This window comes from Acidobacteriota bacterium (assembly GCA_039028635.1).
Lineage (GTDB): Bacteria > Acidobacteriota > Thermoanaerobaculia > Multivoradales > JBCCEF01 > JBCCEF01.
The window spans coordinates 1-54,476 of the sequence record JBCCHV010000007.1 but is presented as its reverse complement, the minus strand read 5'-3'; the positions used below and the strand labels follow the sequence as shown (position 1 = coordinate 54,476).

The window sequence follows — 54,476 nt, the reverse complement described above, 5'->3', positions numbered from 1 at the left end:
TACTCGGGGCGCGCTCCCAGCGATGCCTGGATCTCAAGACGCCTGGCCTGGAGCGTTTCGAAGGCCTCCCGTCGGTCGCGAGTGCGGGTCAAATCTCTGACGGCCGTCCTGGCGACCTCCTGCAGCTCCTCGACGGAGCTCTTGGCCTTGTCCACTGAGGAGGTGTCATAGGTCTCCAGGCGTTCACGGGCGGCCGCCGCGGCGCCGTCCGCTTGGTCACGGCGGGTCTCGTGGTCCTTGGCGACAGCATTGGCCGTGCGCCGGATCAGCTCCGCAGCCGCCAGGAGATCCAGCGAGGCGCCCCGGAACTCGGCGCCGCCCGCTACCTCCTCGTCACCGGCCGCAAGCTCGAGGAATAGATCGTCGGTAACCTCGACGGGCACCAGGTTCAGAAGGGCTTCCAGGCGGCGCTTCGCGGCCGCCTCCTTGCCCTTGCGCTTGGGGTCGATGAGGGCGGCAAGCTCGCCGTAGTCGCCGAGGGAGACGACGGGATCGCCGGTGGAAGTGACTTTCTTCCCGATCGAGAGGACCACGCCAGGCCCTCGCACGGATCCGGCCTTCGCGCCGCGCTTCGGCTCCAGCGAGCCGCCGCCGCCGCTGGCACGGGTGATCGCCTTGATGGCCGTGGTCTTCCCGGCGCCGTTGGGGCCGCGGAGGACAGTCACGCCGGGCCGCAGCTTGATGTCGAGGGAGCCAACGGCCCCCACGTTGGTGATCGCGAACTCCTTGACGTTCTCGGGCATGGCTCAGTCGTCCATCCCGGGGATGTCTTCGGAGTCGGGCCCTGCCGGCGGCGGTGCCTGCTGCTGGGGCGGCTCGGCGAGGGACCAGTCGGCGGGCGTCGTGAGGTCGAAGATCTGCCGTAGATCCACGAAGTACTTGAACGACGTCTCGGGGAGACTGCACCCCAGAACCTTGATGCACCAGTCATGGACCTGGCGCTTGGTCCAACCCTTGGACTCCGCGACCTGCCATACCTGGCCGACCTTCTTTTCATTGATCCGGAATTTCTGGCCCTGGGGCCCCGAGAAGGCGGGGCGCCAGGCGAGGGCGCTCTTGCGATCGACGATCGAAAGATTCGGTGCCGGCGTCGGTCGGTCGCCGTGGTCGTCGGCCTCGTTGTCCTCTCCGCCGCGCAGGTGGAGGGCCGAAAGGAGCCACATCTTGAGCGCGTAAGAGAGGGCCTTGCCGAAGGCCTTGTCTCCGGAGTCGATGCCGTGGCCGACGGTGCTGAAGACGACAGAATCGACTGGGTCGTCGACGTTGGTGACCTCGACCTCGACCTGGAGGTTGGCCACCCACTGCACCTTCCGGTCGCCGCGTCCGTTGACGAACTCCTGGGCCTCAAGGGTGTGCGAGGTGACCCGAGGCATCATCGCCAGGCCGTTCTCGACGAGGGCGGGCCGCAGCGCGCCCTCGATGTCGTCGATCCGGTGAAAGCGGTATCCGCCGACGGACCCGTCGGCGGTGCCAGACTTGCCGAGCCCGCCGACGGCGTCCATCACGGCCAGCAGGCGCTGGTACACGTTGAGGGTTGCCTTGCTATCGTCGGCGGTAGATTGCGGGGAGTTGATGCTTGCGATGGTCATGATTCCTCCGTGATCGTTGGGGCTCGGCGAGTGGCAGCTCACCGGGCCCCGTTTAGTTGATGGCTACAGGGCCGCCGCACCGGCCGAGGCCTTGGCCTTCGAAAGTCAGGTCATGCGGCTCGTGCGGAGCCGCGAAGTGGAAAAAGAGGCCCCTGCGCTGCGCATGGCAGGGGCCAAGAGAGGAGACCGCATCGCCGCGGAATCCCCTGTGCCTCGCCGGCAAGGCGAAACACAGGGCATCCAGCGATGAGGCGGTCGAAGTGGATCCCGGCCGCTGCGCCAGCCGGGAAAGGGGTAACGATTCAAGTGTCGTTGTCAGCCCCCCCGCGCAGAGGGGGTCACTACCTAGACGGAGCTCACGCGGCTCCGCCGAACATCCAAGACAGGTGGAACTGCCCCGAGCGGGGCGATCAGTGACGCCCGGAGGCTCCGGGCTGAGGACTACTGAGGGGGTGCTGCAGTGGTCCTGGAGGCTCGGCGCAGACGCGCAGAGCGAAAAAAGAGGGCGCCCGGCCGACTCGAGAACAGGTACCGGGCGCCCGTGGGACATCGAGGGGGAGCCCACCGCCTGACGGACTCCTCCCTGCACCGGCACGGAGCCGAGGCACGGAGCAGCCAGCAAGGCAGGGGCGGCGAAGGACATCAGGAGGCCCTCCGAAGCTCGTAGGCGAGGACCTCGCCGACCAAGCCGCGAGCCTCGTCGAGGCGATCGAGGTTGAGACGGTAGTACTCGGTCCCGGCCATCGGGACGCGCACCAGAAGGCCGTGCTCGACCAGGTAGTCCCGGCCCTCAACCGAGGGCACGGCGGGATACGCGACTTCGGCCTTGGCGAGCTCGGCCCGTAGATCCCATTGCGAGCAGACCCGGGCTCGACTGCCCTGCAGCAGGCAGGCCAGCAGGAGGCCGGCGTGGCGCTTGACGCGGGGCATGTCGAGGCGGACGCGGAAGACCGTCATCAGTGGATCGCCCCCTCGGCCGCCTCAGGCTCCGAGGCATCGGAAGCCTGCTCGATCACCTGGCCGAGCTGGCGCAGAGACGCCTCCGCCAAGGCCGGCGAATGCAGACAGGCAACCGTCAGGGCGCACAAGGACGCGGCCGCTCGAACCGAAACGTCGCCCGTGTCGGTGTAGAGGCTTGTGAACCTGTCCTCAAGGTTGCGCAGGGCGGCACGAAGTTCGCGGAAGGTGTCGACCGTCGGGAAGTGCTCGCTCATCGCCGCCCCCGATCCCGCCGGCGAGCCCGGGCCTGCTGGCCGCGACCAAGGAAGGCGACCGCGCCGGCCGATCCGAAGATCAGCAGTACCGGAGTGACCACGGGGGCGTCGACCAGAACCCCGACCGGGATGCCAAGCGCGCAAGTGGCGGCCAGGAGGAACCAGCCGAGAGGGCTCATGCCGACGCCTCGTCGAGCGGGAGCTCGCGCAGCTCGAAGGCCTTGATGCCGATAAAGGAGTTGCCGTCCTTCCAGGCCTTGCTCACGCCGGACAGATACCGACGCACGGCGGCCTGCGAGGCGTCCCGGCGATAGCTCACGCCCTCCAAGAAGGCATAGCGACCTTCCGTCTTGCTGCGAAAAACCGGGACGTGGACGACGTCCTTGATCATCGCCGACCCCCGATCTCCTCGGGATCCGAGACGGGAGCGAGGAGGCTGCAACCAGCAGCCATCCCGCCCAAAGCGATGACGAGAAACCCGGCCGCGGTGAGCAGGGTCGTCATGCGACCTCCTGCTCGGCGCACCGATCCGCCAGGAGGTCAGCCAAGAACAGGGAGTACTGACCCGTCTCGGCGTAGTGAGCGATCGCCTCGCGGGCCTGGTCGTCGTCGAGGACGCCGAGGTCGCCGACGAACTGCATCGCCTCCGGGCTGGCGAGCCGAGCCGGAAGGTGCCCAAGGGTCTCACCATGCCGAGAAATCGTCAGCTCGCCGCGTCGGAGGTATATCCGGACCGGCGCATCGAACCAGGGCAGTTCGAGCTTCGCCGGCTCGGGCGCCTGCATCCAGGCGAGCACCGTGGTGTCGCCGTCGCAGAGGTCGTGCCCCAGAGGGTCAACCCAGCGCTGCCAGTCCTTGGGCCACCAGCCGGTATCGGTCCACATCCGACCGTCGCGGTCCACGACGGTGACCAGGACGTGGGCCCCGCGATCAGGCAAGCGCTCGTCGGCAGGGATCCACCCCTCAAGGGTGATGAGGTTGCGGCCGCCGAAGCTCATGCGGCACCTCCCTGCTCGTCCGCCTCAGCAGCGAAGCGCACCATCGGCTGGACAAACTCAACCCATGAGGTAAAGCCAGCGCCGAACCCGACAGGGACCTGGACGGAGCCGTGGGGAATCCACCCCTCAGCCATCAAGGCGGTTACTCGCTCCGAAAGAGTGTCACCGCTTGAGGCCTCGACTAGGCGATATTCCGGCGAGCTGCTCATGCCACCTCCCCTCCGGCGCTGGGCGCCGGGGCTGGTGCCGTCCACCGCTGGAACTGCAGAGGGGCGGCTGGTTTTGCGTGTTGCGGGCAGTAGTAGGAGCCGTCGGGCTCTGTTGCCCAGCCATGGCGCGCGAGGACGGCGCTCTGCGGCTCTGCGGACGGAAAGCCGCCGATGACCGTGCCGCAGTCCTGGGCGGAGCATTGGACGCTGAACTTCCGCCGACGCGGCGGAGGCTCGACGCCGTTGGCCTCGGCGAGGGCGGCAGTGAGGTCGGTGATGCGCTCGGAGCGCTGGGGGCGGCGCGGGCGAGGACGGTCGGCTGCGATCTCGGGCCAGCAGTCCTCACACGCGCTCACGGTCGAGCTCTTGAGGTCGACCTCGTAGACGCCGACGTTGGTTGCGCAGGCCTGGCAGATGGCGCCTGGCGTCAGGGAGTGGGCGCGGAGCCAGTCGAGGGAGGCGCAGGCCGGGAGGCTCATGCGGCCTCCCTAGGGTCGGGCGCAGGAAGGCTGAACCACAGCCTCTCGGCGGGACCTCCCTGGTCGGCTATGCGGGTCGCCAACTCCAGACCTGGCGTGTGGCGGCCGCTCACCAGGTGAGCGATCATCGCCTTGGAGCAGCCAAACTCTTGGCCGGCCCGCTCAAACTTCCATCCCTTCATAAGGATGAACTCTGCCAACTGAATGGCGGCCCGAGAGCGCGTCTTGATACTCGATCCAGTGTTTTTGCTGACCATGATGGTCAGTATAGATACTCAAAAAAGGCGTGTCAAGGTACTAACCAGGCAACTTAGATAGCCAACTGGCTGAAATCTGGTGGTTCTGCTATCTTGTATAGTAGGATTAATCCCAAATGGACGAGATCACCCTCAAGGCGTTCCGCGACTACCTGCGAAAGCTTCGCGACGACAGACGCCTGAGCCAAGCGGAGTTAGCCGAAAGGCTAGGAGTATCCCAATCGTCCGTAAAGCAGTACGAAAAAGGGCCATCGGTCCCTCCCCTTCCGCGCTTGGTTGCGCTGTTAGAAGCGCTAGACGCGGACTTGCTTGACCTTGCGGTCGCGATGGGCCACACTGGGCGCCAACCGGAAACCACTGAAGTGCTGAAGGAGCTTCGCAGCACGCCGGCTGATTCGTCCGGGAAGGCTCCGTGGGCGTTTGATCTTCAGAATCCGATGGACGAGCTGGCGGCGGCTGTTGTCCGCCACATTGCCGGAATGTCGATTCTCAGTCCAGAGAGCACGGAATCAGGAGCGGAAGGATCCGAGTCTAGGGTCAAGCGCCAGCAGCCAGGCTACGCGAAGGCGGAAGAGGATTGAGAGTTGATCGACAAGACCATCGAGCTCCAGAACTCTTATGAGCTCGCAGCCAACGTCGCAGCGGCTGAGTTGGCCGGCCTTCCTCCCCGCGAGAGAGTCCAGAGGGCCCGAGAGCTTGAGGCCTGTCGCAGTCGTGCCTTCATCCAGCTAGCCATAGGATTCTGCCGAAGGCTTGCAATTGAAGGCGATACTGAGGCTGTGAGTTGGGGGCGGGTGGCAGTTGCCGCTGCCGAAAAGAGTCCGAGCCCCTTTGGGCCGGAGCTGCTGCCGCTAGCTTGGGCGGTCGTTGGAAACGCCTATCGAGCCCTTGGCAACCTGCGGAAAGCGGCGTGGATGTTTGAGATGGTCCGTGACCTCATCGATGACGTCACAGACGAGAATGACGCCGCCGCCATCTCATCGCTCGAGGCTTCGCTTTGGATGGACCTGGGCGATCTGGATCGAGCTGAGGTGATTCTCAGGAGCGCCATCCAGGCGGCGACAGGACTCGTCTCGCCGGAAACCCTGAACCCCATTCAGATCAAACTCGGGCAGGTCCTAGCAGATTCGGGCGACCAGTCTGGTGCGTCTGAGATCTTGGCAGGGGCTATTCAGGAGATGGACGAGTCTGAGCCTCGAATGCTGCTGAATGCCATCCATAACCTCGCCTTCAGTCTTGTGGAATCGGGCCGCTTCGAGTCGGCCATGATGCTCTTTCACAAGATCAAGTACCTATACCGGGATCACGCCAGCGAGAAGCTCTCAATTAACCGCGACTGGCTCAAGGCTCGTATCGCGGTTGGTATGGGCAGCCTTGAGGAGGGAGAGCTTCGCCTTCGGCTAGCTCGGGAGCAAGCCGAACGCGTTGAGCACCCCCACTTGGCGGGACTGATAGAACTTGACCGAGCTGAGGTTCTCTTGAGAATGGGCAATCTCGCTGAGGTCCAGTATGCCGCCACACTGGCTGCTGGAGCTCTCGAAGCTGCTGGGTCAGACCGCGAGGCCCTCGCAGCAGTTTTGTTGGTCAGCAGCGGGGCTGCTCGGCGCCAGGCCGAAGTTCAACTCCTAGAACTCCTGGAGAAGGCGAGGCACCGAGCATCAGCTAGGCCGAGCTAGCCGTCAGGATCGGCTCCGGGATTGCCTTCCTGCTCTCCATTGCTCTCTGCGGTCGATCCATCTCCCAAGCCGAGAATCTCGAGAATCAGTTCCCACATAGCACTTCTCCTTTTGCCGAGGTCCCTACGGGGCCGGCATTGGCCCGTAGGGCCACAGTCCCCCAGAGCATGACAGCATCGGATTCGCAACGTAGCGAATTCGAATGTAATTGCTCCCATGTCGGGCGCCGCAAAGGGAGGCCATCGGCGGTAGCCCTCCCCAAAGCTACCGACACGGAAACTCGTCGATCGTTCAGCGCAACCCTGAAGATCGACGCATCGCCATTAGATCATTCGCCCTGAAGGCTTGGCTTGAGCGCTGCGGCTCGGTAATATCGAGACGCTGCGATAGCGCAACATCGAAATGAGTTCAAGGGGAGGGCCGCCGTTGAAAACGTGCCCTTACTGCGCGGAAGAGATCCACCTGTTGTCAGGGGTGATCTCCCGTTGACCTCCGAGCCGAAGCCACTGCCGAGCGACGGGAAGATTCTGGCCGGCTGTGCCGTCATCGCCGCCATCTTCTGGTTCAGCTTCTTCACCTGGAGGTCGACTCGGCGCCCCGCTCCCCCCCAAGAACAGGCCGCTCCGGCACCCGCCCGGCCGGAAGGAGCGATTGATGCGCTCATGGCTTGCCGCCGCGCCGTGGAGAGCCAGCTCAAGAATCCGCGGAGCGCCAAATTCAAGGGGGCCCTCAGCGGCCCACTGGATGACGTCCACCAGCTTTCGGAAGGCGAGTTCCTCGTGCAGTCGTGGGTAGAAGCTGAAACCGCTCTAGGCGGTACGGTGCGCCGAGAATTTCTGTGTCAAGCGGATCTGGGTGCAAAGACAGCCGAAGTCTCGTTCCTTTAGGCAGGCCCCTCGACCCACCCACGGAGCACTTATGAGCCGCCTCGTTCCTCGCCCGGGACGCTGGAAGAAATCACAACGGAGACGCCTTTGGCGCTGGTGGAGGCAGGCGAAGCGGCGCATCCGAGGCGCCAGAAATCCGACCTGCCTGGACTGCGGTTACCTCGCCAAGGGAGACAGCGAAGCTTCGACAGTCGATAGGTGGCGGCTGGCGGCGATCGCTACGGCATTCAAGCGGGGCTCCTCCCCTGGAATCGAACCGCACTTGATCATCGTGGCGAACTGCTGGCGTAGCGCCTGGACAGCCGGAGTCTTCGCTAGGGCCGACGAAGCTGCCATTGCCGACGAGCTGTCCGAAGACCGTCGGAAATGCCCTCACTTCGTTTCATACACGCCGAACCGCGGCCCCGCACAGCATCTCGCCAGGCAAGAAAAGGACCTGAAATTTGAGCAGGAGGCGGCCCTTCGCAAGCGCCTTGCTCGCCTGAGCTTTTGGGGTGCACTCCTCGGCAGCTCCCTGGTGCCACTCATTAAGGCGCTGGTCGACCGCCTCTAGCCACCCTCTCCAAGCTGCTGCTTCGCCGCCTGCAGCAGCGTCATCCGCACCCATCCCGTCCGATTGAGTCCGGTGGCTTCGGCCGCCCGGTCCACCAGCTCGAGCTGCTCCTCGGTGAGCCTCACGAGCACGGATGAGCTGTGTCTCCTGGTCTCTCTTTCATCTTTCGCCATTGCCGGAATGTATATCCATCGGAAATCCACGTCAAGGCTTAACAGTTGGATATCCATTGGATATCATTTGGTCATACCGACGAGGGAGAAAAAGAGATGCTCGCAGCCATTCAGATCACCACCGCCACCGTCCAAGCCATCGAGTGCGACCGCTGCCTCGGCCGCGGCTGCCGGCAGTGCGCGGACGGCGTCGAGAGCTGGGATCTGTTTGTCGACGGCATTCTGGTCGGCTCCCTCGATCATCCCGACTACGACAACGGCGACGCTGCCGAGCTGGCGGCCCGCATCGAGGGGCTCCCCGTTGACCTCGCCGAAGACGTCGTTGCCGAGTACATGGAGGAGCAGTGATGACCACGAAGCTACAGCAGGAAACCACCGAAGAGCTCGGATACCCATGCAGCCACTGCAATGAGCCCTCCGTCTACTTCTGCCACTCCTGCGATGCCACTCTATGCGGGCAGTGCGCCGACCTCGACGGCGACCATGACGGAGACGGCTGGGTCGCCTTGATCACCTGCGGTGGAGACTCCAACCGACAGTGTCCCGCTCAGGAGGGCGTCTGATGCTCGCAAACGAGAAGGTCATCTACGCCTACACCCGCGACCAGGCCGTCAACGACGGTGTCCTGATGGATGCCTACCAAGGCGACTTCGAGGAGATCACTCAACAGCTCTTCCGAGAGACCCCGGTCTACATCGCCGCCGGACTGCTCTCCCTGATTGAGCGCGCGGTCGCCAACCCCCGCTGGTGCAACGACCTCAAGGGGGTCTGGTGGGATGTGGCCTATATGTCGACTTTCGGGCTCCGCCGGGGCCTCCCGGCGGGCGAGACCCACGCGTACCAGGTCATCATCACCGGCACCGGCCGGCGACGGAACCACACCATCTGCGTCAGCTTTGACGGCCAAGCGCTGACTTTCTGCTTTCCGGAGGAGGCCTAGTGGCAATCCTCACCGCCGACCGCGAGAAGGCCGTCGAGCGGGCTGCCTAGCCGTTCGGGTCGACCTCCGGTCCGCCCGCCACCGGAGCTCCGTCCGGGTCGTACTGCCCCCCATTGAGGCAGACGCCTCCATTGGGGTCCATGTGGCCGCCGTTGAGGGAGACGCCGCCGTTCGGGTCCTGCCCAGGGCCGCCGGGGAGCTGCCGGCCGTTGGGGTCCACCTGGCCGCCATTCAGGGAGATCGAGCCGTTGGGGTCGATGTGCCCGCCCGTCAACTGCATTGAGGAGTTCATGGGCGGAGTATACCGCCGGCCGGCGATTACGAGATTGCGCTGCCGCTGTTGTAGGATTGCAGTATGCGACGCACTGCTCTCTTCGCCGCCATCTTGATCTGCTTCGCAGCTTCCCCCGCCCTGGCCCTCTCCGTCGGGCCGCACATCGATCCTCTCGGGATCGCGCTCGAGGTTGGTCCCTTCATCGACCCCCATGGGCTGGAGGTCGGCCCTCACATCGACCCCACCGGCGCCGAGGCTGGCCCGTTCATCGATCTCAATGGCTTCGACTCCGGGCCGTTCATCGATCCCAACGGCTAGCCCCCTACCTCAGCACCACCGTCAGCACCACACCCACCAGCGCCACTACCAGCCCAGCCCAGGGCACCCAGCCCGGCACCTCGCTGGAGGGGCCGTAGAGCGAGCGCTTTGCCGCTCTCAAGGCGCCCACGAGGCTGGAGCTGCCGCCGAAGAATCTTTGGAGTGAACGGAGGAGAATTTCCGCTAACCAGGAAAATAGACGCATGTCGCCTCCCTTCTGAGAGTTGCGACACGGGCGCCACAAAGGTAGGATTCCCTCAGACGCTCTCAGCGACGCTCCGTGTCGCGTGAGCAGGAAGCCCCGGTTGCCGCCGGGGCTTTCGCCTTTCCGGGATTACTATAGGGGAATATCAGGGAAAGCGCAAGGAATGCGTCCAGCAAATACTTTACTACAAATGTATGTAGGTGTCAACACTAAATTTAAATTAAATATATTTGATATTTGCTTATATCCCCCCCCCCAGGAAATAGGGCTGTTGCCTCAGGAAGGGCCTACGGAGTTCTGCTGGTGCTTCCATCCGGCCTGAGTTGGATGCTGCCGATCTGTGGGTCGACGATGGATTCGACCTCGCCGAACGACAACGGCAAATAGGCCAGAAATGCCCTGATCTCTGCCGTCGGCCAACTTCGCCGGAGCAAGCTTGCGGTGCCCAGTATGCTCGCTCCCGTTGTGATGATGTCATCGACAAGAATCAAGGTCCGAGGCACTTCTTGATCCTGATCGACTGCGATGGTTTCAAAGTGATCCTGAGCGCTTGAGCGCTCACCCGGCGCGGCGAAGGCTGCCTTCGGGACGGCTCTCGTACGCTTCAGGATCGGGAGGACTTGGCCTCCCAAGCCTTGATCGACCAGAGCGGTCGCAAGCTCGAAGGGAGGCCAGAGAGAATCTGGTCCGATCAGGGAGCTTCTTGGTACTGGAACGAGTGCCGCCGTCGGGCTGAGGACGGTCTCCAGCAACCTGAGCTTTCGACGAAGCTCCGGGTTCTCGAACTCCTCGTCCTCCTTCTGAAACTCCTCGGTAAGCCTGAGCGCAATGTACTGCGCATTCGTGATCCCGAGACTGGCGATGACCTTGTTGTTCTTGAGGTCAAGTCGCGCATCGCGAGACTTTCGTGACAGCTCCGAGTCGCCTCGGACCGAGTATCGAAGGAATGAGGCGAACGACTGCCTAGAAAGCAAGCTCACCAGTGGCCTGTGAGAAAGGCAGCGAGCCGAGGAGGTCCTCGGTTCGACGAAGAACGCCAGCGCCGTAGTCGACCATCTTTTTGGGCCAGCTCAGAGAGGGATTCTCGACCACCGACCTGACCAAGAAAAGTGGACGCCCCATTCTAAGCGCCTCCCACCCCTGTGACTTGGTGCCGCTCGACTCGCCAGCCTCGATGATGACGGAAGCATCCGAAATCAGGGCCATGGTTCGATTGCGCATCGGGAAGTGAAATCGAGCCGTCTCGACGCCCGGGGCAAACTGGGAAACCAGCAGGTGCTCCGCTGCAATCTTGTCCTGGAGCGCTGCGTTCTTCCTCGGGTAGTACCTGTCCAGAGGCGTTCCAATGACCGCAATCGTCCGGCCGCCCGCTTCGATCGCCGCCGTATGGGCTGCGGTGTCGATGCCCTCAGCCAAGCCGCTGACGATCGTGACGCCATGCTCCACCAGTCCTCGAGCCAACTTGCGGGCTCGCTTCAGGCCATCCGGCGACGCCTTCCGAGAGCCCACGATCGCCACCTTGGGCCCGGATCTCAGAAGGTCAAGGTCTCCGCGGAGGTAGAGCGCTTCGGGCGCATGCTTGGCCTCAAACGAGTTCAACGGCCCAAGGACATCCTCAGGACTCCAAGGGGCGAAGCCCTTGCGGTCGTGCTCAGCAGGCGGGGTGGACGGCATACAAATGTCATTATAACTGACACGAGGCGTAACTGGGGCGTAATTCAATTCACCATGATCTGTTCCACCTGTCCCGCTCCCGCAGAATTTCAGCACTCCCTCAGTCAAGAGGACAATCCGAATCACCGCCTGAGGGGAATCCGTGCGTCTACGCCTCGCCATCACCGTCATCACCCTGCTGCTCCTACCCGCCACCGCCTCGGCCCAGACTCACGACATCGAACTGCGGGTGCACCTGGACAGCACCACGGCCACCCTCTCCGGCCAGTGGGGTGCCCCTCTCATCATCGCCGAGGCCGACCTCGGCCTCTGGATCGTCCCCAAGGTCGACGTCACCGGCGTGACGCTCGAGGTCTTCGAGGTCGACGGCCTCGGCGAGCTCCGCCCGCTCACCAAGACACCGCTACCACCCTGGGGGCACACCTCGCTCCCGTTGCTCGACGGCACAGTCGAGCTGATCTCCTACTCGGTGGCCGAGCTGTCGCTCGACGCCGACTTTCGCCCTCGCTCTTGCTGCATCTTCTGCGGCCAACAACTCCATTGCGGCGGCTGCGCCAGCAACGACTGCGGCTCATGCTGCGTCGAGTAACCGGAGACACCTGATGCTACGACTCACCGTTCTGGCCGCCGCCATCCTGATCTTTTCGTCCTGGACGCCCTCTCAGGCCTCACCGCCGGACTATGGCGCCTGGATCGAGACCGTCGTCCACGGCAAGGCAACCGGCCGCGTCTACATCACCGCGGAGTCTGACGGGTCGACCAAGCATACCGGGATGGGTGCCGTCGGACTCCACCTGGTCGCTGTCGACGGTCAGACCGTGACTGTCGAGGTGAGGCGGCTGGCCGATGGGCGCGAAGTAGTGACCCGGCTACGCCCCGGGAGGCTGCTCCAGGAGCTCGAGCTCCGCCAGGGGGCTCCGGCGGTGGCGACGATGCACGAGCCGGCGCTGGCGCTGCGCCTGGTGAGGGTGGTGCCCCTGGGGGGATAGAGGCCTCCTGCTACACTCGCCCGATGAAGCCTTCGCGCGATACCTTCCGCGCCCCAAATAAGCCGTCCTGGATTGCCGCCTCCGACGCGGCACATTGGGCCTCGACCGAGTTCAACCGCCCCAACTGGGAGGGCCTTTTCCCGGTGGAGAGCGCTGACGGTCGACGCTCCGGTCTCCTGGTGCGCAACCTCGATACTCAGCAGTTCGCCCTCTACGTCGCCGGCTCCTTCCAGTCCTTCCCGCAACGGGAGGGGCGACGCCTCGTCGAGAAGCGCGGATAACCTCTTGAGGGGCCGCCGCTGGACCGGCGAACACGAAGAGACTCTCGCAACCCTGGTCGAGGCAGGGATGAGCGACGCCGAAATCGCCCGCTCCCTAAACCGCACACTCAGAGCCGTGGAGATCCGCCGGAGCAAGCTCGGACTCCTCGGCGAGGCGTCCATCGAAGGCCGCCTCGACCTCATCGCTGGCCCGTACGTGGCTCCGCTTGCCCGTCGACGCAGCCGGCTCTACTGCCACTATCGTCACTGCGAGCAGGTCGTCGGCGGGTACACGGATGCCCCCATCTCTTGGCCGCGGGTCCTCAAGACTGGCAGGCACTCGCCGATCGTGACGGACGATCTGGCCCGGGCGGTGCGGACAGAGTCGGAGATCGCCGTGGCCCACCACTGGGGCGTCAGCGAGACCCTTGTGTATCACTGGCGCAAAGCCCTCGGCGTGGGGCCCATCACTGAGGGCACCAACCGCCTTTATCAGGAGTACAAGCCCAGCAAGCTCCCTGACGACGTGGCGGCCCAGGGGCGGACCACGGCCCGACGTCCCGAGGTGAGGGCCAAGATGGCGAAGACCAAGCGCGGCCAGGGGTCGCCAGAGATCGCCGCGCGCAACAAAAAGATCGCCCGCCGCTGGCTTGCCGGCGAATCGAGCCACGAGCTCGCCAAGGCCTACAGCGTCACGCCGGGCCTGATCGGCCACGTCGTGCGCGCGCTGTGCTCTCTGCAGGAGCGGGAGGCTCGCCCTCAACCTCGGCCCCGCTGGACGGACGAGGAGGATGCCCGATTGCTCGAGCTGGTCGAACAAGGAGTAACGAGCCGGCGGATCGCTGAGGACCTCGGCCGCTCTTACGACGCGGTGACAACCCGTCGGAGCAAGCTGGCGCGATCAAAAGACTAGCGCCTCCCCCTTCCCGCTCGGCACCGTGTCGGTAGAGACATGGACGAGCACGACATCACCAACCTCGACGACACCGACGCCTACGTCGCGGCCTACGAGTCTCCTCGCTCGGGTTGCGGATCAGACCAGTGGACGTGCCAATGCGTTGCAGCCTGGAGCTGTGACACCTGCGGCGGCTCGCTCGAGCTCGGGCCTGATGGCAGCGATCACCGCTGCCCGGAGGGCGCGGAGAGCGAGGAAATCGAAAATCTTCTCGATCGCCTTCAACAATCTCTGGAGCTCGCGCATCCTCTCTAACATGGGACTACTCGATCACCTCCCGCTCCCCAAAGACTTACGCGTCGCGCTACACCGAGACCTGGCCATCAGAGCGCTGCTCGAGCGATTCAGAGACGGCCGTCCCTGGCATCGACCCACCGATGAGGAGATCGCCCGCTTTCGGGCGGGCGAGGTATCAGAGGCCGAGCGCCTCGACCTCATCCAGAGGGCGCAGATGATTGAGGACTACGACGAGTGCCTAGCGATGCTCAGGCGTCTCGAGGGCGGATGGTCGGAGTGCTAGCCGGAGCTCTCGGCAGCCAGGGCTGCGTCGATCGCCGCCACCACCTCGGGCGAGGTCAAGGAGCCGTCTTCGTTTTCAGCCTCTCGGCAGCCAATGGCATCACCTCGCGGCGAGTAGGAGTAGCTCTCTGCCGTCAAGCTGGTCCAACGAGGCTGGCCAAGGCTGTTCGGCAGCTCCACGGCAAAGATCTGTTTACCGTTGGCGTGCGTGCCGAGGAGCGCCGGCACACGCACCAGAGGCTCATAGGTTTCGGCGGTGGCCCTGACGTAAGCGTTGTTGGCGCGCAGGGGATCTGGCAAATCGAGCTCGATGGACCCTCTCCAGACGACGGTCAGGCGCGAGGGCTTGCCTGCCTGCCCGGTGCGGACCTCGACAGTCTCCATCATTTCAACTCCTCGGCCGCCGGAGCGGCCTTGAGGTCAATCCCGGTGATCGCCTTAATGCGCTCGGCGACGGGAGCCCAGAGCTCAGGACTGTCCCGGCGGAGCGCCTTCGAGACCTGCGACTGGGATCGCCCTATCGCTGCGGCGAAGTCGCCCTGCTTCAGGAGGCCATGGCGGGCGCGCCAGATGTCGAGGAGTGTCCGGGCATCCTCCTCAAGCAGTTCGGGCAAGACGATCTCGCCGATGGCCTGGTATTCGCGCTCCTCCATGACCTCAAGATAGCACCGGACGAGACGATTCGTCAAAAAATATTCGGAATATCCTTGACATCAAAAAATATTCGGAATATTATTTGACCATCGAAGGCGGACAAGGAAACGGAGAACAGCCATGACGATCATCATCAACGAGCACGACACCATCGACCCGCAGCGCCTTGAGGCGCTGCACGAAGTCCACGACGAGTGCAAGGTCGAGGCGCTGGCCGAGTCGATGCGCGCTGAGGGCTGGATTGGCCGCTCGATCCTGGTGCTCGACGAGACGATGGCTCTTTCCGGCACGCACCGACTTGCGGCAGCGATCGAGGCCGGCATCGAGGTCCCGATCTACCGCATCAGCGCTGGTGCTTGGGACCCGGATACCGCCGAGGAGCAGCAGTGGGCCGCCGACCTCGCCGACGCGCGGGACGACGAGGAGCGTCTAGCGATTTTGGAACAAATCGGCGACGCAGAGGCCATCGAGATCATGACGGCCGAGATCGAGGCCAGCAACGCCTAGGCGGCTGACGCCAGCTCCAACGCCTCGCCACCGCGGGACGCTGGGACAGGCGCCAGCCCAACGATTGCCCCGCCGCAGCAGAGGGGATTGAGGCCGGGGTCGGACGAGCCGACCCGCCAGGCCAAGACAACCCAAAGGTGCCGCCCCGACGGGCGGCAGAAGGAGAAGCTATGTCCATCACCCTTACCCCTGAGACCCTGACCGGCGCAGCCGGCATCATTACCGGCATCGTCGCTTTTGTTCAGTCCCTGCGGGCTCGATCAGCGGCCGCCAAGGCCGCAGCCCGAAACGTCCAGGCTGAGATCGAGAACCGGCTCCATGCGATTTCCGGCGGCCGTATCGCCAGCCTGGAGCACCTCGTCGTAGAGGCCGGCCGCGAATCACGGCTCCTGACCTCTCCGGTGGCCGTCGTCTCCGAGCGTGACGAGATCTGGCGAGAGCTCCGTGCCTCGGGTTTTCGCGGAGCCCAGCCCGCCAGTGCAGACGGCGAGGCGACGATCGCCGTCGTCGACGGCGAGTTGGATGAGGAGGCCATCGGGGCCGTGCGCTCCCCGTACGTCCTCCTCTACAAGACCGGAGCGCCGTACCGAGGCAAGATGCCGCCCGCACAGGTCACCTTTGCCAACTCGCTGGTAACCCTGGACGCGCGCTTGCGCGAGCTCCTTCGCTACGCCGAGGGGCGGGCGTAGTGGCGGCTCGGATTCGCCGCCGACTTCGCCGGCTTCATCGAAGCGCGCTGGTCCTCTGGGCCAACATGCGGGGCCGCAGCCGTTACTGCTACGACTGGGACGGCCTCGGGGTCGAGATTGAGTTTCGAGTCGTCGGGCGTCTCGCAGCCGAGGACAGGTCCGAGTTCCGGCGCTTCGCGGAGGGCATTGGCGCCCACTTGGGCGCCCGGATTGCCGAACAGGGCAACAGGTCCCGCTAGCTGCAACTTTTGATCAGCCCGCCAGCCACTTCTCGAGGGCCGCCCTCCCGCAGTCCTCGAGCCCCTTCACCCGCTGCTCGTCGACGTCGAAGTCGAGCCCCTTCGATCCGCTGACGCCAATGGGCACCACCCGGCCCCACAGCTCCTCCGGCACATGAGCCCGGTTCGCGAGCCGCCGCATCAGCGGCACCAAGCTCCGCACCATCCCTAGCAGCCCCGGCCGGTACGGCTGCAGCTCTCCCTCGTCCTCGCCCTCATCGAGCCTCAGCCCAAGGATCTGCTCGGGCGGCAAACCCTCGAAGACGTGAAGCGGGTGATTCGCGACCACGCCCCCGTCGCAGCACCAGTGATCACCGATGCGCACCGGCGGCCATACCACCGGCACCGCCATCGACGCCAGCACCGCCGTTGCAATCGGCACGTCGTCGGCCGCCAGGTGGTCCAGCACGTCCGCCTGAGCCCTCGCGCGTCCTCCGAGTCGCCCGTAGAGCGTGACGGCCACAGAGAGGCGTACACCGCGTTCGTCGACGAGCTGCGCGAAGGTGAGGTCAGGGTCGCGAAAGCCGGCCTCGAGCACCCGCTCCCGGAGCCAGCGGTGCGGATAGTCGAGCGACAGCGCCCCGCCACGGGTGATCAAGCGCCAGAGGGCCGCCAGCCAGCTCGAGGCGGTGAACCGATCCCAGGGCGTCTCGAGCATCACCCGGCGAAGCGCCTGGGCGTCGTAGCCGAGAGCCCAGAGCATGGCGGTGATCGCGCCGGCCGAGGTGCCGGCGAGGTGGTCGGGGCGGATGCCCCAGTCTTCGAGGGCCTCGATGATGGGCAGGTACGCTAGGCCGTTGATGCCGCCGCCCTCGAAGGCGACGGCGCGGACCTGGGCGAGCTTCGCTGGTGGCGAGGGCTCGGTGAGGATCAGAGCTCGTAACCCCTGAACCTGCGGTACGCGGGCGGACAATCAGGCCAGCGGCGAGCTCGGCGCCTCTCTCGCCGGTTGAGCGATCGCTTGAGGTGCCGATGGTAGCCGCCGCGCTCGCGGACGCATGCCTGCTCGAAGAGCTTGAAACGCTCGCGGCGCAGCGTCATAACACGTACCGCCGATAGTTGGCGATGGCCTCCTCGACCGTCCCCGCACAGCCCTTACACCAGGCGGCATGCCAGTACCGGGCGAGCCCTTCGATGTCGGCGGGCGCCGGTAGAGGCTTCGGATGGCGCCAGAGCTGCAGGCGGGCGACCGTCGTCGCGTACCGGAGGTTGACCGGGAGGGCTCGCTCGCCGATGGCGATCAAGTCCTCGAGCGTCCCGCCGTTGCGACCGAGAGCCATCGCCAGGATGGCGTGGTAGTCCGGCTTCCACCGGACGTAGTTGAGCCACAGATCCCGGTGGGTGGCGGCCTCCATCTGGAAGATGCCCAAGGCGGGACCCCGAGGCTTTCCGTCGGCGTCCACCTGCCAGAGGTACCGACCAGCTCGACTCTCGTGAGCCGCAATCAACAAGAGGAGCTGGAGAGCGGCGTCCGTGGCGAACTTGCTGCCCATCTGGCGAAGCGCGTCCCAGATGGCGCGGCGGAGGTGTAGGGGATGGATCATGCGGCACCCCTCGCCTCTTCGAGCTGCCTACGGAGACACTCCGCCTCATCCAGCGCTCGCCGGTGACTTGCCTTGCAGGCTTCCACCTCCTGCTTGAGCTGCTCGATCTCTTGCTCAGCCTCCTCGAGCCGCCGCTCGGTGCGCGCGAGCCTCTCCAGCAGAGCCTCCACCTCGCGCTGGTAGGTCTCGGCCAACCCCTTCGCCGCCGTGCCTGCGAGGGCCACCAGGTCCTGCGAGGTCTGGCTCTGGAGCTGGTTCCGCTGGCCGATCACCCTTGTCAGGAGGCCGGAAAGGACGACCAGCGCCACCGCAAGCGCGATCAGGCCTGCAACCTTGGGGTCGACGTGCTCGAGGAGGGCCCCGAGCTGGGAGAGAGCGATCATGGCGTCACTCGACCTCCACCTCGACCCGCTCGAACCGCCAGCCCAGCGGGCGGACGTAGGCGTTGACGATGTCGCGCTGTTGCCCCAGGACGAGCTCGAGACCCTGAAGACCGCCCGCCCCCAGCCGCAGAGCCGGCGACGTCTGGCCGCCGCCGGTGTAGGTCACCGTCCTCGCCACCAGATCGACGCGCAGCTCGATCGCCACACGAGCGCCAGGTCGCAGAGCCCGAGCCCGCCCCGCCCACGCCCGATGGCTGCCGTCGTGTGGGTCCAGCAGCACCCGGTCGGTGCGCCGATACCGGGTGTTTGCGAGGAGCTCCAAGATCACGCCGGAGCCGCTCCGCAGCCGGATCAGGCCCGGGAAGATGCCGGCCGGCGGATCGGAGGCGGTGATCACCGCCCGTACGGTTAGCGAGCGGGCCCCGTCGGGGAGATCAAAGACGCGCTCCGAATCGCCAGAGGTGGCGACCCACGACCCGGGGATCAGCGACAGAGTGACGGGCTGGGGCTCTTCCGGCTCGGGATCCGGCGCCGGGTCGGGTGCTGGATCCGGTTCGGGCTCCGGTACGGCCGGCACCTGCTCGAGGTCCTCGACACGGCCGCCCAGCGAATCAACCCGAGCCTCCAGGCCGTCGAGCCGCTGGCGGATCTCGTCGAGCTCGGCCGGGTCCGCCGGCGTCTGCGGCTGGTCGGGCTCCGGTTCCGGGTCGGCCGGGGTCTCGGGCTCCTCCGGCTCCGGTGGGTCGGACTCGGGCTCCGGTGCCACCTTCGGGAGGCATTGGGGAGCCTCGTTGCAGCGCCACCGCACGAAGTAACGCCGGCAGCCGTCGAAGTTGGGATCGCTGAACACCCGGCCGCTTGCCCGGCACCGATCGAGGATCTCGTCGACCTCGAGACAGCCCGGCTGACCATCGCAGGGCCTTAGATCGGGATCGCACTCCCACCCCTGAGGACAGCCGGTCGACCGCGGCGGCCGCCAGTCCAGGCCAGCACCGCAGGTTGCGAGCATGTCCTCGGTCTCCCGCGCGTTTGGCGGCCGGCCATGGCGCTGCTCGTAGGCCCGTTTGATGAGCTGGGAGCGCTCGTCGGCACACCGGAAGCGCCAGCCCGTGTTGGCGGCGGGCCGGCCGTAGCGCTGGCGGTAGGCGTCGGCCACCACCGGATTGCTCCGGTCGAGCGGCCACTCGGGCGAGGTTCCGGACTCCCGCCAGGGATCGCGCTGGCAGCGCATCCGGTAACTGAGGACGGCCCGACGGCCATCCGGCGCTCTGTCGCTGCTCTGAAGGCGGCCGTACCGGAGCAAGGCATTGCCCGTGGCGTCCCGACAGGCGTCGTAGGCGACCACCTGGGCGTCGGCAGGCGGCGCCGGCAGGAGGACGAACACCGGCCACAACGAAAACAGGATGGCGGCGGCCAGACCGGCCAATCGGATCTTTCGCATCATGGAACCTCCTCGGCCAGACACTCCCCGCGCTCCCAGGCGCGGAGGCCGGCCTCCTCTTGGTCGTTGATCGAGAGCCCGTAGCGCTCAGCCTGGGCTCGGTAGGGGGCCGCCGCTCGGCGGCGAGCGGAGGGACTGCTGGGGCACCATTCGTGAGGGCCTCGGTCACCCTTCGAGCGGTTGGTCGAGGCACTCGAGATCGCCAGATTGCGGCGGTCCTCGTACATCCGGCGCCAGAGCCGGCGGCTGGGCGGCTTGCCGTGGGTCTCGCAGTAGCGATCCCACATCGCGCGTGCTGAGTACCGATGGTCAATGTCGACATCGGCAAACGTCACCGCCAGCACGACGGACCGCGAATAGTCGTCGGGGAACGTGCCGCCGAGCACCGTGCAGCCGTCGGCGCTCATGACGGCGTGGCCGCGCTCCCTCAGGAGGCGATCACGGGTAGACAGACAGCGGCGGGTCGACCAGGCGGGCCGGTAGTAGGCGTCGAGGCAGGCCTCGACGTCAGGACGGGCCGGAGGATCCGCGAGTGCGGGCGGCGCCAGCGCAAGCAGCGCGCCGACAAGAAGGGCTAGGCGTAGGGGTCGGGCTCTTCGATTCCGAGCAGCCGGCAGAGAGCGATCCGAATGACCATGCTCTTGCTCATCTCGTTGTCGAAGGCGAACTTCCGGAGAGCTTGCCGCTCCTCGTCCGTGAGATAGGCGTTCTCGCGGTGAAGGCCACCAGGGGTCACGGAGTGCTTTCCGCCCCGGGGGCCTCGAGCCCTGCCGGATGAGTCGGACATAGGCCGAGACTACATTGCCTAGCCCCGAGATCGACGCTTCATGCACGTATACCCCCATAGGGGTATAGTAGTTCAAGAGCTGATCTACGAATTCGCGCCACGGCGCGATAACCCCTCGGAGAACCCCATGCGAAAGCTGTTGCCCTCTGCCGTCCTGATCTTGGTCGCTTTGATTCCCCTGGCAGGCTGCGCCTCGGCCTCGGAACCCGCTGTCGACAGCGCTGAATTGAAGGCCTCGGACCTGTCCTTCTTCTTCAGCAACCGCTGGGAGGACGGTCAGGCCCTCGCGCTCATCCTCGAGTTCACGCGCCGGCCGGCCGATGTCGAGGTCACCGGCGTTGCCATCAACGGCGCGACCTTGACTCTCCAGTTCAGCTCCGGCTTCGGCAACGCCGTCCTGTCGACGGACGATCTGGAATTCTTTTTCGGCGCCCACTGGGCCTCGGGACCTGTCGCCCTCGAGCTGCTCCGCGACTTCGTTCATCGCCGCCAGTGCGCCGACTTGGTCGGCGTTGACGTGGCGAAGGGCGGCGCTGCCCTGGCGTTCGATTTCTCCCCTTGCTAGGGCTCTCATCGCGCCTCCTCGAAGGCGATCGAGGCGCTGTAGAGCCCCCGGCTGCCCGGCATGTGTTGGATCCCCGCCGGGCGGCCGGCCAGGTGGCCGAACATCCTCAGTTCGGTCCGGAAATCCTCATCATCAGGAAGTAGGGAAAGTAGGAAGTTTTCGGGCCACGCACGCTGCCCGAGATACCGAAGCACCGAGCCATAGGCCTGCTCCCGCGTCAAGGGGGCGAGTCGCAGGTTCGCCCCTCCGCGCGTCGCTCCAAACGCGGCGAGGTCACGATCACCGGCCGTACGGAGGATCTGGCTCCGCAGGTCCACCGGCTGAAGCGTGAGGTTTCGGCCCAAGAAGCGCGCCGCGAGGCCAGGGCCGAAGGGCAGGGCAGCGAGCTCGACGAATCCATCCGGATTGTCGGGATCCATGATCTCGACCCGCATGCGGAGGGCGTCGACCGGACTGATCTCCCCTCCGGCATCCCGAAAGTTGTAGATCCACGGCACGGAACTACTCCGCACCTCGGAGGGGTGGATGAGCTCGAAGCCGTCTTGCAGGATCGCCGGCCAGACGTCGACGAAGCCGGTGTCATGAATGCCCGCCGGCGGCGCCTCCTGGTACTCGAGGTCGACCGCCTTGATCCGGACATCGGCCGAAGATCCCCCAGAGGTGGCGATGTCCCGCTCGACTCGGAGCTCGAGGCTCGCGGGGTCGGAGATCTCATCGGCCGAGAAGTGCCCGCGGATCAGGACGTCGGTGTCGGCATCGCTCCCCCTGAGCGTCACGGACCGCAGCAGGCGCACATCCGCACCGCCCTCGGAGAGGTACAGATTGACTCGGGTCTCGATCGACATGAGGCCGGCGCTCTTGAGCTGTACCAAGGCACGCGCGGTGTGCACCAAGCGGGCCGGTGAGAGCGAGACGGGCGCCGGAAACCCGATCAGGGCGGACGACATCCCTTGCGAAGCATCTACGGGGATCAGCTCGGCCCCATCCGGTGCCGTAGGGTCCTCGTCGATGTCGACCACGGTTCCGGCGTAGTCGGAGCCTGAGACCGAGTCCGGAGCGAGGCGGACGCGGTCCGGCACAAAGAGGTCATGGGCGTTCGAGACGCTGACGCGGATCCGGGCCGATTGGCTCAGGTTGCCACCGATGGCGCCGATCGAAAGCAGCTTGATGGGGTTGGGCTGAAAAACTGCCGGCGCCAGTGCGACGTCGAGAACGCAATCCGGCTCCGAAGCGCTTGCCGACCGCCACCAATCGAACAGGTTTCGCGTCTTGAGGTTCTCGACCGGCGCCTCCACGGGATCGGCCTCGCTCGACGCCGAGAACGTCGAGGTCAGACTCCAGTCCGGCACCGCACCAATCACGCAATCGGGTTCGTTCATCCGATCCCTTCCACAGCCCCAAAGGGGCCCGTCTGCAAATCGAAGGCGGTAAGGAGATAGAGCTTTCCGTCGGGGTGGCCCAGCTCGGCCGACCAGACCCTCATCGGCTTGCCGATTCCCACCCGAGGCACCGGGCGAGAGAGGCGAATCCGAACCCGGTTCAGCCCATCCACTCCATAGTGGTCTTGTTGGCGCCTCATGGCGCTGACGCGGGCCGGCGAGCGGAGCCTAAAGGGAGACAGGATCCGCGGCCCAGGCTCGGCGTCTGGGTGCCGCTCGAGCACATTCGAGGCTGCAGGCCAAGAGGCCTCCCGCCACTCGCGCCCCACGAAGGACCGGTGCGCAGCACCCTCTTCCGCCGTCCCTCCCATGGCAGAGTCCTCGGCGACCAGGTCGGCATCCCCTTGCACGGTGTAGTTGCGGGCGTAGGCGACAGTCTGCCTCGAAGTCGGCGTCAGTGTGTCCACGATGCGCGCATCGAGAATGTCCGCCTCCTCGCGGATCTCGACGTAGCCCTCTCGGGCCGTCCAGACCACCGAGCCGTCGGTCACGGTCCCGCCGATGACGCTGGGCCAAGCCGGCTCCGAGCCTCCGGTCGTGCCGGCCGTCGTGCACTGATAGCGCAGGCGGCTCAGTCCACGATTGACGGGTTCGATCCAGGCGCCGATCTTGTGGTTGCTGGCGGGCGACCACTCGGGATCTACGACCGGGCGCTCCATCTCGAAGATGACCGCCTGATCGAAGTTGTCGAAGTCGAAGCCGGCACCAATGCCCGCGGCAAAAGTCGAAAGGACATCGACCAGACGGCCGCCGCTCGGCAGGTAGGCCTCGAGCTGGTCGGTGATCGGGAACGAGTCGAAGGCGAAGCGGTTGATTTCCGACGGATCGAGCGGTCCGAGCGGCTTGGTCAGCCACGCCTCGGTGATCTCTCCGAAGGTCGCCGGCAGCTTGGTGCCGTCGAAGTCGCCTTCGACATCCATCGTCACCGCGCCGGGCTCGCCGACGAGGGTGTGCACCTCGACACTCCCGGTCGTCGTGCTGACGGTGTAGTTGTCGGTCGGACCGGTCCCCTCGGACAAGAGTCCGCCCCGGTAGCGGACGGGATCCGCGGAGCGAGCTTGGCGAAAGTGCCACATGTAGGCACGGTCCGGAGCGCTGACCAGGACCGGGGAGACGTTCCTCGAGCCCGCCCCCCAGGTGCTCGGCATCGGGACGCCTTCGAGGTTCTCATCACCCGTCAGGGAGGCCTGCCACGAGCCGTTGGTGATCGCGCCGTTGGCGCTCTCGACCTCCTCGAAAGCCGTTGACCCGAATCCGTCGTTGAGCTTCCAATGGCGCAGTAGGTCCGGCTCGTCCCCTTCGAGCACGCCCCCGGAGTACTGGACCAGCTCGTCCAGGGTCAGCACTCGGGACCACTGCGAGAATCCCAGGAGCGATAGATCCGTCGTCGCCGAGCCACCGAACGTGAGCGGAGCAGCGTTCCCTGCGGGCGAACCCGTCGCATAGGACTTTTCCGCCAACACCTCGGCTTCGCCGAAGCGATCGACCCGCGCCACCCGCATCTGAAGGCTTGTCGTGTCAACACTCACCGCGATGACAGCCCACTCGTCGACGATCAAGGAATCGACCGGCGTGTCCACGATCCCTCCACCGGTGCCGCCGGCGAGCTCCTCAATCACGAACCTCACTTGACCGTCGCCGAAGGTCGCGACTCTCCAGCCAGCCGGAGCCCCCGCGTCCCGCTTCTCGGCGACGACCTGAAAAGACCCTGAGATTCCGGGACGAACGTGGAAGACCCATGTGAAGGATCCGGTGACGTCACCGACATCCCCCATGTCCACCCTCGGGGTGCCCTTCGAGGAATCGAGCCGTAGACACGCCGGACCATTGCCCCAGAATCGCGGCACGTTGAGCTCGCGCTGAAGGAGCCTCCGCCGATCCTGGAGTTGGAGAACCGCCTCGGGCCCTGCGAACACTAAGCGGTCGCAGCGACCCCGCAGGATCTCCTCATAGTCGTCGTAGGAGCGAGGTGCGACCGGATTCGCCAACGCCCAACGCGCCAACCATCGAGCACCGGCAAAGCTCAGATCTCGGAGGTGCTCCAGCGGGCCCAGCTCACCCGGGCCCGAGGGGTTTCCGAGTTTCCAGGCCCCGAAGCTCGCCGCCACCGGGCCGCCCAGAAGGCCCGCCCGGAAGATGTCCCGGCGGTAGTTCGGAGCCTCGAGCAGGTACGCCGGAAAGTGCTTGGTCGGCAGGGAGTCCGTGGGAAGCGTCAGGAGGCCGTGAGTGCTGAAGCGAACCGGCACCTCGCTACCGCCGGCATCGCGCGGCCAGGCCTCTAGCAGCCACGCGCAGGGACTACTCATCGCGTGCCTCCATGCCAGGGATGAGGCACCGGCTCCGATGCCGAGTACTCGGCGGTTCGTCGCAGGCTGGCCGTCTCGTCGGCTTGAACCTGGGCGATGCCAAGGCCCTCGCCTCGCTGCTGATTTCCTGCTCCGGTGAGGGCCACCAGTTCGCGAACCTCGGCCCGAAGCCCTTGGACCTCGCGCACGAGATCGGAGCTCTCGGACACCGGGGGAACAAAGGCATCACCGGCCAGGATCACGCCCGCACTCCCTGGGATTCCGTCGGTCGTCGTGGGCCCCGATCCGGGGAGTCCGTCGAGACCCGAGGCCCCGCCCTCTTCGAGCCCCGCGAGCTGGTCGATGGCGGCGAGCACGAACTGGCGAAGGGAGAGGAACTGAGATCCCGATCCGAGGACGTCCTGGCCGGCCTGCAACAGGTTCCGGAGGACATCCGGGAGCTGCTCGAGGGCCGCGATGCGGGTGGCGTCATCGGTGGAGCTCGCGGCACGGAGAAGCTGCTGAGCTTGCCCATAGAGCTGATCCAGCTCTTGGCGACTCGTGACCCCGGAGCCTCCGCCCGGCCCCGTCAGCTCGCTGCGTAGCTGGCGAAGCGGGTCGATGAGCGAGTCCCAGAACCGCTGAATCGCCCCCTCGTAGGCTTCGAGCTCGCGGGCGCCACGCCCCAGCACCTCGAAGATCTCTTCGAAGTCACTCCGGATCTGGGCGAGGCGCTCGAGGTTCGAGTCAGAACCGCCCTCGCTCTCGTAGCTTTCGAGGAGCCGGAGGGCGTTCTCGAGGCGCTCATTTCGCGGGTCGAAGTCGACAGGACTGAACCGCGGGCTCGAAGTGATCGGCACCACGTTGCCGACGCTGGGCAGAACGATCTCTCCCGCTTCGTAGGCCCCCTGAATATCACCCAGGAGGCCCTCGACGAGAACGATTTGCTCCTTGGTCAGGATCCCCATCTCCTGGAGCAGCTTGAACTGGAGCTCGTAGTTGGCGATCTCCATTCGGAACCGCAGGTCCTCGAGCTGCGCGCGGGCCTCCTCGTTCTCGGTCCACCGGAGCAAGCCGTCGACGAGGTTGCCGAAGAGCTGCGCGCCGGTGGCGGCAACGGCCTCGCCGACCTGGCCGGCCGTCAGCCCCAGGGCCTCGAAGTTGTTCCTCAAGAACTGGATGGACTCGGCGACGGCGGCCATCTGCCGGCGGGTCTGAACCGACGGAACCCCGAGGCTTGCGAGCACCTCCTGCCCGAGCTCCTCAAGGGCCCGGCGCTCCGCCTCGTTGATCTTCCAGCGAGCCTCGATCAGCTCTCCTGTTTGAGCGAGCCAGGCCTCATTCGCCGTCCGCAAGTCTGAGTACCGATCGGTGATCGCCTGCAGCCGCTCCGGGAAGCCGGTCACGCTTCGAAGGTTCTCGGCGAGAGCCGCGCTGAACTGGTCGCGGAGCTGCTCGGTGAGGACTCCGATGGCCTCCGAGGCCAGCTCACCATTGGCGCCTAGCTTCTGGACCCGCTCCCGCAGATCAGAGATGCGCGACATGGTTTCGTCGATCGACCTCTGAAACTCCGGCAGGCCCGACCGAACGATGCTGCGCAACTCGTCCTCAAGGGATTCACGCTGCTGGCGTCGATTCGAACCGCCACCCCCGCGCCGACGGGCCTCGCCCGGCGCGATCGGGTCGGGCAGGCTGGCGAGCTCGCGGTCGATCTGGGCGAGGCGGTCGCGAAGCAGGGGCAGGCGCTCCGCCAGTTCGCGAACAGCCGCCGCGGCTTCGTCGCCCCGTAACGCAAGGATGGCCGCCGCCCGCTCCGCTTCCTGGACCTGCTGAAGGACGACATCCCGCTCTTGCTGGCGGACGTTGATGTACTGCTGCAGCTCGGTATTGAAGCCCTCGATGTCCCGAAGCTGCTGCTCGACGGGCGAGAGGTCAATCCCCGCGACCTGGTCGCGCAGGTCGTTCCATGCGCGGATCGACTTGTCGACGCCCAGCCGCGTCGAGAGGCCGAGCTCCTCGAGCCGCTGATTGGTCGCCTGGAGATCTCGGGCTAGGTCTCGGGCCGTTTGCTGCATCGGCGAGAGGCCATCGTCGAGGAGGCCCTGCACAAAGGACAGGTTTTCCATCAGCTCCTCGAGGGAGCGGAAGGGCGCCTGGAAGACCTGTTGGATCTCTTCGGAGACCCCCGACAGAGTCGCTTCGCGGAGGCCCTCCTGCAGGGCAAACTGCATGGCCTCCTCGACGGTCTTGAACCAGCCGATGTACTGACCACGCAGATACACCCGAACCGTCTCGCCGTCGTTGCGGATCTTGATGGCGATCTCGGGCAGGTCTTGGACGATGCCGCCCGTCAGATCCTCGATGGCATCGAGGGTCTCCTCCCAGGCGTCGACGATCGCGTGACGCTGCCCAAAGGCGCTCCGGCTCCGCTCACCACCGGAGACTCCGAAGGTGGTCTCTGCCCCAAACTTGTGCCGCTGGGACGCTGAGTCCAAGGCGACGATTGCGGCGAAGGCGATGGCCGCCCCGAGACCCGCCCATGCGCCGGCAGTGACGCCACCAGCACCGCCTCCACCTGCGGCGCCCGCTCCGGCCGCCCCCCCTCCGCCGCCACCGCCAAACAGCTTGCCGAGAGACCCCAGAAGGCCTCCGAAGGACCCGCCACCACCACCCGTCGAGGTCGCGATGTTGACCGCAAACTGCTGAGCTGCCCATGCCGCCGCAACCTCGGAGAGGGTTCGGATGGCGAGCTTCTTGACGCCTTCCCAGAGGTCGCCGAAGGAGTCGATGCCGTTGGTAAAGATGGCTTCGAAGGTGTTCGCGAACTCAGACTGGAGCCCATCGAGGAATCGGTCGTAGGTCTCCTGGATCGCCTTGAGGCGCTTCTCCCTGAGGTGCTGGTCGAGCTGCTCGTTGATCTTCTCGAGGCTCTTCTCGGTGTGCTCGAGAACCTCCTGACCGGCCTCGGAAAGGATGACGTCGAGCTCGAGATCCACCTCCATCTTCGGAATCCGGTCGCTCGCAGCCTGGAGACTCTCCTCGATCGATGCCTCGATGGCACCCTGCAGTTCCTCCAGATTCAGCAGGGTCGTCAGCAAGGCCCGCAGCCTCTCGTCCAGGAGCTGCGCCGGGCTGATCCCCCGCTCCAGCGCTGCCGCCACAAGCCGAAGCTCGCGCTGGCCCTTCTGGGCAGCAGCCTCCAAGGCCTTCAGCGCTTCGATGTCCTTCAAGACCTCGATGGTGTGATCGATGATCGCGAGCCGGTTGTTGATCCACGCCTCGCGGAGCTTGGAGAGGCCGCCGCCTCCGCCGCCGCCATCCGTCACCTCATCGATGACCGTCACCATGTCCCGAGCCCGTTCGATCCAGACCTCGGTGACGCGAATGTCCTCCTGCTTGGCTTCGATCTGCTCCTCGAGCTTCTGGACTTCGAGGACGTTGCCGAGAATCCCTCCCTTATTGCTGTTCTCCTGCGCCTTCTTGAGCTGCGCCTCGAGCTCGGCGAGCTCCTCGCGGGCCTGCTCAGCGCCAGCCGTCAGCTTGTCGAAGAGATCCTGCGACACCACGCCCTTTCGAATCGCCCGGTGCACCTGACCCCACACCTCGGCGAGACGCGACGACTCGATGATGGCTTCGCGCTCTTTGTCGAGCGCCCGGCTCCAGGCGCTGACGATCTCGTTGAGGCCAAAAGCAAGAGCAACGCCGGCAGCCCCCAGGGCGGTCGTCGAGATCGCGATGGCCTTCAGGTTGGTCACCATGTCCATCGCCACCAGCCGCGTATAGCCTGAGGTCACAGCCCACAGCGCAGTACTCAGGTCGAGCGTCGCGATGCTCGCGATCTTCGAGGCACCGGCGACGGTGATCAGCCATGCTGCAAGCTTCATGGTGATCAGCGTTGCAACGGCGATCTTCAGCAGTTCGAAGTAGTCGAGGAGGAGCTTGAGGCCCGAGGCCGCCAAAGCCGTGGCCTCACCAGCTACGCGCCCCCATTCCCTGAAGAGATCTCGGTTCTCCTTGACCCAGTCTGAGAGGTCGCCGGCGCCGCCGCTCAGCGCCCTGGTGAAGCCCTCGCCCAAGGTGACCGCCACCACTTCGATGGCCGCTCGCAGACGGTCCATCGAGTGCGCCCCAGACTGGGCCGTTCCCTCGAACGCCACCTGGTTGTCGTTCATGGCGGAGCTGACCGACTGCGAGATGGCGAGGAACTGCTCCGACTGCGCCCCCGCGGTACCAAGGACGCCCGCCAAGGCCCGAACGTTGGGGATGAAGCGCGCGAGGGCCTCCTGGTTCCCGTCGAAGGCATCCAGCAGGTCGACCAGGGTCTGGGCGAGACCCTTCTCGCGAACCGATCGGCGGATGTCGTCCAAGCTGAGCCCGACCGAAGCAAGAGCCCGCCGACCTTCGGATCCGCTCTTGAACAGCAGGTTCAGGGTGCCCCTCAGGGCTGTCACGGCCTCGTTCGCATCCACGCCGAGACGCGTGAAGGTCGCGATGAAGCCACCCACATCTCCGAAGGTCACGCCTGCCTCGGCGGCGATACCGAGAATGCGGCCCAGGGAGCCCGCGAGTTCGGAGGCTTCGAGGTTGCCCTCTCGCACCGTCGCCACGAGGATCGAGGTCGCCTGAGAGGCCTCGAGGCCCTGCTTCGAGTACGCCTGAATGGCAGCGGTCACCGCCCGCGCGATGGTTGCTGTCTCACCAAGACCGACGGCCGAGGCCTTGCCCGCCTCGGCCACCACGTCCAGAGCCGAGGCACCCCGCTCGCCGGCGGACGTGACGACGAACAAGGCCCGCGCGAGCTCATTGGGCCCGCGGCCGGCATCCACAGCCAGGGACAGCAGGTCGCCCTTCCAGGCCGCAACCTGCTGCTGGGAAACACCAACCAGCGTGTTGATCTTCGTCAGCGACCGTTCGAACTCGTTCGAGAAGAACACCATCTGCTTGATCAGGATCCCAAGACCCAGCGTGGCGATGATTCGCTTGAGCCTCTGCAGGGACCGGCGCATCCGATCCGATCCTCGAGAGGCACGATTCGCCCCGCTTTCGACCTGGCGGCCGCCGCGCTCGAATTCCCGACCGGCCTTGGCCGCCCCGATGGTCTGGAACGCAACCTCCGCGCTGAAGCGAACGCCGGTGGTCACGCCCTCACTCCTTCTTGCCGGAGTCCTCCATTCGGCGCACGGAGGCGCGGAGCCTCTCGCCCGTCACGGCTCGCACGAAATACCTCCATACCTCCATCTCGGGGGCGTAGGTCACTCCCACCGAGGCCAGTAGAAAATCGAGCTCGCTGGGGATCAGGGTTCCGGATCCATCGCGTGGGCACTGAGCCTCGATCGCGAGGATGGGCTCGAGGTAGTCCGGCACCTCCTCGATGGGCCCGAAGTCCGGAAAGAAGTCCTCCATTCGCCGCTCCCGACCCCGCCGCCCGCAGCCGGGGCATCGAAGCGGATCCCACTCCCTCTCGCAAGACCCGCAGCGCCCGGGCTCCTCGAGATCCTGCTCGCACCAGAGGCAGCGGCTCGGGTGCCATTCGCGCCCGCAACCGATGTCCGTCCCTATAGCTCGTCCGCAGGTGCATTGCTTGTTCTCGAGGTTGTCCGGGCGCCACTCGCGGGCGCATGCGGGGCACTGGAGCCAAAGGCACTGCCAACGCTCCAGCGCCCCGTCAATGCGGTCTCGTTGCTCGAGGCTCAGCCCTCCCCACTCTCCGAAGAGCCAGCGGGCGTAGGCGGTAAAGACGCCGCGGAGTCGGCGAGAAATCCCGCGCGAAAAGCGTCTTGGTCTTCCGCTTCGTCGAGAATGAACTCGGCCCAGGCGTCTCCCAGCGGCTGGCCGCCATAGGGCATCTCCGTCGGGACCCAGGCCACGTTGCCCTCGGGCCCCGGGCGATTCAGCAGGAAGGCCGCGCGCTGCTCGGCCGAGCAGTCGACGGGCTCACCGGTTTCGGAGGTGACTTCCCAATCCTCGATCAGGTGTTCCGAGATGCCCGGCTTGAGCTCCTCCAAGGCCTGACCCGCGAGGGCCTCACCCGAGAAGTCGAGCTTCTCGATGGCTCGCTCGACGAGCTCGTCGTCGACACCCTGCCCCTTACCCTTTCGCTTCCGCATGCCGCGGGTCTTGACCGACTCCTGCAGGACGGCCTTGCTCAACTTGGCCGCCAGAGGACTCTCCTTGCCAAAGGCGTCGCGAAGCCAAGCCTGATAGCCCTCGAAGCCGGCGCGGCGAACCTTGAGGCGGATACCAAGCCCCCAAGGGTCGTCAACCCATCGGGAGTCGATCAGGCCGCCGAAATGACGAACGTCGCCGAAGCTCGGCGCGATAGCTGCTTTGTTGCTCATGTCGTGCTTTCTCCTCTAGCTCGTGCTGGTCGAAAAAATCGCCGGAGGCCGCCACCTGCTCCGATCCCAAGGCCTGGCCGGCGTAGGGCCAGGAGCCGGGCACGAACCGGGCAGAGGCCCCCGATCTCTCTGAAAATCAGATCTGGTGGACGTCGGTGTTGTCGTCGTAGGTCACTTGCCCGTCGACCGGAATCGTCAGGCTCGAGGTGTGAGCATCGCCGCGGTTGCCTCCAAAGGGGAGCTGGGTGACCAGGAGGTCGCAACGGAACTCCGGATTGTCCGCGTCCTTGGCGCCGCTCTTCGGGCGGTAAACGAAGGTCGTGACGTCGTCGGCCCGGAAGGCGTCCACGAGCAAGCCGAGAGACTCCGACAGCGCCGTCTTGTGGATGAACTCGATCGTCACCTGGTGATCGCCGACGCCCTTCGCCCGCCGGTTGGCGAGGTCCCCCAGGGCCGAGACGTCCACGTCCCCATAGCCGAGATTCACGGTGACGCTGCGGATGAGGCCCGAAATATCGGTGCCAGAGAAGACTGCGTGGACTTGCTTGATGACGTGCTTGTCGGTCGCCATGGTGGCTCTCCTTTACGGCTCGGTCACGATGGCGAGCGCCATCAGGACGTAGTAGGCAACTCCGCCGGTTCCGGAGACCGTGAACCGCGGGCGGTAGAAGGTGTGAGGAGTGATCGGGTCGGTATCGCCGTCGAGAACGATCTGCTCCGCAGCAGGCTCGCCCAGGACTTGACTGAAGCTTGCCCGACTCACCGGCGCGGCGAAGCTCGCGCCGATGTCGCTCTCGAGCTCGACATCGAGGGTCGGACTGGTTCCCGTGACGCCCGGCGGATTGACCACATGGAGCGAGACGACGAGCTTCTCGCCGGGGCCCAGCGTGCGCCCCAGGTCGATGGCGGCACCAACACCCGAAGCCGTGAGGCCAGGGGTACCGAGGTTGTTGTAGAGGACCGGGCCGCCGTACGGGAGGCCCTGAGCCATGCACTCGAGGCTGAACTCGGCCAGCGAGCCCCGCTGACCCGAACGCTGATACTTGAAGGCTGTCGCCTCGAAGAACATCGCGAAGGAGCCGACGGCGCCGCCGCTGTTGAGGAGGATCAGCAGCGGCTCGCAGGGGTCCTCTGCCGCAGCCAGCCGATCCAGCGCTTGCTCTTCGACCAGGCAAGTCGCACCACCCGAGAAGGTGACCGACCCGCCGACGGGACCCTTGAGGTAGCGGTTCGCCGGATCTTCGAAGCAGCTCGCATCCACCGGTGGCGCTTCGAAGTTTGGAGTCAGACTGTTCGCCGCTGTCGAGAGGCGAAGCCCGCCCAACGAGAAGACGACATTCTTCAGGACGTGCTTGTCGGTCGCCATCTTCTATTGCTCCTTCCGCTCGGGCGTCTCTAGATACCCGGCCTCGACGAGCGCCTCGAAGCACTTGGGATCCACCAGCAGGACGCCCTGCCGCGGGAGACGCTTGATCTTGGTCAGGGCCACGTCGGGATCTGCCGTGATCTCCAGGCCGGGCCTGTGGGTCCCCCAGGGGCGCGATAGAACCTGTTTCTCCTTCATTGATCTCTCCTTCAGGTCCCCACGAAGGGGATACCGAGACTCTCGATATGCCACTCGCCTTTCACGCCGACGGCCTGCGGCAGCGCCTCATCAGCAAAGAAGGTCATGGCGCCCGTGTCGGCTCCGTCGTACCTGCCTTGAAGCTCCTCCCAGAGGGGCGCCGAGACCCCCTCACCGGCCCCGAGCTGGACATGCAGCGCCAGCACGACAAAGCCGCGCCGGATGGGATTGGCGTCGCCGTCGAGGAATCCCTGAGGCTGTCCGGTGTAGTCGATCGACCAGGTCAGGAAGCCAGAGGGGCGGGAGTCGTCCCCCTGGGCCGTCAGATCCCGCCCCGGGCTCTCATTGGGTCCGTAGATGCCCAGCCAATCGCCGCCCCAGGCCGCCGGAGACCACGAAGCCAAGGGAGCCAGCACGGCCCGGCGATCGTCTTGAATCCAACTCATCCCAGCCTCCGATCGAGCTCTCGAAGGCTTGCCACGATCCCCTCCGCCACGATTCGGGCTCCGTTCCGCTCGGCGTCTCGAAGCACGGGGCCGAACACGCCGCTCGGGGCCTGAGGAGAACGCCCGCGCTCGAGGGCAGAGGCGTAGCTCGACGGCCGGCGGCGAGAACGCCGACGCCGCCCTCTGCGCCGACGGCTCGGCGGTGCGAGCTCGGAACTTCCGAGCGTTGCCGCGTCGTTGGTCTGGTAGGACTTCTGTCCGGGCCTCAGGTGTCGCAGCGCGGCTTCGACCTCGACCGCACCGGGGATCGGATAGAACGCCTTGTCCGGGAGGTTGGCGAAGCGGGGCGACCCGACCGATGCCAGGTGAGATCCGCGAAACTTGCCCGGGTGAGGGTCTTCCGGAAAGGAGCCCACGGGAGACACCACCGGCAGCCGAACAGCCACCGCAAAGTGCACATACCGGTGGATCCAAACGCCGAGCTCAGGCAGCCACTTCGCGACTTGCTGGATCGCCGGGCCCAGTTGCTCGAGCGAGAGCTCGCGGGTGATCAAGCTCATCGGCGAGACCTCGGGCTGCCGACGTGCACCTCCCAATAGCCGGGCTCGTCGCGGCTGATCCGGACAATCTCGCCGTCGCGTCCAGCCTCCCGACTCACGAACATCCCGACGGTCGGCGCGACAGGAGCCCCGAGCTTGGGGATCTTTACCACCTGGTCGCCTTCGAGGATCAACTCGTCATCGACGAGCGAGAGATCCACGGCCGAGAACCGACAGCCTTCGAGGGCCCGGTCCACGCCGGGACCGAGCTCGACTTCGGTCCCCTCGGGAAGTGCTGAAGCCAGGGCCGGCTCCACCTCCACGGCGAGATCGTCTTCGACCACGGAAGCGGTCTCGCTCACTTGGTAGACGTTTCCGTCGATCGTGAGGCGGTTCCCGGATTCGACGGAACCCTTGAGCGGCTGAGGCTCGCCCGTCCGGACGCCCTTGACGTGGGTCGAGCGGAGGGTCAGCGCCGAGTCTCCGGCCACCGCCGCGGAGCTAAGCTCGAGCACCGCAGGAGGCTTGCCCTCGAGCGTCGCGAAGAGCGAGTGCGGTTCGAGCACCTGGATGGTCTCGCCGCACCGCTTGCCGATCCTGAGGGCGGAACGCAGGGCGCGCTGCTCGAGCTGGCCGCCGGCGGCAGGCTGAACGGTTCCGCGCCAGCCCACGGCGCCCGAGATCCCGCCGTAGGTCCAAGCCAGCTCCCACTGCTCTCCAAGAACGCCCGTGGGCCAGCCACTCACGACGTAGTCGCCGCCACCAGGGCTCTCGACGACGGTCAGGTCGACCGCCTGGCGCACTCCGTTGGCGAAGAGCCGCAGGTCGAAGGCGTCGCTCGCAAGACCTGACGCCCGGATTGGAATCACGAGAGCCGACGGCGATCCGAGACCACGCTGCCAGATGTCGCCTTGACCGACGCCCGCCGGGTACTCGAACGTGACTTGTGCCCAGGAGGCGGCGCCCGGCGTGGGCAGACCAGAGAGGCGATAGCCCCCGTCCGCCTCGACCTGGACCAGCATCAAACTGGCAACCTCGGCACCGGAGAGGGCGACCCCGTCGCGGTAGAGGCGAACTCCGACATCCTCAAGCGTCAGGCCGGTCTCGCGAATCGGCAAGTAGAGATCGCTCACGAGCAGCTCCCAGGGCCGCCAAGAATTTGCCAGGACGTTCCATCGCACCAACACAACGCGACGGAGTCGTCGCCGTAGAGGACATGCAGCGTGGCCGCCGAGCAGGCGAGCGGCGGCGAGCTCTGGGGCTCTAGCCGGAAAGCGTCGTGAATCGTGGTGGTGGCGACACTGAGGGCCTCCGACGCAGTGAACGCAGAGACTCCTCCCGCGACGCCAAAGAAGTTGTCATTGCCCCCGAAGCCCAGGCCCGTATTAACGTCACCTCGAACGCTGTACATGGGCGACGTCGCCGACGAGCTCGTGTAGATCCGGAAGCCGCTGGAGCCAAGGGCCGTGCCGAAATAACTCGCTCCGAACTCGTATTGGTAGCCACCCGCCCGGATCCAGAAACAGGCATCGTCGCCGATGCACGCGAAACCGGTGTCGCCATCGACATCAAGGGCGAGCTCGACATCAGAATTCGAGCCGGTCCCGGGGAGGCGGAAGCGCCCAGCGCCCAGAAACACATCGCCGGGTGTGCCGTGGCTGGTGCCGAAAAGTGTGAGGCTCTCGCCGGCCGCGATGCCCCCCGAGAGGGACTGACCACCCGGCCGACCACCAAAGAGCGTGTACTGGCTGTGGTCGTCATCCGGCAGCCCCGAAAGAGCGCCATGATCGGTTGCTCCGCCACCGCCACCCCCAGAAGGCGTGGCACAGGTCAACGTGCCATCGGCATCGACGTCGACGACGAAGTCGCCAGGAGAGCACCCCGCCGGATCGCTGTCGAGCTCCAGGGCCGTCGTCGCGGGACCACCCTCCGTCGCTGAGCCGGCGTACCCGCCCGTCGTATCGGTGCCGAGCTCGACGGCGTCCGGAGCAACCTGGGGAGCCGTCGCCGGCCCGGTGAGATCTCCGGCGAGCTGCAGATGGCCGGGAACATCCGAGGTCGCCGCGGAGTCCCACTCGACCGTACCCACGGGAGGGTTCTTCAGGTCCCTAGGCGAGGTGCCGCCTTCTACGGCGCACGAGAGGCCCTCACAGTCGAGAGGAAGAACGAAGGTGTTCGCGGCCTTGGCGCCAATCTTGGTGCTGTTGAGCTGGCAGCTCTGGCTGGTACGACACTTGACGGCGCTTGCCCGCACCGAGCCGTGATCATTCAGCCAGCCGCCCCAGAGCACGAGCGAGGCAGTTTGATCCACCTCGACCGACACCCCACTTGGTGTCCCCGTCTTGAAGTGCTGCACCGACAGGTTCCAGAACTGAGCCGACGGGAAGGTGCTCCCCGTGGCGTAGACGCCCCGCACGACGTGAGGCGAGGCCTCATAGCTGTCCTGAATGTCGACGTTGCGCCCGTAGCAGGCGCCCAGGTCGCACTTGACGATGTTGATGTCGCCTGTCGGCGTTCCCGTTCCCTCGACGCTCACATTGGTCAGCGTCGACACCTGCATCGAGTAAACGTCCCCCGAAGGTTGAGAGGAGACCATCCGGCACTTCGGGTCGGCCGCGGTCGACGTCGACGGCCCGAGGGCGTACAGGCAAGCGATATCGACCAGCGGCCCGGGAGCCAGCGACTCGATCGAATGCGCTTCGGGGTAAAGGACAATGCGCACCCGGGCGGGCAAGGGAAAGTCGGTTCGCGCCTGGGTCACGGCTGCTGCGACGGTCGACTGGCAGCGATTCGCGTCGCAATAGGGACACTTCGAGCTCGAGAAGGACCCGGAGACGAAGTAGGTCGCATCCGGCGCTGGCGTGCAGTGATCCAGGTCGGCGATGTCGGCCTCGCCCAGCGCGCGAAACCCGGCTACACCCCCACCGTCCGGAGCAGCGAACACGAACCGGGAAGGCTCGTTGCTGAAGCAGGGCCCAGAGCCGCAGGACCCCACGCCTGTGACATCCCCAGAGCCTCCGCTTCCACCCGCCAGGAGGGTCCACTCCCCGCCGGCGGGCGGGCAATGATGCAGGCCCACCGAGCGAACCAGACGAATCGTGTCGAGCGCCTTGCCCGAGCAAGCCGGGAGATCCCCGATCGACTCGACCGACTCACGCCAGGTCGCCGAACCGAAGGCCGAGGGATCGAGTCCGATGATCTGGCTCAGGGCCGGAAGGGCGATCAGGAGAGCCGCGCCAGCAAGACGAAGCGAGAGGCGCATCTCAGCCCCCAAATGCGGAACGCTTGAGGTTGTTGCGGACCTCGACGAGAGCCTGCGGCAGGGCATTGAGGCCGTCGTAGACGATCCGGTGACCGTCGATAGCTTCGCTGCTGACGCCCTCGAGCTGGCGACGCTGGTACAGCGTCCGCACAGCTTCGAGGACGTAGGCGGTGACGTCCTCGGGCCCCTGATCCTCGTCAAAGCCGAAGGAGTACTGCACCTGTAGGTTTCGGTGCCCGGGCGGCCAGGCCTCGCCAAGTCGAATCAGACGGCGGCCGTCGACCTCGAGCGAGTCCCAGGGAGCTTCGTCGAGGTCTATCCATGCGTCGCCCTCTGAGGATCGGCACCGCACCGCCAGCAGCGCGCCCACGCCACCGATCTCCTCCTGCAGAACGAGCGGCGACGGACGCCCCTCGCCCAGGCTGAGGAGAGCCCGCCCTCGAGCCGCTCCGGGTCCGGAGAGGATCTCGGTATGGGTCTTGACTGGACCCAGGTACCGAGGGATCCAACCCTCCAGATCGCGGACAACCCCCCGCTCGAAGATGCGGAGGGTTGCCACGCTGGCCGAAGGGTCGACCCAGGCGAGCAACGTGGCGTCCGAGATCAAGCGCTGGCCGTCTTCTTTCGGGGGCGCTGGGCCTTCGTTTTCGGCGTCGCTTTACCTTCGTCCTGCTTCTTGGCCGCCTCGGCCTCTGCCCGGGCCTTCTCGGCAGCCAGCGCCGCCTCGGCCTCTGCCCGGGCCTTCTCGGTGTCGATCGACTCGATCAAGCCCAGCGACGTGAACGACTGAACAAGAACGTCGCAGAGCTCGACCTCGTCGCCCTCGGCAAACTCTCGCAGTTCGCCATCCTGGTACCCCTTGGCGTCCCCAAGGAAACGGCAGAGAACGCGCTCCTCGGGAGGCCGCCTCGATCCTTGATTTGTCATCAGATCCTCCGGAACGAAAGTTGTTGGTCGCTCGCTCAGCACGAGGCGCTAGGCGCTCGGCCAGTCTTCGAGGTGGCCGCGGACCACGATGGCCGAGGCCTCGATGTCGGCATTGCCGTTCTCGGTCGGCTGAACTCGGAGGAAGGTCTTGTACCCTCGGTATCCGAACTTGAAGAGCCCGCCCGCCTGGCTAGGATCGTTCACGACCGGAGCGACCCCCAGGAGGTCGTCGGCGCTCACTTCGGTCGCGTCCGCGAGCAGCGGATCGTCGCCCTCGAACAGCTTGAACTCGAAGTAATTGGAACCGTCGGCAGTCGTGACAATGGGCACGTAGATCACGAGAACGTGCCCCTGCGCCCCCTTGGTGTCGTAGATCGGGGCGTCGGTCTTGGTCGCAGTGAGCTGACCGTGGTCGAGCATCACGTCGACGTCGATATCGCTTTTCAGATCTCGCATCTCAGCTCCTTTCTAGGCGGCGATCCGGAGCTTGCGGGCGGCCTCACCCATCCAGACTCGGGAGCCCCACCGGCGAGTGATGTTGAACTTGACGAACGGAGTCTCGGTGACCTCGTCACGCACGATGCGAAGACCTCGACGGTCGGCGATTCGGTACGTGCGGTACATATTCGCGAAGATCACCGGGATGCCATTCGGGGCGACGTTGTCGAGGTCGACAAACTCCGTCCACGGATGGCCGTGCAGAAGCGAGGGAATTCCCTCCTGATTGGACGGTTGCCACCGATATGCCTCGTTGCCATCCTTGGCGGTCATCGCCTTCACCAGGGCATCCCGCCCCATGAAGTACCGAGCGCTCTTCCGATAGAACGGCGGAAGATTCATCATCAGCTTGATCAGGGAATCGTGCGTGAAGGAGTCGGCCACTCCGCTTGCCATTTCCGGAATGTCCGGTGCCTCCAACAGCCCTTCGGGCTCACCTCGGCCCTTGCCGCGCAGGCCCAAGTACCCTTCGGTGACTCCGAACTGGATGCTGGAGTCGTCCACCAGTTCCGCCTCGAGATTGACCACCGAATCTTCGATCGACGTTTGCGTCAGGGCAGGGGTCGCGGTGTACTCGTAGATCGTGATCTTCTTTCCGACGAACAGGTTTCGCTCGGTGTTGGTGGGCCGCCCCTCTCGCTCACCTCGCTGGGTCAGCGGCTGATGGTTGCCGTTTCGAATGACACCCTCGTAGGACCCGCCGCTGCAGAGAACGACCCGGGCGAACTCCCGCAACGGGTTCATCTCCTGCAGCATTCGCTCGACCTCACTCTCGAAGTGAGGGCGTGCCCAGATGCCGCCGCCGGGACCGTAGTCCGTCGAAAGCGCCGCCTGGGGGTTGAACTGATCGGCTCTCGAACCGTTCTCGATGTGCTTTTGGAAGGCGTTGCCCAACGCGAGAACAGGCCGAGCCTTGGCGGTGACCCCGTCCTTGCCGAAGCGGATATAGGAGTCCTGAGCCGCCTCGTAGTCGTCGAGCCTGCGAGGGTTGTTCGCGTCATAGGGGTCCGTGACTCGCTCGACGTCTTCGTTCGCCGGGACGGGCTGCTGCCGCCCGCTTCCGGCTAGGCGAGCCAGCTTGAGCTCGAGATCGAGCACCTCGTTCGCGATGTTCTTCAGCTTCTGCTGTTCTTCGCCCGCCAGACCCTCGATCTTGGCGAGCCGATCATCGCGAGCGGCAAGCTCGTCCGCATGGAAGGCTTTGAGTTCCCCCCACTTCTGCTGGATCGTTTCGACGATCTCCTTGGCGTCTCCCGTGAGTTCGGGGCGCTTGTCATCGGTCTGCGGCTCGATTTCAGCCGTCTGTGCCGGAGTTGCCAAAGTTCTAGCCTCCCGCCGCGTGTTGCGGCTGTAGGTTCTCGAGCTCCGCAAGGACGGCGCTCAGGGAATCGGCGTCGAGATCCGAAACAGGCTCGGAGCCCTTCGGGGCCGGATAGTTGAAATCGCTGAGATGGGCCTGCACGGCGGCGAGGACAGACTCCTCACCCTCGGGCATGGCGACCGGGAGCTGACCGTTCACGAAACGCTCGACCGCGGCAGCGGGAGCGCTGGGGTGCAGCGAAGACAGATCGAAGGCGGCGGCCCCCTCGATCGCGGGAGCGGCCGAGTTCTCCGGGGCGGCGCTCTTGAACTTCGACCCCGCGAAACCCGCCTTGATCGCCTCGTCCGCGTCGTACCAGGTTTCGGCCTTGATGGCCTCGACCAGCTCGTCCTCCGAGAGCGTCGAGTGCCGCAGGTAGGCCTGCACCATGGGGCCGCGAATCTTGTCGAGGAGGTCCGCCGTGCGGCGGTGCTCAGCCGCGTCACCGAAGGTGAAGCTCTTCGCCTCGTGGATCATGAAGAAGGCGACCTCCGACATCTTCACGTCGTCGCCCGCCATCGCAATCAGCGAGGCCGCGGAGGCGGCGAGCCCATCGATGCAGGTGGTGACCTTGGCCGCGTGCTCGCGAAGCATCGAGTAGATGGCGAAGCCATCGAAGACGCTCCCGCCCGGGCTGTGGATCCGGAGCTCAATCTCCTCAGGATCGCCCAAGGCGTCGAGCTGCTCGCGGAAGGCCGAGGCATTCACGTTCCACGGATTGATCGGTCCGTAGACGTAGATCTGAGACGGCTTGGCTTTCTTTTCGTCGTCGGCCATTGCAGCCCTGGTATACCGACGATGAAGGCGGCTCGGAAGCCGAAACTTCCCAGGTTTCCTAACTTTCCTAGATTTCTCAGATTTCCTAACTTGCTAGAGTCGGGCCATGGAAAACGGCTCGAAAGACGTCCTTCAATCAGCGATCGACCTTCTGCCCCGAGGGGATTATGTTGGGGTTTCAGACCTCGCCAAGGCCGTGGGAATTACGCCCAGGCGAGTGACGATGTTGATCGCCAGCGGGGAGATTCAGGCGCTCCGGCCTGGTCGGTCCTATCGAATCCCGAAGGCCGAGGCGGTGCGGTTTATTCAGGCGGCCGCAGAGCGGGGGGAGGCGGCCTGAGAGATCTGCAAGAGAGGGAGGAGGCTTCCAGTGAGGCACTGGTGACGGCGCCTATCGGGAGAGCTGGGCCTACCAGGAAAGGTTGACCAGCGGAGTCCTGGCCGCAGCCGATGGTGACGCGCCTTCGGTCCGGGGTCAACGCGGGTTCAAGTCCCGCCCTGCTCCCTCTCTTCGCTTCTGCTGTCTCTGGGGACGTGTAACTTTACCGAGGCCGTAAAACCGTCCTCGCCTGGCAGTACCCACCGGGATGCAGCTCCGGCTGCGTCACCGCCTCCACCCCCTTCGGCCCCGAGCCATCACTCACGAATAGCCCGCTCCGAACCTCCCGAGTCGCGCGATCCATCGCCACGCAGCGCGGGCACACGTTGATCACCCGCGTCACCCACTCGAGCACGTATCGGCCGCCGTCAAGGTCCCCCTGGTCGGCCGCCCATTCCCAGACCCGAAACTGACCGCGGTTGCCGGCGGCGTTCGCCTCCGTCCGCGCAATCAGACCAGTCCGGGCCCTCAGAAGGCCCCGGTACCGACGATCGAGGAGCTGCTGGATACGAGAGGAGCTGAGCCCCTTCCCGGCGCCCTCCGGGTCGAGGAGATCCGCCATGTAGCGGTCGAAGACCCTCTGCCGCTGGCGATCCAGCCCGAGCCGCGGCCGGCCTCCCTCGCCATCGAGGGCCAGCAGCGCCCGCTGAATCGCACGCACCGTCGTTGGCTCCTCTCGTAGCGCCCTACCGACCAGATCGCGAATCGCAAAGCGTGTTTGCTCGGTCACCCCTGTGACGAGCGCCCCGATCTGGCGATCGGCCAGCTCCTCGAGCAACTCGGCGATGTCGCCCATGTTCTCCCGGGTCCAGACCTTGCCGAGAGTCTGGGTGGTCTCGCCGGCCGCCCTTGCCGCTCGAGTGAGGACCCTCGAGAGGATCGGTCTCCCGTCCTCCTCGAGCAGGCCGGCGAAGCGACCCCAGGCCGCGTGCTGAGTTAGAAGACGCTCGAGCGTTCCATCCTCGAGCGCCTTCTTGAGCTCATCGATCCCGATCTCGGTCACCAGAATGGCGACCGCGTCGCGGAAGGTGCGGCGCATCTCGCGCACTGCCGGAGTGATCGCCTCGTCGAAGCGTCGGACGAATGCACGCCGGCGCAGGTCTCGGCGGATCGGCTCAGCCATCGCTCAGGCCGCGGGCCTCATCGGCCAGCATCTCGGCGGGCAGGTAATTCCCGGGCACGATCGGGACGTCGCCGCCTGCCTGGTCGGGCAACGGCATGTCGAGGTAGCGCTTGGCGTCGTTGAGAGCCACGCCAGCGTCGCGCAGATCCCGGAGCGCCTTGGCCTTGTCGATGAAGTTCTCCCGAAGCGCCTCGACACTCGAGTAGTCGGGTGCGATCCACATCTCCCCCCACTTGTCCGGTGGCACCAGGGCGCGAGTGAAGGCGTCGGCGAGGATGCGGTTGCTCGACATCACCGGCCCTGCCCATTCGTGGCGCACGAAGATCTCGGCGTTGCTGTAGGTGGCTGCATCGTTGCTAAAGCCGGCGGCGAGGTATCCGAAGCCGATCGCCAACATGTCTCGGGTGAAGGCGCCGCTCTCGACCTGCTGCAGATCGCGGGAGCTCATCCCCATGCTCAGGAGACCCTGGTTGCCGCCGAGGACCATGAACCCGCCGCGGTATCGCTCAGCCCGATCTGCGAGCCAGTCCTCGACATCCTCGCGCTCCTGCGTCGTCTTGAGGGCCTCGTCGGTCAGGATCACCGAAGGGCGACCGTCGTTGACCATCCGGCGCAGCATCATGCGGTCTCGCTCGACGTCGAGGTCGATCAAACGAGCCAGCGCTTGCACCACGCTGAGCCCCCAGATCGGATTCCCAGGGTCGACCCGACGAGCGTGGATGATCTCCTCGGCCGGCCAGGTGCCGCGCCCTCGCTGCGCGTCATCGAACTGGTACTCGGAAATGAAGTCGATCGGGTGCGGAATCGGCTCAACGCCGACCGGTACCTCGGCGTTCAGCTCCATCGGAACCTTGGCGCCGATGCCAGCGCGCAGCATCCGGACCAGCGCGTTGCCCGCGAGGTCGAGATGGGCCGTCGCGGAGGCGATCAGCTCGGCTCGCCCATAGCGGCCATCCCGGCGCGGGTGCTCGATGAGGCGGGCGTATTCGTGATTCGGAACCGGCTCGCCCTTGACGTCTTCGTGATCGGCGCGCTGCCACACGCACCACGGCACAGAGGCCGCCTTCTCGGCCTTGCCCATCACGCAGCGGTAAACCACCGCCGAGGCCTTGAGGCCTTCCTCGGAAGCCTTCTCGGCATCCCAGTCCGGATAGTAGGGGCTCCCCGGAGTAATCCCGGGCAGCGAACGAAGGGGCGCGCCCGAGGCGCGCCTTGCCGCCCCCGCAAGCCGCCGATCGAGACTCTCGAACATCTTCATCTTGATCTCCTTTTCGACTCATCGGTCAGCGTGCGGACTCCGAACCAGAACGTCAGCGCCAGCGGGAGAAGGCCCCCGTAGGCCAGCAGAAAGAGGCCTGCCGATCCGGCCCAAATCGCGACCGGATCCCACGGCAGAAGCCTCGAAATCGAGTATGTCAACAACGCCCAGCCCGCGGTCCAGGACCCCAGGGCGGCCCAGCCCGAAACGTCTTTCGGTTTGCTCTTCATCGCCGATTCCCCCCCCCATAGACCTCGCCGTAGACGCTCGTCGGGGCCGAGCCATAGCCGCGCCACCCCCGAACCGCGAGGGCCAGCGCCATGACGCAATCGTCGTAGGCCCCCGGCGGCGCGGAGTAGCGAACCCCGGTCGCGGTGTACTGATACTCAAAGGACTCGAGCTCGTTGGTGATCACACCTCGGGGAACCTCTCCGGCCCCCCTCGAGATCCAAGTGGACAGCTCGACCATCAGCTCTTGCTTCGACGAAGGCGAGAACTTGAAGCCCTCGACGTTCCCCCGGCCTTCCTGGATCTGCTCCACCACCGGGTCACCGACCCCTGTCGCGTCGACCAGTGCCGGGACGCTCGTGCCGACGTGCTGCCGAATGTCGGCCATCGTGAAAGTCCAGTCGCGTTGATAGCGAACAAAGCGGCAGACCCGGCCCTGCTCGTCGAGGGCGATACCGACGGTGTAGTCGACGGACTTTGCGAGATCCCAGCCCCAGATCACGGGCTCGCCATCCGACAAGCTCGGCACGGTGATCGCCTCGATCTTGTCGATACCGAAGGGGTTGCCCTCGTCGGAGGCCGGCTCCGCCTCGTAGAGTTCCTTGAACGCCGCCTCCGGCAGCGAGCGCCGCGCGTCCTCGATCTCCTCCTCGTCGAGAACGCCTCCCTGGACCGCATCGCGCCAGGTGAGACGGAAGTAGGCCCGGCCGGGCTCCTTTGCCTCGGCCTTGCGCGACTCGCGGTAGAAGAAATTCTTCCGGCCCTTGACGTTGCCAATCAGGCGGGCTGGTCCCTTGGTGGCCGTCAGGGTCGAGCGGACCGCGATGAAGATGTCCTCGGAAACGCGGGAGGCCTCGTCGAGGACCGCGGCACCGACGTCCTCGCCATAGACGTTGTCCGGGCGGTCGGCCGAGAGGTGCCAGATGGTGGCGCCGTTGGGAAGCGTGATCGTCAGCTCCGAGCGGTTGGCGATGTAGGCCTGGCGCGGTATGGCGCGCTCGAATCGGCGGAACACCATGCGGCTCTGCCGGTAGGTCGGGGCCACCCACCAGAAGTTGGCACCGGGGCGGCCGCGGAGGGCCTGCTCGAGGAGCCAGACCATGCAGCCGGCGGTCTTGCCGGCCTTCGTCGACGCCTCGATGAACACCCAGCGCGCCGGATCGAAGAGCGCCTGCTCTTGCTTCGGGTAGAGGCGGGGGCGGTTCCAGGCGTAGAGCTTAGGGCGCTGGGCCAAGGCGGAGGCGGAGGACGCTTGCGGAGCCTGATGGGACCAGCTCTCAATCCGGGAGTAGTACTCGACGTCGTCGGCGTCAAGGGACAGGTCCTCGGTCTCGCGAACGGCGATCGGCGAGGCGGCGCCAAAGTCGAAGCTGAAGGCAAACCGGTCGGGCTCCGGCTCCAGAGGATCGAACGTGATCCAGGGCCGGCGGAGGGTGGCCGCCTGGCGCAGGCCGCGGAGGGCCGCGCTACGAACCGATTCGGAGAGATCCCCAGTCTCGCTCGATGGCGGCGAGAGCTTCGGGATCTCGAACGTGTCGGGCAACGGCGACTCCTAGCTGTTCGATGACGCGGTGGAGAGTCTCAAGGGTGACGGCGCCCGAGGCCTGGCGCTTGTGGATCTGGTCGGCCAGGCGGGCGGCCTCGCCCGCGAGGCGTGCAACAGTCGACGGGGCGCCGTCGTTGCGCAGGGCGTAGACCGCGCAGGCTCGGACGAGCTCGAGGTCAGGAAGGGCGTCGAGCGGGTCCGTGTCGGCCTCGCGCAGTTCGTCCAGGATGTCGCCCAGGCGGTCGCGGGCGACCTTGGAGTAGCGGCCGTGCTTGATGGGCTTGGCGCCTCCGTGCAGCTTGCAGCGCCCGGAGCCTTCGTGGTCCGTACCCCAGCCAGCCACCTGCTGACAGGGAGTGCCCGCCCGGGTCTTGGCCCCGCATTTCGGCTTGACCGTCATGGGGTATCCGCTGAATTGGGACCGTCATGGGGTATCCGCTGTCGCAGTTTGGTCAACGCTCGCCCTCCTTCGCCGGGAAGAGGCTGTGCTCGACCACCAGCACCCAGCCGGCATCCCCGGCTGACATCCAAAGCCGGTCATCGTCGTCGCGCTGAATCATGCGGGTCCGCAACCCTGCACGGATCTCCTTGCCACTCAGGGTGACGGCGACATCCCTGCGACGTCCCTGCCATGGCGACCGAGCGCCAGCGCTCACGACCCCTCCCTATCTCGACAGTCGCGACACCGACACAGTCCGGTCTCGCAGGTAGGCCAATCGCCAATTCGAATCTCGATTCGCCACCCACCGGAATGCACCGCTCGGAGGATCAGGTCTCCAGGCTCCGGCGGCACTTTGCGGGCCATCTTCTCGATGCTGGCTCGGACCTTCCTGCCGTCTTTTCTGGCCTCGGCGACGAGCTTCCGCACCATCTCCAGCCACGGTCCGTCGTCCGCATCGGCAAGGGAGTCGGGAGGGAGGGGGCGGCGCCGAGAGTGCCAGGAGGAAGCCGGCGGGGCCTCCGGGGGAGGGATGTTCGGAGCGCGGAACAAGTAGGAACGATCGACGCGGCGGTACCGAGGGCAACCGTCGGCATGCCAGCCGTTTCGCGCGAAAAAGGAGCGGCAGTTGCAGCGGCGGAGCCACCACGGGAGGCGGATCACGCCGACCTCCCGAGGATCTCGTCGAGCACCTGGGAGGTCCCTGGCTCGATCTCGAAGCCGCTCCTACGGCAGGCCTCCGCAAGCTGTGGCAAGTGGTCCGCGTACCGCCTTCGGAGGCTGTTCGGAACCGGCTCCCGGAGGTTGTCCTCCATGTCGACGAATTTGACGAGCTGGGCCATCAGGCCGCCGCGGACGAAGACCTGATCGATGTACTCCGAGTACGCGATTGAGTCATCCCTAGAGAGGATCAGGACCGCCGCTGCTACCCGTCGGCCGAAAAGAGCATCGATCATTGGGTGCGTCGCGACGGTGTCCTCGATGGCGTCGTGCAGGAAGCCGGCGATCTCCGCCTCGCGAACCTCCATCCGGGGCCGCCCCGCCCGCCAGAGGAGCGCACCGACGCGGACCCCGACTCGTTGAACGTGGTCGAAGATCGGTAAGCCCGCCTTGTCGACTTGCCCGGCATGAAGGATTCCCGCCCATCTCTTGGCTCGCTCAACAATCACGCCGCATCCCTCCATCGCAACAGCATCCCCTCGCGAAAGTACTCCCCAGCGCCAGGCGAAACTTCGCGGGTGGGCTCGTAGTCCTTGGCGATGAGCGTCGCCACAGCCTCCTCGAGCCAGTCCCAGGAGGGCGCGTGGAACTCGACGACTCGGCCCGTCGAGATGGCGATCAGATCCGGAGAGACCCCCAGGGCATCCCGCTCGGCACGGCAGTCCGCGCAGAGACCCGAGCCCCGGGGCATCGAGTCGCCGCAGCCGCCACAGGTGACCGTCGGTGAGAACTCGCGGTTGACGTAAGAGCACTTTCGGCACTGGACCGCCCCCTTGGACTTCCGGCCCTTACAGGTTGGGCAGGTGCGCGCCGCCTGCGAGTCGTGGCGATCTTGCTCCCCCCGCGCCCAGCAGGCGTAGCACTGCTTCGCCCGAGTGCCCCTGAGGATCGCGCCGCAGCCCGGGCAGTGACGGCGAGGCTTCGCGGCGGCACGGCGGGCCTTGACAGCGCACCCCCGGCAACGCTTGGACTTGCGGCTCTTGAGGCCTCCGCAGTCCGGGCAGCGATGGGCGTCAGAACGGGATGTCGTCATCTTCGATCTCCGGACCGTGGTCGCCTCCTCCCGTGCCCGAGTAGCCGCTCGAGGCGCCCCGGTCGTCCCGCTCGCCGCGCTGGCCGAGCATCTGGAAGTTGTCGCAGACGATCTCAGTGCGGTACTTCTTTTCGCCGGTCTTGCGGTCCTCCCAGGAGCGGGTCTGGAGACGGCCCTCGATGTAGACCTGTTTGCCCTTCTGCAGGAAGCGGCCGGCGATTTCCGCCGACTTGCCCCAGCAGACGATGTTGTGCCAGGTGGTCTCGCTTTGGCTCTGACCCTCCCGGTCGCGCCAGCGGCGAGAGGTGGCGAGGCTGAAACTGGCGACGGATTGACCGTTGGGCGTGTTTCTGACTTCGGGATCGCGGCCGAGGTTCCCGACAAGGATTACTTTGTTGACCATTTAGGCACCCTCCGGGGTGACCTCACCCGTCCATATGTCGATGTCGAAGGCGAGGCCGTCGCCCTCGGCGCCACAGTGCTTGGCGACTGCCTCTGCGAAGGCGTCGATCGCTGCGGCGTCCAGGACGAAGTGCGGCAGCGCCTCAAGAGCGCCACGAACCTTGGCGATCGCACAAGCGCAGTCCAGACTCGTGCACTCGGAGCCGTAGCAGGATCCGGCCCAGATGATGCTCTTCTCGGCAGCTTCCAACGCCTCGCGAACGATGCCGAAGAGCGGCTCAATGTCGGGCCTGGTCACTCGCCACCGCCTTCCGAGTGCTTCCGCACCTCCCTGCGGAAGGCTTCCCGATCCGCCCGGAGCTCTCGGTCCGCCGCCCTTACCTTGGCGCGAGCCCACTCCGAGAAAATCGCGAGGATCCGAATCCAAAGCACGTCGTGATGAACGCTCACGACGCCAAAGTCACCGGGCTCCGCTCCCGAGCGACGGACCAAGGCGCGACGAGCGCGAGTTGCTGACCAAGCCCACGTCAGGAAGCTGCCCTCGTCGGGAAAGACGTCGTCCCAGGCAAGGAAAAGAAAGGGAATCCTCATGCGCTCTCCTTCAGGCGGCCGGTGGCCGCCGGGGTTGTGTCATTCGGGATTGCGGGTAGAACCATCAGGCGGCGCCCTCCTCGAAGAGCGGCCCGGAGATCGGAGCGAGCTCGGCCGGCTTCGACAGGCGGACATTCGGGTCCGCCTCGCCGATCCGGTCGCGAGCCATTGAGCAGTAAGCGAGGGAGCGCTCGAGGCCGAGGAACGAGCGACCGAGGCGAAGGGCGACGAGCCCCGTCGTGCCGCTGCCGGCGAAGGGGTCCAGGACCAGAGAGGGGCGCGCCGGCGCATCGCAGTCGCAGGCGGGACGGTGGCCCTGGACACCACCAAAAGTGGAGCGCCATCCGGTCGACGAGGTCCTCGAACCTTGGGTTCCGGGAACGTGGGCCGGCTTGCGCTTGCCGGCGCCAGGACGGCGCTCGATGATCGGGAGCCAGGGAGTGCCGCAGCTCGAGCAGCAGCCGGCCTCAGGAGTCGACGAGAGGATGCAGGGCTCGACGAGGCGCTCGGGAAAGGTGGCGAAGTGGGCGCCTGAGAATGGCTGCGTGGAGATCTGCCAGACCGAGCGAAGGTTGCGGCCGTTCGGATGGTAGCGGCCGCCCTGCGACTCCATCCAGGCGTTGAGGGCCTCCCCTCGACTCTCCACGCCCTCGCCCTTCCGCGGCGTAGTCTTGACCGTTCGGGTCTTTGGAGAGAGAGGCTCCCTGACGGACTCTCCACAGCCGAAGTAGTCCGAGGAATTCGTCAGCATGAACAGGTGCTCGTGCGCCGTCGTTGGGCGCCAGGAGCCGCGGCGAAGAACGAACCCATCATTGGGTTCGCACGAGGAGCACCCCGGACAAGGTTCCCAAGTCGCAGCACCAGGCGAGTCCACCGTTCCGCCGGAAGAACCGAAGCACCCCGAGCGGCTCGCCCCTTCCGGTCGCTTCGAAGGGTGATCGCCTTGCCAGCCGCCGCCCACTTGGCGCCTACAGCGCTCCCACCGTGGGCTGGTGATCGTCTCCGGGAAGGGATTCGACTTGTGCCAGATGACGTTCTGGCGCAGGAACCAGCCCGCCGACTGCGCCGCGAGCGCAAAGCGCCAGGGGATGCCGAGGAGGTTCGTGTCCGGCACCCCGTCGACCCGCTTTGAGATCTCGACCTTCCGGGACTCGGCTTGGTTGTTCCGAGTCCCCGCAAGGTTGGAGTGATCGCCCTCGGGTCCGCGGCGCCCGCCGGCGTAGGTGTCCCCCAGATTTACCCAGCACACCCCGTCGGCCCGAAGCACGCGGCGCACCCCATCGAACACCTCAACCAGGTGCTCGACGAAGGCGTGAGGGGTTGGCTCGAGGCCAAGGCAACAGACGGTGCCATCCGCCCAGCGCGTCGGCGGGATGCTGTAGTCCCGGAGCCCCCAGTAGGGAGGCGAGGTCACGACGCACTGGACGGAGTCCGAGGGCAGGGCAGCAAGGCCCTCGAGCACGTCGGTGCAGAGGACCGACCACGTCACGCCGCCACCTCAACTCTCCCGGCCATGGAGAGCAGCCCAAAGAGAGACGAACGCGTACGCTGCCACCAGTGGGTCCACTCCGTTTCCGGTGGCACGGAGTCGGTCCACTCGGGGGGCCAGCCCATCAGCCACGCCGCGAAGGCCGGGTTGAGCTTCCTCCCGCCGCTGCTCTTGCCATCCGATGGGAGCTGCGGGTAGGAGATCTGGGCGAGCACCTGCGATAGCTGCCCAAGCTCGGAAGGCGTTTCGACTGAGGGCGTACCGGGGAAGATCGAGGCCTCGCGGCAGAGGTCGCGGTGATTCGAGGTCGGACCGTTTGCGTCCTTCGCGACCGGCGTCGCCCAGCTCTGGACCGCGTCGGTCAGAGTCTCGCCGGCGTGCCTGTTCGGACCCGCATCCCCTCGGAAGCCGGCGCCGTCCAAGGCGACCACGGTTGGCCACGTCTCCAGCGGCCACAGTCTCGCGGCCTGAGACAACTCCGTCACCGCTTTCCGCGCGCCGGTCGTCATGCTGTCCTTCATGGCCGCGTAGCTGGCGGGTGAGTTCCCGAGCTCGGTCAGTGTCGCGGTCGGCCAGGACGAAGCACCGGATGCGGCCGTGGTTCGCGCCGCACTCCTCCGAGCTCCATAGTCCCGCCGCAACGCGGTAGCCCAGATCTTCCAGGGATCCGGCAACTCGCCAAAGCCCGGAAGGGTCTCCTGCGAATCCGGCGACGTTTTCGAGAAACACGAGCCCGGGTTGGAACGCCCCAATCGCTCGACGAGTGGCCGGCCATAGATCTCGAGCATCGTCTTTTCCACGGCGGAGGCCGGCGCCGCTGTAGGGCTGACAGGGGATGCCGCCGAAGAGGAGGCCGAGGCCGCCGAGCCGTCGGACTTCCCGCTCGACAAAGGGGCGGGCGCCGAGTCGGGGATGGCAAAGCAACCGGAGGTCAGACCAGACAGGCGCCGGAGCCAGGACGCCCTCTTCCATCTGTGTCGCCAGGTGCGCGGCGCAGAACGCTTCCCCCTCCACATACATGATTGGGCGCAGCGCGCCGCCAAGAGCGATGTCGACGCCGTGGTCGAGCATCCCGACTCCGGTACAGACGGAGAGGGCGGTGACGGCGGAATGTACAGCCACGTCACGCCGCCCCCTTGCGCTCAGGGACCGGAACCTCGACCGCCTCGAGGCGGAGGCTGTAGCGCTTACGGATGATCCGCCACGCAGCCCGGCGACGGTTGGGATACTTGAGGGCGTGCCGGCTCTCGTGCTGAACCAGGGCGTAGTCGATCAGGTCGCAGCGATCGAGGGCGAGGTGACGGATCTTCGGCCCGTCGGGGGTGTCCTGGATGAGGGCCTGCCAGGTCTCGCAGGAGGCGCTCATTTGAGGCTCTCCCCAGACGCAAGTAGGGCGGCCCGAAATCCCTCAAGCCGCCCTAGAAACGCATGCAGGACCTCCCCCGCTGCTACCGCATCGCCCTCTTCGTCGTCGTCCTCGTCGCTGCCTCGGGAAGGGTTTAAAGTGGGTCCACTGTGGGCCACCATTCCTTCCCTCCTTAATCAGTCGGTCAGAAACGCTGGAGCAGAAGGTCTTGGTGTGCGCCACCGCGCTCACAGGGCGCGATGGCGGCACGGCAAGTCCCTTGGGAGCTAGCTCCTCCGTTCCGCACCTCTTTTCACTCACTCACGCTGGAGCAGATGGCTTCGGGGTGCGCCAGCGCTCCCGAGGAGCGCGGGTGGCGGCACGGCAAGTCCCTAAGGCGACTGGACCCTCCAGTGAATCTCTCCTTGGCAGTCGATCAGTCAGGCCTGAGCAGAAGGCATTAAGTGCTCCGAAGCTTACGGTGGCGTTGCGAAAAGATCATTTGAATCTAGTGAAATCTCCAGGTCTCAACTGGCCTAAATGGAGTCCGCGAGCGACAACCGAATTTTCGAAGAAGGCATGTCGACCTGCAAACGCTAAGGCTGAGCGGCCCCTTTCTGGGCTGGAAGATGCTGATGGAGCTTTCTGTCAAAAATTCCCCTTGACGCTTAGCCCGGAAGCACTCACCGAAAATCTCTAGCCCTCATTCTTAACTGGGTGGCTTGGTCGCCCACACCGCAGGACACACTTCTTCCCAGCATGACAGACCGGCTCCGCATCGAGTTAGACCGCACGCAGATACTCCAACGTCGGAGCTTGCGAAGAGAGTCTCAACGGCAGCTCTCCCTAAAGCTACCGACACGCGAAGTCGTTGAACCTTCAGCGCGACCTAAATTATCGACAGATTCGGATTCGCACATGAGCAATACAGGCTTGGCCTAAAGGCTGCGGCTCGCTAGTATCTTGAAGCCGCTAACGCGCAAAATCGAAAGACCCCAAGGACAGATCGCCCCGTGGGGGCGCTACGCCGAGAAGGGGGGAACCCGACAAGTGACCGACTTCTTTTCTCCAGTCCTCGCAGCTGGGTGGATCGCCAAACTCGTCTCTCGCCTCGGCCAGGTCAAAGGGGAGCGCTCAAAGCAAATTGAGCAGCTCTCCGACGCCTTCGGGGACGCGAGAATCCTGGCAAGAAACTACATCAACCCAGACTGCCAGCTGCTGAATCCTGCCGACTTCAATGAAGATGACCCGCGCCGATCTCTTCAAACTCCTATAAGTCACTGGATCGATGAGTTTCTTGCCGGTGAATTCGAGATCAAAGATGGCCGTAATACCGTCTTCATCCTCTCGGACGCCGGAATGGGCAAGACGTCGCTCTTAATGATGCTACAACTCACAGCCATTCTGGGCTTCTGGCCCAAGTCAATTAGGTTCAGGATCTTGGCCCTTGGGACAGACACACTGAAAAAGCTAGAGGAGCATCAAGGAAAATCTAAGACCATACTCCTGCTCGACGCGCTTGACGAAGACCCAACCCGCGAGAGAATCGAGACTCGCGTCACCAACCTGTTAGACGCCTCGAAGCACTTCCGACGAGTTTTCATAACTTGTCGCACGCAGTTCTTCCCAAAGACCGATTCAGAACTCAAGGAAGAGCCCGGAAAGATGAGCATTGGCGGTTTCAGCAACTGCAACCTCCTGTATCTCTCACCATTCTCGAACAACCAGATAAACGAGTATCTGTCGAAGAAATACCCAACCGGGCCGACTTCAAGAATCAAGCGTTGGTTCTCCCACAGCGAGGAGCCCAAAGAGCGAGCCAGAAAGCTGGTTGGGCAGATGAAGTCTCTTCGAATGCGCCCCATGCTGCTCGCCTACATCGACGACCTAATGAATATGGACCTAAGAGAGCAGGCCTCTGAGTACGACATCTACGAGGCCTTGGTTCGGCACTGGCTAGAGCGGGAACAACGGAGACGAAAGAACCGAGGTGCCACCACGTCCGAGCTCTGGGATGCTTGCGTTCGCCTTGCGCTGCACATGCAAGGACAGGAGGCCGAGGGAAGGCAGATTCGATCGATCGGGGAGCAGGAACTAGACAAGCTTCTAGAAGACCATCCTGCAAATCTGTCAGGACTCGAGTTTGGAGGCCAATCACTCCTCAACAAAACCTCACGCGACGAGTTCCGATTCGCGCACTATACGATTCAAGAGTTCCTCGTAGCTCAGAGTCTTCTTGGCCGAAAGCCTTTTCCACTCGACGAGCCAATAATGGTGACTCAGCAAATTGCGTCACTAATCGAAGGAGAGATCCGACCATTCCGAAGCCTAGAGAAAGTCCGCTGGAAAATGATGAGAGGAGTACCCGAAGAGAGCCTACTTCACGAGCGCGAGATTCTCGCCCCAGGAGCAGCTTATTCGATCGCAGATATCAGAAAGGCACTGGGACGCGGCCTGAGCTACGAGGCTAGGCCTCTACCTCTCTACTACTACTATTATTCCACCAGTCTCCGGTCTCAGCGATCGCTCTCAGGGGCAATACTCTCCAGCCTGATAGCTGCGGAGAACAATCTCGCACTCCTCTACGAGAGTCTGGGAGATTTGAAAGGAGCCCGTCGGAGATTCCGGCTCGCAGTCGGCCTAGGGTGGCTCATTGAGCCGCCCAGCGAAGTCATCCAAAATCTTCACCGAAGATTCGGAGGACTATTAGCTCGCCAGACTCACTTCGACGCTGCAATTGTGCATCACGAGATAGCACTTCAGCACATTCGGATGCTCAGCACGGAAAAGGGGGAAGAGAAAGAGCTCACGCAGCTCAGAACTCTAGGGGACCTTGAGTTCCAAACCGGAGACTACTCGGCAGCCGAAGGACGGTTCGTGAGTGCGCTGTCTCTCGCCGGTAGGCTGAATGCTCCCGACGATGCTGCATACTGTTGCAGTCGCCTAGGGGACATTTTCGCCGAACTCGGCGAACTTGACTCGGCGGTACGCTGGTTCAGATCGTCAGTGGGCACACGACAGGAAATTGCCGACCAAGATGGCGCAGCAGGAGCCCTGGTTAAACTCGGAAGAACCTTCACGAGGCAAGGCAAGTACTCGCTCGCAGCCGAGTCATTCGAGCGAGCCTTGTCAGCCAGTCAGCTGGCAGAGAATGCTGGAGGCGTGAAAGTCGCTCTCAACGGGCTAGCAAATGCTCTTCAGGCTATGGGAAATCTCGATGAGGCCGAGATTAAGTACAGATTAGCCCGCGAGATCACAGACTTGGGGGGTTGATTGGACGTGCCCCGATCTTGTAGACGGTTATCAGCCTAAAGATTTCTCTTTCTCAGCAGGCAGTTTAATCGCGGTAGCAGTGGTCGCGTCAGCGGCCGTTGCCACCGCCCCCCGGAGGTGACCGGGGGCGGTCCGCGCGGCTTGGCGTTCGACTTCGGCTGGACTGAGGTAGCCGAGAGCCGAGTGCAGCCTGCGGGT

65 protein-coding genes (1 of these 65 running past the window's edge) are annotated in these 54,476 nt (G+C 65.3%); 17 read left to right on the top strand and 48 right to left on the bottom strand.

Annotated elements, in window-relative coordinates:
• The 8 genes from AAF604_04780 to AAF604_04745 form a co-directional block, all read right to left on the bottom strand.
• A protein-coding gene (locus AAF604_04780; protein MEM7048949.1) for an AAA family ATPase crosses the window boundary here: on the bottom strand, nt 1-743 show its 5' portion. 685 nt of this gene lie to the left of the window's left edge; 743 of the gene's 1,428 nt are visible here — the first part of the coding sequence; it begins with the start codon at nt 741-743; the stop codon falls past the left edge of the window.
• Nucleotides 744-746: 3 nt separating this feature from the next.
• Complete coding sequence (locus AAF604_04775; GenBank protein MEM7048948.1) at nt 747-1,589, bottom strand: ERF family protein; 843 nt, start codon at nt 1,587-1,589, stop codon at nt 747-749.
• Nucleotides 1,590-2,231: 642 nt separating this feature from the next.
• Nucleotides 2,232-2,546 (bottom strand): hypothetical protein, encoded by a 315-nt coding sequence (locus tag AAF604_04770; protein MEM7048947.1) that lies wholly within the window; start codon nt 2,544-2,546, stop codon nt 2,232-2,234.
• Nucleotides 2,546-2,803 (bottom strand): hypothetical protein, encoded by a 258-nt coding sequence (locus AAF604_04765; GenBank protein MEM7048946.1) that lies wholly within the window; start codon nt 2,801-2,803, stop codon nt 2,546-2,548. Before AAF604_04765 ends, AAF604_04770 begins: the two co-directional genes overlap by 1 nt.
• Nucleotides 2,800-2,982, bottom strand: coding sequence for a hypothetical protein (locus tag AAF604_04760; protein ID MEM7048945.1), 183 nt, complete (start codon nt 2,980-2,982; stop codon nt 2,800-2,802). The genes AAF604_04765 and AAF604_04760 overlap by 4 nt, the downstream gene beginning before the upstream one ends.
• On the bottom strand, nt 2,979-3,194 hold the full coding sequence (locus AAF604_04755; GenBank protein ID MEM7048944.1) for a hypothetical protein: 216 nt from the start codon (nt 3,192-3,194) through the stop codon (nt 2,979-2,981). Before AAF604_04755 ends, AAF604_04760 begins: the two co-directional genes overlap by 4 nt.
• 109 nt (nt 3,195-3,303) lie before the next feature.
• On the bottom strand, nt 3,304-3,801 hold the full coding sequence (locus AAF604_04750; GenBank protein ID MEM7048943.1) for a hypothetical protein: 498 nt from the start codon (nt 3,799-3,801) through the stop codon (nt 3,304-3,306).
• Between the two features lie 205 nt (nt 3,802-4,006).
• A complete protein-coding gene (locus AAF604_04745; protein MEM7048942.1) occupies nt 4,007-4,489 on the bottom strand; it encodes a hypothetical protein in 483 nt (160 codons plus the stop codon).
• Between the two features lie 373 nt (nt 4,490-4,862).
• Between AAF604_04745 and AAF604_04740 the strand changes: the two genes are divergently transcribed.
• The 3 genes from AAF604_04740 (at nt 4,863) to AAF604_04730 (ending at nt 7,309) form a co-directional block, all read left to right on the top strand.
• Nucleotides 4,863-5,327 carry a helix-turn-helix transcriptional regulator gene (locus tag AAF604_04740; GenBank protein ID MEM7048941.1) on the top strand — a complete coding sequence of 155 codons (465 nt, stop codon included), beginning with the start codon at nt 4,863-4,865 and terminating at the stop codon, nt 5,325-5,327.
• 3 nt (nt 5,328-5,330) lie between these two features.
• A complete protein-coding gene (locus tag AAF604_04735) occupies nt 5,331-6,422 on the top strand; it encodes a hypothetical protein (GenBank protein MEM7048940.1) in 1,092 nt (363 codons plus the stop codon).
• A gap of 485 nt (nt 6,423-6,907) precedes the next feature.
• Entirely contained in the window at nt 6,908-7,309 is a 402-nt protein-coding gene (locus AAF604_04730; protein MEM7048939.1) for a hypothetical protein, read from the top strand.
• Nucleotides 7,310-7,858: 549 nt separating this feature from the next.
• Here the strand turns inward: AAF604_04730 and AAF604_04725 are convergent.
• Nucleotides 7,859-7,993, bottom strand: coding sequence for a DUF1778 domain-containing protein (locus AAF604_04725; GenBank protein ID MEM7048938.1), 135 nt, complete (start codon nt 7,991-7,993; stop codon nt 7,859-7,861).
• A 138-nt stretch (nt 7,994-8,131) separates the two neighbouring features.
• Between AAF604_04725 and AAF604_04720 the strand changes: the two genes are divergently transcribed.
• The 3 genes from AAF604_04720 to AAF604_04710 are packed head-to-tail and all read left to right on the top strand — an operon-like array spanning nt 8,132 to nt 8,975.
• Complete coding sequence (locus tag AAF604_04720) at nt 8,132-8,383, top strand: hypothetical protein (protein ID MEM7048937.1); 252 nt, start codon at nt 8,132-8,134, stop codon at nt 8,381-8,383.
• Complete coding sequence (locus AAF604_04715) at nt 8,383-8,598, top strand: B-box zinc finger protein (protein MEM7048936.1); 216 nt, start codon at nt 8,383-8,385, stop codon at nt 8,596-8,598. Before AAF604_04720 ends, AAF604_04715 begins: the two co-directional genes overlap by 1 nt.
• The gene (locus AAF604_04710; protein ID MEM7048935.1) at nt 8,598-8,975 is read left to right on the top strand and encodes a hypothetical protein; all 378 of its coding nucleotides are present in this window, start codon (nt 8,598-8,600) and stop codon (nt 8,973-8,975) included. Before AAF604_04715 ends, AAF604_04710 begins: the two co-directional genes overlap by 1 nt.
• A 46-nt stretch (nt 8,976-9,021) precedes the next feature.
• Here the strand turns inward: AAF604_04710 and AAF604_04705 are convergent, their stop codons facing one another.
• On the bottom strand, nt 9,022-9,267 hold the full coding sequence (locus AAF604_04705; GenBank protein ID MEM7048934.1) for a hypothetical protein: 246 nt from the start codon (nt 9,265-9,267) through the stop codon (nt 9,022-9,024).
• A 63-nt stretch (nt 9,268-9,330) separates the two neighbouring features.
• On the opposite strand from AAF604_04705, the gene AAF604_04700 reads away from it, so the two are divergent.
• Nucleotides 9,331-9,567, top strand: coding sequence for a hypothetical protein (locus AAF604_04700; protein ID MEM7048933.1), 237 nt, complete (start codon nt 9,331-9,333; stop codon nt 9,565-9,567).
• A gap of 492 nt (nt 9,568-10,059) precedes the next feature.
• On the opposite strand, the gene AAF604_04695 is transcribed toward AAF604_04700, so the two are convergent.
• Both AAF604_04695 and AAF604_04690 read right to left on the bottom strand, forming a co-directional pair.
• A complete protein-coding gene (locus AAF604_04695) occupies nt 10,060-10,752 on the bottom strand; it encodes a phosphoribosyltransferase (GenBank protein MEM7048932.1) in 693 nt (230 codons plus the stop codon).
• Complete coding sequence (locus AAF604_04690) at nt 10,736-11,446, bottom strand: DNA-processing protein DprA (GenBank protein ID MEM7048931.1); 711 nt, start codon at nt 11,444-11,446, stop codon at nt 10,736-10,738. Before AAF604_04690 ends, AAF604_04695 begins: the two co-directional genes overlap by 17 nt.
• A gap of 142 nt (nt 11,447-11,588) precedes the next feature.
• On the opposite strand from AAF604_04690, the gene AAF604_04685 reads away from it, so the two are divergent.
• The 5 genes from AAF604_04685 to AAF604_04665 all read left to right on the top strand — a co-directional run bounded on the left by AAF604_04685 (nt 11,589) and on the right by AAF604_04665 (nt 14,170).
• A complete protein-coding gene (locus tag AAF604_04685; GenBank protein MEM7048930.1) occupies nt 11,589-12,035 on the top strand; it encodes a hypothetical protein in 447 nt (148 codons plus the stop codon).
• A 13-nt stretch (nt 12,036-12,048) separates the two neighbouring features.
• Complete coding sequence (locus AAF604_04680; protein ID MEM7048929.1) at nt 12,049-12,435, top strand: hypothetical protein; 387 nt, start codon at nt 12,049-12,051, stop codon at nt 12,433-12,435.
• Between the two features lie 143 nt (nt 12,436-12,578).
• On the top strand, nt 12,579-12,716 hold the full coding sequence (locus tag AAF604_04675) for a hypothetical protein (GenBank protein MEM7048928.1): 138 nt from the start codon (nt 12,579-12,581) through the stop codon (nt 12,714-12,716).
• A gap of 67 nt (nt 12,717-12,783) precedes the next feature.
• Nucleotides 12,784-13,608, top strand: coding sequence for a hypothetical protein (locus AAF604_04670; GenBank protein MEM7048927.1), 825 nt, complete (start codon nt 12,784-12,786; stop codon nt 13,606-13,608).
• Nucleotides 13,609-13,804: 196 nt separating this feature from the next.
• Nucleotides 13,805-14,170, top strand: coding sequence for a hypothetical protein (locus AAF604_04665; GenBank protein MEM7048926.1), 366 nt, complete (start codon nt 13,805-13,807; stop codon nt 14,168-14,170).
• Here the strand turns inward: AAF604_04665 and AAF604_04660 are convergent.
• Both AAF604_04660 and AAF604_04655 read right to left on the bottom strand, forming a co-directional pair.
• The gene (locus AAF604_04660) at nt 14,167-14,556 is read right to left on the bottom strand and encodes a hypothetical protein (GenBank protein MEM7048925.1); all 390 of its coding nucleotides are present in this window, start codon (nt 14,554-14,556) and stop codon (nt 14,167-14,169) included. The genes AAF604_04665 and AAF604_04660 overlap by 4 nt on opposite strands.
• Complete coding sequence (locus AAF604_04655; protein ID MEM7048924.1) at nt 14,553-14,858, bottom strand: hypothetical protein; 306 nt, start codon at nt 14,856-14,858, stop codon at nt 14,553-14,555. The genes AAF604_04660 and AAF604_04655 overlap by 4 nt, the downstream gene beginning before the upstream one ends.
• 85 nt (nt 14,859-14,943) lie before the next feature.
• Here AAF604_04655 and AAF604_04650 point away from each other — a divergent pair, with 85 nt between their 5' ends.
• Nucleotides 14,944-15,330, top strand: coding sequence for a ParB N-terminal domain-containing protein (locus AAF604_04650; GenBank protein MEM7048923.1), 387 nt, complete (start codon nt 14,944-14,946; stop codon nt 15,328-15,330).
• Between the two features lie 170 nt (nt 15,331-15,500).
• Complete coding sequence (locus AAF604_04645) at nt 15,501-16,019, top strand: hypothetical protein (protein MEM7048922.1); 519 nt, start codon at nt 15,501-15,503, stop codon at nt 16,017-16,019.
• A gap of 252 nt (nt 16,020-16,271) precedes the next feature.
• Here AAF604_04645 and AAF604_04640 read toward each other — a convergent pair whose 3' ends face one another.
• The 6 genes from AAF604_04640 to AAF604_04615 all read right to left on the bottom strand — a co-directional run bounded on the left by AAF604_04640 (nt 16,272) and on the right by AAF604_04615 (nt 20,401).
• Nucleotides 16,272-17,210 carry a patatin-like phospholipase family protein gene (locus AAF604_04640; GenBank protein ID MEM7048921.1) on the bottom strand — a complete coding sequence of 313 codons (939 nt, stop codon included), beginning with the start codon at nt 17,208-17,210 and terminating at the stop codon, nt 16,272-16,274.
• 124 nt (nt 17,211-17,334) lie between these two features.
• Entirely contained in the window at nt 17,335-17,841 is a 507-nt protein-coding gene (locus tag AAF604_04635) for a hypothetical protein (protein ID MEM7048920.1), read from the bottom strand.
• Nucleotides 17,838-18,224 carry a hypothetical protein gene (locus tag AAF604_04630; protein MEM7048919.1) on the bottom strand — a complete coding sequence of 129 codons (387 nt, stop codon included), beginning with the start codon at nt 18,222-18,224 and terminating at the stop codon, nt 17,838-17,840. Before AAF604_04630 ends, AAF604_04635 begins: the two co-directional genes overlap by 4 nt.
• Before the next feature lie 4 nt (nt 18,225-18,228).
• On the bottom strand, nt 18,229-19,668 hold the full coding sequence (locus tag AAF604_04625) for a hypothetical protein (GenBank protein MEM7048918.1): 1,440 nt from the start codon (nt 19,666-19,668) through the stop codon (nt 18,229-18,231).
• Nucleotides 19,665-20,072, bottom strand: a complete 408-nt coding sequence (locus tag AAF604_04620; GenBank protein MEM7048917.1) for a hypothetical protein — start codon at nt 20,070-20,072, stop codon at nt 19,665-19,667. The genes AAF604_04625 and AAF604_04620 overlap by 4 nt, the downstream gene beginning before the upstream one ends.
• 167 nt (nt 20,073-20,239) lie before the next feature.
• Nucleotides 20,240-20,401: a hypothetical protein gene (locus AAF604_04615; GenBank protein MEM7048916.1), complete on the bottom strand. Its 162-nt coding sequence runs from the start codon at nt 20,399-20,401 to the stop codon at nt 20,240-20,242.
• 178 nt (nt 20,402-20,579) lie between these two features.
• Here AAF604_04615 and AAF604_04610 point away from each other — a divergent pair, with 178 nt between their 5' ends.
• Entirely contained in the window at nt 20,580-21,017 is a 438-nt protein-coding gene (locus AAF604_04610; GenBank protein ID MEM7048915.1) for a hypothetical protein, read from the top strand.
• Nucleotides 21,018-21,022: 5 nt separating this feature from the next.
• On the opposite strand, the gene AAF604_04605 is transcribed toward AAF604_04610, so the two are convergent.
• The 16 genes from AAF604_04605 to AAF604_04530 all read right to left on the bottom strand — a co-directional run bounded on the left by AAF604_04605 (nt 21,023) and on the right by AAF604_04530 (nt 40,452).
• Complete coding sequence (locus AAF604_04605; GenBank protein MEM7048914.1) at nt 21,023-22,396, bottom strand: hypothetical protein; 1,374 nt, start codon at nt 22,394-22,396, stop codon at nt 21,023-21,025.
• Complete coding sequence (locus tag AAF604_04600) at nt 22,393-24,762, bottom strand: hypothetical protein (GenBank protein ID MEM7048913.1); 2,370 nt, start codon at nt 24,760-24,762, stop codon at nt 22,393-22,395. Before AAF604_04600 ends, AAF604_04605 begins: the two co-directional genes overlap by 4 nt.
• Nucleotides 24,759-29,747, bottom strand: a complete 4,989-nt coding sequence (locus tag AAF604_04595) for a phage tail tape measure protein (protein MEM7048912.1) — start codon at nt 29,745-29,747, stop codon at nt 24,759-24,761. Before AAF604_04595 ends, AAF604_04600 begins: the two co-directional genes overlap by 4 nt.
• Nucleotides 29,748-29,886: 139 nt before the next feature.
• Entirely contained in the window at nt 29,887-30,144 is a 258-nt protein-coding gene (locus tag AAF604_04590) for a hypothetical protein (protein ID MEM7048911.1), read from the bottom strand.
• 287 nt (nt 30,145-30,431) lie between these two features.
• Nucleotides 30,432-31,079 (bottom strand): hypothetical protein, encoded by a 648-nt coding sequence (locus AAF604_04585; GenBank protein MEM7048910.1) that lies wholly within the window; start codon nt 31,077-31,079, stop codon nt 30,432-30,434.
• 136 nt (nt 31,080-31,215) lie between these two features.
• Entirely contained in the window at nt 31,216-31,650 is a 435-nt protein-coding gene (locus AAF604_04580) for a hypothetical protein (protein ID MEM7048909.1), read from the bottom strand.
• 12 nt (nt 31,651-31,662) lie between these two features.
• Nucleotides 31,663-32,445 (bottom strand): hypothetical protein, encoded by a 783-nt coding sequence (locus tag AAF604_04575; GenBank protein MEM7048908.1) that lies wholly within the window; start codon nt 32,443-32,445, stop codon nt 31,663-31,665.
• A gap of 3 nt (nt 32,446-32,448) precedes the next feature.
• The gene (locus tag AAF604_04570; protein ID MEM7048907.1) at nt 32,449-32,643 is read right to left on the bottom strand and encodes a hypothetical protein; all 195 of its coding nucleotides are present in this window, start codon (nt 32,641-32,643) and stop codon (nt 32,449-32,451) included.
• A gap of 11 nt (nt 32,644-32,654) precedes the next feature.
• On the bottom strand, nt 32,655-33,089 hold the full coding sequence (locus AAF604_04565; protein MEM7048906.1) for a hypothetical protein: 435 nt from the start codon (nt 33,087-33,089) through the stop codon (nt 32,655-32,657).
• A gap of 556 nt (nt 33,090-33,645) precedes the next feature.
• Complete coding sequence (locus AAF604_04560; protein ID MEM7048905.1) at nt 33,646-34,761, bottom strand: hypothetical protein; 1,116 nt, start codon at nt 34,759-34,761, stop codon at nt 33,646-33,648.
• Nucleotides 34,758-36,956: a hypothetical protein gene (locus tag AAF604_04555; GenBank protein MEM7048904.1), complete on the bottom strand. Its 2,199-nt coding sequence runs from the start codon at nt 36,954-36,956 to the stop codon at nt 34,758-34,760. Before AAF604_04555 ends, AAF604_04560 begins: the two co-directional genes overlap by 4 nt.
• Complete coding sequence (locus tag AAF604_04550; protein MEM7048903.1) at nt 36,892-37,497, bottom strand: hypothetical protein; 606 nt, start codon at nt 37,495-37,497, stop codon at nt 36,892-36,894. Before AAF604_04550 ends, AAF604_04555 begins: the two co-directional genes overlap by 65 nt.
• The gene (locus AAF604_04545) at nt 37,494-37,859 is read right to left on the bottom strand and encodes a hypothetical protein (protein MEM7048902.1); all 366 of its coding nucleotides are present in this window, start codon (nt 37,857-37,859) and stop codon (nt 37,494-37,496) included. Before AAF604_04545 ends, AAF604_04550 begins: the two co-directional genes overlap by 4 nt.
• Before the next feature lie 6 nt (nt 37,860-37,865).
• Entirely contained in the window at nt 37,866-38,273 is a 408-nt protein-coding gene (locus AAF604_04540; protein ID MEM7048901.1) for a hypothetical protein, read from the bottom strand.
• A gap of 12 nt (nt 38,274-38,285) precedes the next feature.
• Nucleotides 38,286-39,635, bottom strand: a complete 1,350-nt coding sequence (locus tag AAF604_04535; GenBank protein ID MEM7048900.1) for a phage major capsid protein — start codon at nt 39,633-39,635, stop codon at nt 38,286-38,288.
• 4 nt (nt 39,636-39,639) lie between these two features.
• Nucleotides 39,640-40,452, bottom strand: a complete 813-nt coding sequence (locus tag AAF604_04530; protein ID MEM7048899.1) for a head maturation protease, ClpP-related — start codon at nt 40,450-40,452, stop codon at nt 39,640-39,642.
• Nucleotides 40,453-40,558: 106 nt separating this feature from the next.
• Between AAF604_04530 and AAF604_04525 the strand changes: the two genes are divergently transcribed.
• On the top strand, nt 40,559-40,792 hold the full coding sequence (locus tag AAF604_04525) for an excisionase family DNA-binding protein (GenBank protein MEM7048898.1): 234 nt from the start codon (nt 40,559-40,561) through the stop codon (nt 40,790-40,792).
• A 202-nt stretch (nt 40,793-40,994) separates the two neighbouring features.
• On the opposite strand, the gene AAF604_04520 is transcribed toward AAF604_04525, so the two are convergent.
• From AAF604_04520 to AAF604_04465, 12 genes are all read right to left on the bottom strand, one after another.
• Entirely contained in the window at nt 40,995-41,954 is a 960-nt protein-coding gene (locus AAF604_04520) for a hypothetical protein (GenBank protein MEM7048897.1), read from the bottom strand.
• Nucleotides 41,947-43,212, bottom strand: a complete 1,266-nt coding sequence (locus AAF604_04515) for a phage portal protein (protein MEM7048896.1) — start codon at nt 43,210-43,212, stop codon at nt 41,947-41,949. Before AAF604_04515 ends, AAF604_04520 begins: the two co-directional genes overlap by 8 nt.
• A 226-nt stretch (nt 43,213-43,438) precedes the next feature.
• Nucleotides 43,439-44,983, bottom strand: a complete 1,545-nt coding sequence (locus tag AAF604_04510) for a terminase family protein (GenBank protein MEM7048895.1) — start codon at nt 44,981-44,983, stop codon at nt 43,439-43,441.
• Nucleotides 44,907-45,386 (bottom strand): HGGxSTG domain-containing protein, encoded by a 480-nt coding sequence (locus AAF604_04505; GenBank protein MEM7048894.1) that lies wholly within the window; start codon nt 45,384-45,386, stop codon nt 44,907-44,909. The genes AAF604_04510 and AAF604_04505 overlap by 77 nt, the downstream gene beginning before the upstream one ends.
• 52 nt (nt 45,387-45,438) lie before the next feature.
• Nucleotides 45,439-45,642 carry a hypothetical protein gene (locus AAF604_04500; protein ID MEM7048893.1) on the bottom strand — a complete coding sequence of 68 codons (204 nt, stop codon included), beginning with the start codon at nt 45,640-45,642 and terminating at the stop codon, nt 45,439-45,441.
• Between the two features lie 442 nt (nt 45,643-46,084).
• A complete protein-coding gene (locus AAF604_04495) occupies nt 46,085-46,594 on the bottom strand; it encodes a hypothetical protein (GenBank protein MEM7048892.1) in 510 nt (169 codons plus the stop codon).
• The gene (locus AAF604_04490; protein ID MEM7048891.1) at nt 46,591-46,836 is read right to left on the bottom strand and encodes a hypothetical protein; all 246 of its coding nucleotides are present in this window, start codon (nt 46,834-46,836) and stop codon (nt 46,591-46,593) included. Before AAF604_04490 ends, AAF604_04495 begins: the two co-directional genes overlap by 4 nt.
• A 322-nt stretch (nt 46,837-47,158) precedes the next feature.
• Nucleotides 47,159-47,581, bottom strand: coding sequence for a single-stranded DNA-binding protein (locus AAF604_04485; GenBank protein ID MEM7048890.1), 423 nt, complete (start codon nt 47,579-47,581; stop codon nt 47,159-47,161).
• Nucleotides 47,582-47,878 carry a hypothetical protein gene (locus AAF604_04480; GenBank protein MEM7048889.1) on the bottom strand — a complete coding sequence of 99 codons (297 nt, stop codon included), beginning with the start codon at nt 47,876-47,878 and terminating at the stop codon, nt 47,582-47,584.
• A 357-nt stretch (nt 47,879-48,235) separates the two neighbouring features.
• The gene (locus AAF604_04475; protein ID MEM7048888.1) at nt 48,236-49,660 is read right to left on the bottom strand and encodes a site-specific DNA-methyltransferase; all 1,425 of its coding nucleotides are present in this window, start codon (nt 49,658-49,660) and stop codon (nt 48,236-48,238) included.
• Entirely contained in the window at nt 49,657-50,448 is a 792-nt protein-coding gene (locus AAF604_04470; GenBank protein ID MEM7048887.1) for a hypothetical protein, read from the bottom strand. The genes AAF604_04475 and AAF604_04470 overlap by 4 nt, the downstream gene beginning before the upstream one ends.
• 335 nt (nt 50,449-50,783) lie before the next feature.
• Complete coding sequence (locus AAF604_04465; GenBank protein MEM7048886.1) at nt 50,784-51,026, bottom strand: hypothetical protein; 243 nt, start codon at nt 51,024-51,026, stop codon at nt 50,784-50,786.
• A 1,029-nt stretch (nt 51,027-52,055) separates the two neighbouring features.
• Between AAF604_04465 and AAF604_04460 the strand changes: the two genes are divergently transcribed.
• A complete protein-coding gene (locus AAF604_04460) occupies nt 52,056-54,278 on the top strand; it encodes a tetratricopeptide repeat protein (protein MEM7048885.1) in 2,223 nt (740 codons plus the stop codon).
• Nucleotides 54,279-54,476: the final 198 nt, after the last annotated feature.

Bases quoted from the DNA above. Each gene is read 5' to 3' on its own strand.
- AAF604_04775 (MEM7048948.1), bottom strand. From the start codon at position 1,589: ATGACCATCGCAAGCATCAACTCCCCGCAATCTACCGCCGACGATAGC.
- AAF604_04770 (MEM7048947.1), bottom strand. From the start codon at position 2,546: ATGACGGTCTTCCGCGTCCGCCTCGACATGCCCCGCGTCAAGCGCCAC.
- AAF604_04765 (MEM7048946.1), bottom strand. From the start codon at position 2,803: ATGAGCGAGCACTTCCCGACGGTCGACACCTTCCGCGAACTTCGTGCC.
- AAF604_04760 (MEM7048945.1), bottom strand. From the start codon at position 2,982: ATGAGCCCTCTCGGCTGGTTCCTCCTGGCCGCCACTTGCGCGCTTGGC.
- AAF604_04755 (MEM7048944.1), bottom strand. From the start codon at position 3,194: ATGATCAAGGACGTCGTCCACGTCCCGGTTTTTCGCAGCAAGACGGAA.
- AAF604_04750 (MEM7048943.1), bottom strand. From the start codon at position 3,801: ATGAGCTTCGGCGGCCGCAACCTCATCACCCTTGAGGGGTGGATCCCT.
- AAF604_04745 (MEM7048942.1), bottom strand. From the start codon at position 4,489: ATGAGCCTCCCGGCCTGCGCCTCCCTCGACTGGCTCCGCGCCCACTCC.
- AAF604_04740 (MEM7048941.1), top strand. From the start codon at position 4,863: ATGGACGAGATCACCCTCAAGGCGTTCCGCGACTACCTGCGAAAGCTT.
- AAF604_04720 (MEM7048937.1), top strand. From the start codon at position 8,132: ATGCTCGCAGCCATTCAGATCACCACCGCCACCGTCCAAGCCATCGAG.
- AAF604_04715 (MEM7048936.1), top strand. From the start codon at position 8,383: ATGACCACGAAGCTACAGCAGGAAACCACCGAAGAGCTCGGATACCCA.
- AAF604_04710 (MEM7048935.1), top strand. From the start codon at position 8,598: ATGCTCGCAAACGAGAAGGTCATCTACGCCTACACCCGCGACCAGGCC.
- AAF604_04705 (MEM7048934.1), bottom strand. From the start codon at position 9,267: ATGAACTCCTCAATGCAGTTGACGGGCGGGCACATCGACCCCAACGGC.
- AAF604_04700 (MEM7048933.1), top strand. From the start codon at position 9,331: ATGCGACGCACTGCTCTCTTCGCCGCCATCTTGATCTGCTTCGCAGCT.
- AAF604_04690 (MEM7048931.1), bottom strand. From the start codon at position 11,446: ATGCCGTCCACCCCGCCTGCTGAGCACGACCGCAAGGGCTTCGCCCCT.
- AAF604_04680 (MEM7048929.1), top strand. From the start codon at position 12,049: ATGCTACGACTCACCGTTCTGGCCGCCGCCATCCTGATCTTTTCGTCC.
- AAF604_04670 (MEM7048927.1), top strand. From the start codon at position 12,784: ATGAGCGACGCCGAAATCGCCCGCTCCCTAAACCGCACACTCAGAGCC.
- AAF604_04665 (MEM7048926.1), top strand. From the start codon at position 13,805: ATGGCAGCGATCACCGCTGCCCGGAGGGCGCGGAGAGCGAGGAAATCG.
- AAF604_04660 (MEM7048925.1), bottom strand. From the start codon at position 14,556: ATGATGGAGACTGTCGAGGTCCGCACCGGGCAGGCAGGCAAGCCCTCG.
- AAF604_04650 (MEM7048923.1), top strand. From the start codon at position 14,944: ATGACGATCATCATCAACGAGCACGACACCATCGACCCGCAGCGCCTT.
- AAF604_04645 (MEM7048922.1), top strand. From the start codon at position 15,501: ATGTCCATCACCCTTACCCCTGAGACCCTGACCGGCGCAGCCGGCATC.
- AAF604_04635 (MEM7048920.1), bottom strand. From the start codon at position 17,841: ATGATCCATCCCCTACACCTCCGCCGCGCCATCTGGGACGCGCTTCGC.
- AAF604_04630 (MEM7048919.1), bottom strand. From the start codon at position 18,224: ATGATCGCTCTCTCCCAGCTCGGGGCCCTCCTCGAGCACGTCGACCCC.
- AAF604_04625 (MEM7048918.1), bottom strand. From the start codon at position 19,668: ATGATGCGAAAGATCCGATTGGCCGGTCTGGCCGCCGCCATCCTGTTT.
- AAF604_04620 (MEM7048917.1), bottom strand. From the start codon at position 20,072: ATGAGCGCCGACGGCTGCACGGTGCTCGGCGGCACGTTCCCCGACGAC.
- AAF604_04610 (MEM7048915.1), top strand. From the start codon at position 20,580: ATGCGAAAGCTGTTGCCCTCTGCCGTCCTGATCTTGGTCGCTTTGATT.
- AAF604_04605 (MEM7048914.1), bottom strand. From the start codon at position 22,396: ATGAACGAACCCGATTGCGTGATTGGTGCGGTGCCGGACTGGAGTCTG.
- AAF604_04600 (MEM7048913.1), bottom strand. From the start codon at position 24,762: ATGAGTAGTCCCTGCGCGTGGCTGCTAGAGGCCTGGCCGCGCGATGCC.
- AAF604_04595 (MEM7048912.1), bottom strand. From the start codon at position 29,747: ATGCGCCGGTCCCTGCAGAGGCTCAAGCGAATCATCGCCACGCTGGGT.
- AAF604_04590 (MEM7048911.1), bottom strand. From the start codon at position 30,144: ATGGAGGACTTCTTTCCGGACTTCGGGCCCATCGAGGAGGTGCCGGAC.
- AAF604_04585 (MEM7048910.1), bottom strand. From the start codon at position 31,079: ATGAGCAACAAAGCAGCTATCGCGCCGAGCTTCGGCGACGTTCGTCAT.
- AAF604_04580 (MEM7048909.1), bottom strand. From the start codon at position 31,650: ATGGCGACCGACAAGCACGTCATCAAGCAAGTCCACGCAGTCTTCTCT.
- AAF604_04575 (MEM7048908.1), bottom strand. From the start codon at position 32,445: ATGGCGACCGACAAGCACGTCCTGAAGAATGTCGTCTTCTCGTTGGGC.
- AAF604_04570 (MEM7048907.1), bottom strand. From the start codon at position 32,643: ATGAAGGAGAAACAGGTTCTATCGCGCCCCTGGGGGACCCACAGGCCC.
- AAF604_04565 (MEM7048906.1), bottom strand. From the start codon at position 33,089: ATGAGTTGGATTCAAGACGATCGCCGGGCCGTGCTGGCTCCCTTGGCT.
- AAF604_04555 (MEM7048904.1), bottom strand. From the start codon at position 36,956: ATGCCCTGCCGCAGGCTCTCGTCGAGGTCCGCAACAACCTCAAGCGTT.
- AAF604_04540 (MEM7048901.1), bottom strand. From the start codon at position 38,273: ATGCGAGATCTGAAAAGCGATATCGACGTCGACGTGATGCTCGACCAC.
- AAF604_04530 (MEM7048899.1), bottom strand. From the start codon at position 40,452: ATGGCCGACGACGAAAAGAAAGCCAAGCCGTCTCAGATCTACGTCTAC.
- AAF604_04525 (MEM7048898.1), top strand. From the start codon at position 40,559: ATGGAAAACGGCTCGAAAGACGTCCTTCAATCAGCGATCGACCTTCTG.
- AAF604_04520 (MEM7048897.1), bottom strand. From the start codon at position 41,954: ATGGCTGAGCCGATCCGCCGAGACCTGCGCCGGCGTGCATTCGTCCGA.
- AAF604_04515 (MEM7048896.1), bottom strand. From the start codon at position 43,212: ATGAAGATGTTCGAGAGTCTCGATCGGCGGCTTGCGGGGGCGGCAAGG.
- AAF604_04505 (MEM7048894.1), bottom strand. From the start codon at position 45,386: ATGACGGTCAAGCCGAAATGCGGGGCCAAGACCCGGGCGGGCACTCCC.
- AAF604_04490 (MEM7048891.1), bottom strand. From the start codon at position 46,836: ATGCCCCGGGGCTCGGGTCTCTGCGCGGACTGCCGTGCCGAGCGGGAT.
- AAF604_04485 (MEM7048890.1), bottom strand. From the start codon at position 47,581: ATGGTCAACAAAGTAATCCTTGTCGGGAACCTCGGCCGCGATCCCGAA.
- AAF604_04470 (MEM7048887.1), bottom strand. From the start codon at position 50,448: ATGCTCGAGATCTATGGCCGGCCACTCGTCGAGCGATTGGGGCGTTCC.
- AAF604_04465 (MEM7048886.1), bottom strand. From the start codon at position 51,026: ATGAGCGCCTCCTGCGAGACCTGGCAGGCCCTCATCCAGGACACCCCC.